Annotated in this window: 64 protein-coding genes (2 of these 64 cut by a window edge); 12 read left to right on the top strand and 52 right to left on the bottom strand. The window is 39.0% G+C overall.

What is annotated here, in order from left to right:
- From spoIIAB to M9R32_RS00845, 3 genes are all read right to left on the bottom strand, one after another.
- Positions 1 to 207 carry the 5' portion of an anti-sigma F factor gene (spoIIAB, locus tag M9R32_RS00855; RefSeq protein ID WP_269924852.1) on the bottom strand. 246 nt of this gene lie to the left of the window's left edge, so 207 of the gene's 453 nt are visible here — the first part of the coding sequence; it begins with the start codon at positions 205 to 207; its stop codon lies off the left edge, out of view.
- Positions 197 to 553 carry an STAS domain-containing protein gene (locus M9R32_RS00850; protein ID WP_016427460.1) on the bottom strand — a complete coding sequence of 119 codons (357 nt, stop codon included), beginning with the start codon at positions 551 to 553 and terminating at the stop codon, positions 197 to 199. Before M9R32_RS00850 ends, spoIIAB begins: the two co-directional genes overlap by 11 nt.
- 141 nt (positions 554 to 694) lie before the next feature.
- On the bottom strand, positions 695 to 859 hold the full coding sequence (locus M9R32_RS00845; RefSeq protein WP_269924851.1) for a hypothetical protein: 165 nt from the start codon (positions 857 to 859) through the stop codon (positions 695 to 697).
- 153 nt (positions 860 to 1,012) lie between these two features.
- Between M9R32_RS00845 and M9R32_RS00840 the strand changes: the two genes are divergently transcribed.
- Positions 1,013 to 1,198 (top strand): hypothetical protein, encoded by a 186-nt coding sequence (locus M9R32_RS00840; RefSeq protein WP_269924850.1) that lies wholly within the window; start codon positions 1,013 to 1,015, stop codon positions 1,196 to 1,198.
- Between the two features lie 127 nt (positions 1,199 to 1,325).
- Here the strand turns inward: M9R32_RS00840 and M9R32_RS00835 are convergent, their stop codons facing one another.
- The 6 genes from M9R32_RS00835 to M9R32_RS00810 all read right to left on the bottom strand — a co-directional run bounded on the left by M9R32_RS00835 (position 1,326) and on the right by M9R32_RS00810 (position 6,652).
- Positions 1,326 to 2,630 carry a pyrimidine-nucleoside phosphorylase gene (locus tag M9R32_RS00835; protein WP_269924849.1) on the bottom strand — a complete coding sequence of 435 codons (1,305 nt, stop codon included), beginning with the start codon at positions 2,628 to 2,630 and terminating at the stop codon, positions 1,326 to 1,328.
- Positions 2,631 to 2,647: 17 nt separating this feature from the next.
- On the bottom strand, positions 2,648 to 3,832 hold the full coding sequence (gene deoB, locus M9R32_RS00830; RefSeq protein WP_269924848.1) for a phosphopentomutase: 1,185 nt from the start codon (positions 3,830 to 3,832) through the stop codon (positions 2,648 to 2,650).
- Between the two features lie 83 nt (positions 3,833 to 3,915).
- Positions 3,916 to 4,818: a site-specific tyrosine recombinase XerD gene (xerD, locus tag M9R32_RS00825; protein WP_269924847.1), complete on the bottom strand. Its 903-nt coding sequence runs from the start codon at positions 4,816 to 4,818 to the stop codon at positions 3,916 to 3,918.
- Positions 4,819 to 4,968: 150 nt separating this feature from the next.
- Complete coding sequence (gene fur / locus M9R32_RS00820; RefSeq protein ID WP_269924846.1) at positions 4,969 to 5,433, bottom strand: ferric iron uptake transcriptional regulator; 465 nt, start codon at positions 5,431 to 5,433, stop codon at positions 4,969 to 4,971.
- A gap of 100 nt (positions 5,434 to 5,533) precedes the next feature.
- Complete coding sequence (locus M9R32_RS00815) at positions 5,534 to 6,052, bottom strand: hypothetical protein (RefSeq protein WP_269924845.1); 519 nt, start codon at positions 6,050 to 6,052, stop codon at positions 5,534 to 5,536.
- A 51-nt stretch (positions 6,053 to 6,103) separates the two neighbouring features.
- Positions 6,104 to 6,652, bottom strand: a complete 549-nt coding sequence (locus tag M9R32_RS00810; RefSeq protein ID WP_269924844.1) for an NUDIX domain-containing protein — start codon at positions 6,650 to 6,652, stop codon at positions 6,104 to 6,106.
- A 70-nt stretch (positions 6,653 to 6,722) separates the two neighbouring features.
- Here M9R32_RS00810 and M9R32_RS00805 point away from each other — a divergent pair, with 70 nt between their 5' ends.
- Positions 6,723 to 7,625 (top strand): aldo/keto reductase, encoded by a 903-nt coding sequence (locus M9R32_RS00805; protein ID WP_269924843.1) that lies wholly within the window; start codon positions 6,723 to 6,725, stop codon positions 7,623 to 7,625.
- Positions 7,626 to 7,808: 183 nt separating this feature from the next.
- Here M9R32_RS00805 and M9R32_RS00800 read toward each other — a convergent pair whose 3' ends face one another.
- Together M9R32_RS00800 and M9R32_RS00795 are read right to left on the bottom strand one after the other, a co-directional pair.
- Positions 7,809 to 8,897 carry a DUF4179 domain-containing protein gene (locus tag M9R32_RS00800; protein ID WP_269924842.1) on the bottom strand — a complete coding sequence of 363 codons (1,089 nt, stop codon included), beginning with the start codon at positions 8,895 to 8,897 and terminating at the stop codon, positions 7,809 to 7,811.
- Complete coding sequence (locus tag M9R32_RS00795) at positions 8,894 to 9,448, bottom strand: sigma-70 family RNA polymerase sigma factor (protein ID WP_269924841.1); 555 nt, start codon at positions 9,446 to 9,448, stop codon at positions 8,894 to 8,896. Before M9R32_RS00795 ends, M9R32_RS00800 begins: the two co-directional genes overlap by 4 nt.
- Positions 9,449 to 9,960: 512 nt before the next feature.
- Between M9R32_RS00795 and M9R32_RS00790 the strand changes: the two genes are divergently transcribed.
- Positions 9,961 to 10,107, top strand: coding sequence for a hypothetical protein (locus M9R32_RS00790; RefSeq protein ID WP_269924840.1), 147 nt, complete (start codon positions 9,961 to 9,963; stop codon positions 10,105 to 10,107).
- A gap of 59 nt (positions 10,108 to 10,166) precedes the next feature.
- Here M9R32_RS00790 and M9R32_RS00785 read toward each other — a convergent pair whose 3' ends face one another.
- Together M9R32_RS00785 and M9R32_RS00780 are read right to left on the bottom strand one after the other, a co-directional pair.
- A complete protein-coding gene (locus M9R32_RS00785; RefSeq protein ID WP_269924839.1) occupies positions 10,167 to 10,424 on the bottom strand; it encodes a YqkE family protein in 258 nt (85 codons plus the stop codon).
- Positions 10,425 to 10,441: 17 nt separating this feature from the next.
- On the bottom strand, positions 10,442 to 11,629 hold the full coding sequence (locus tag M9R32_RS00780; protein ID WP_269924838.1) for an acetyl-CoA C-acetyltransferase: 1,188 nt from the start codon (positions 11,627 to 11,629) through the stop codon (positions 10,442 to 10,444).
- An 82-nt stretch (positions 11,630 to 11,711) separates the two neighbouring features.
- On the opposite strand from M9R32_RS00780, the gene M9R32_RS00775 reads away from it, so the two are divergent.
- On the top strand, positions 11,712 to 12,614 hold the full coding sequence (locus M9R32_RS00775; RefSeq protein ID WP_269924837.1) for a hydroxymethylglutaryl-CoA lyase: 903 nt from the start codon (positions 11,712 to 11,714) through the stop codon (positions 12,612 to 12,614).
- Positions 12,615 to 12,625: 11 nt separating this feature from the next.
- Positions 12,626 to 13,555 carry an alpha/beta hydrolase gene (locus M9R32_RS00770; protein WP_269924836.1) on the top strand — a complete coding sequence of 310 codons (930 nt, stop codon included), beginning with the start codon at positions 12,626 to 12,628 and terminating at the stop codon, positions 13,553 to 13,555.
- A 71-nt stretch (positions 13,556 to 13,626) separates the two neighbouring features.
- Here M9R32_RS00770 and M9R32_RS00765 read toward each other — a convergent pair whose 3' ends face one another.
- The 6 genes from M9R32_RS00765 to yneA all read right to left on the bottom strand — a co-directional run bounded on the left by M9R32_RS00765 (position 13,627) and on the right by yneA (position 18,033).
- A complete protein-coding gene (locus M9R32_RS00765) occupies positions 13,627 to 13,845 on the bottom strand; it encodes a YneF family protein (protein ID WP_269924835.1) in 219 nt (72 codons plus the stop codon).
- 77 nt (positions 13,846 to 13,922) lie between these two features.
- Positions 13,923 to 14,378 (bottom strand): sporulation inhibitor of replication protein SirA, encoded by a 456-nt coding sequence (sirA, locus tag M9R32_RS00760; protein ID WP_269924834.1) that lies wholly within the window; start codon positions 14,376 to 14,378, stop codon positions 13,923 to 13,925.
- 282 nt (positions 14,379 to 14,660) lie between these two features.
- Positions 14,661 to 16,667 carry a transketolase gene (gene tkt / locus M9R32_RS00755; RefSeq protein ID WP_269924833.1) on the bottom strand — a complete coding sequence of 669 codons (2,007 nt, stop codon included), beginning with the start codon at positions 16,665 to 16,667 and terminating at the stop codon, positions 14,661 to 14,663.
- Between the two features lie 88 nt (positions 16,668 to 16,755).
- Complete coding sequence (locus tag M9R32_RS00750; RefSeq protein WP_269924832.1) at positions 16,756 to 16,989, bottom strand: DUF896 domain-containing protein; 234 nt, start codon at positions 16,987 to 16,989, stop codon at positions 16,756 to 16,758.
- Between the two features lie 67 nt (positions 16,990 to 17,056).
- Positions 17,057 to 17,716 (bottom strand): YneB family resolvase-like protein, encoded by a 660-nt coding sequence (locus M9R32_RS00745; protein ID WP_269924831.1) that lies wholly within the window; start codon positions 17,714 to 17,716, stop codon positions 17,057 to 17,059.
- Entirely contained in the window at positions 17,716 to 18,033 is a 318-nt protein-coding gene (yneA, locus tag M9R32_RS00740; protein ID WP_269924830.1) for a cell division suppressor protein YneA, read from the bottom strand. The genes M9R32_RS00745 and yneA overlap by 1 nt, the downstream gene beginning before the upstream one ends.
- 170 nt (positions 18,034 to 18,203) lie before the next feature.
- On the opposite strand from yneA, the gene lexA reads away from it, so the two are divergent.
- The gene (gene lexA / locus M9R32_RS00735) at positions 18,204 to 18,824 is read left to right on the top strand and encodes a transcriptional repressor LexA (protein ID WP_269924829.1); all 621 of its coding nucleotides are present in this window, start codon (positions 18,204 to 18,206) and stop codon (positions 18,822 to 18,824) included.
- Between the two features lie 223 nt (positions 18,825 to 19,047).
- Here lexA and M9R32_RS00730 read toward each other — a convergent pair whose 3' ends face one another.
- The 3 genes from M9R32_RS00730 to M9R32_RS00720 form a co-directional block, all read right to left on the bottom strand.
- Entirely contained in the window at positions 19,048 to 19,293 is a 246-nt protein-coding gene (locus M9R32_RS00730; protein ID WP_269924828.1) for a phage holin, read from the bottom strand.
- Positions 19,294 to 19,481: 188 nt separating this feature from the next.
- Positions 19,482 to 20,552 (bottom strand): dual-specificity RNA methyltransferase RlmN, encoded by a 1,071-nt coding sequence (gene rlmN, locus M9R32_RS00725; protein ID WP_269924827.1) that lies wholly within the window; start codon positions 20,550 to 20,552, stop codon positions 19,482 to 19,484.
- A gap of 347 nt (positions 20,553 to 20,899) precedes the next feature.
- Positions 20,900 to 21,085: a hypothetical protein gene (locus tag M9R32_RS00720; RefSeq protein WP_269924826.1), complete on the bottom strand. Its 186-nt coding sequence runs from the start codon at positions 21,083 to 21,085 to the stop codon at positions 20,900 to 20,902.
- 267 nt (positions 21,086 to 21,352) lie between these two features.
- Between M9R32_RS00720 and M9R32_RS00715 the strand changes: the two genes are divergently transcribed.
- Positions 21,353 to 21,526 carry a hypothetical protein gene (locus M9R32_RS00715; protein WP_269924825.1) on the top strand — a complete coding sequence of 58 codons (174 nt, stop codon included), beginning with the start codon at positions 21,353 to 21,355 and terminating at the stop codon, positions 21,524 to 21,526.
- Between the two features lie 131 nt (positions 21,527 to 21,657).
- Here the strand turns inward: M9R32_RS00715 and glnA are convergent, their stop codons facing one another.
- From glnA to M9R32_RS00700, 3 genes are all read right to left on the bottom strand, one after another.
- Complete coding sequence (gene glnA, locus M9R32_RS00710; RefSeq protein ID WP_269924824.1) at positions 21,658 to 22,992, bottom strand: type I glutamate--ammonia ligase; 1,335 nt, start codon at positions 22,990 to 22,992, stop codon at positions 21,658 to 21,660.
- A 39-nt stretch (positions 22,993 to 23,031) separates the two neighbouring features.
- Positions 23,032 to 23,412, bottom strand: coding sequence for a MerR family transcriptional regulator (locus M9R32_RS00705; protein WP_269924823.1), 381 nt, complete (start codon positions 23,410 to 23,412; stop codon positions 23,032 to 23,034).
- A 112-nt stretch (positions 23,413 to 23,524) separates the two neighbouring features.
- Positions 23,525 to 24,790 carry a methionine gamma-lyase family protein gene (locus M9R32_RS00700; RefSeq protein ID WP_269924822.1) on the bottom strand — a complete coding sequence of 422 codons (1,266 nt, stop codon included), beginning with the start codon at positions 24,788 to 24,790 and terminating at the stop codon, positions 23,525 to 23,527.
- 154 nt (positions 24,791 to 24,944) lie between these two features.
- Between M9R32_RS00700 and M9R32_RS00695 the strand changes: the two genes are divergently transcribed.
- Positions 24,945 to 25,562 carry a trimeric intracellular cation channel family protein gene (locus M9R32_RS00695; protein WP_269924821.1) on the top strand — a complete coding sequence of 206 codons (618 nt, stop codon included), beginning with the start codon at positions 24,945 to 24,947 and terminating at the stop codon, positions 25,560 to 25,562.
- A gap of 27 nt (positions 25,563 to 25,589) precedes the next feature.
- Here the strand turns inward: M9R32_RS00695 and M9R32_RS00690 are convergent, their stop codons facing one another.
- The 6 genes from M9R32_RS00690 to glpK all read right to left on the bottom strand — a co-directional run bounded on the left by M9R32_RS00690 (position 25,590) and on the right by glpK (position 31,241).
- Positions 25,590 to 25,886, bottom strand: coding sequence for a rhodanese-like domain-containing protein (locus M9R32_RS00690; RefSeq protein ID WP_269924820.1), 297 nt, complete (start codon positions 25,884 to 25,886; stop codon positions 25,590 to 25,592).
- 68 nt (positions 25,887 to 25,954) lie between these two features.
- Positions 25,955 to 26,182, bottom strand: a complete 228-nt coding sequence (hfq, locus tag M9R32_RS00685) for an RNA chaperone Hfq (RefSeq protein WP_269924819.1) — start codon at positions 26,180 to 26,182, stop codon at positions 25,955 to 25,957.
- A gap of 66 nt (positions 26,183 to 26,248) precedes the next feature.
- Positions 26,249 to 27,178: a tRNA (adenosine(37)-N6)-dimethylallyltransferase MiaA gene (gene miaA / locus M9R32_RS00680; protein ID WP_269924818.1), complete on the bottom strand. Its 930-nt coding sequence runs from the start codon at positions 27,176 to 27,178 to the stop codon at positions 26,249 to 26,251.
- A complete protein-coding gene (locus M9R32_RS00675; protein WP_269924817.1) occupies positions 27,175 to 28,095 on the bottom strand; it encodes an alpha/beta fold hydrolase in 921 nt (306 codons plus the stop codon). The genes miaA and M9R32_RS00675 overlap by 4 nt, the downstream gene beginning before the upstream one ends.
- Positions 28,095 to 29,741, bottom strand: a complete 1,647-nt coding sequence (locus tag M9R32_RS00670; protein WP_418936236.1) for a glycerol-3-phosphate dehydrogenase/oxidase — start codon at positions 29,739 to 29,741, stop codon at positions 28,095 to 28,097. Before M9R32_RS00670 ends, M9R32_RS00675 begins: the two co-directional genes overlap by 1 nt.
- A gap of 9 nt (positions 29,742 to 29,750) precedes the next feature.
- Positions 29,751 to 31,241 (bottom strand): glycerol kinase GlpK, encoded by a 1,491-nt coding sequence (glpK, locus tag M9R32_RS00665; RefSeq protein ID WP_269924815.1) that lies wholly within the window; start codon positions 31,239 to 31,241, stop codon positions 29,751 to 29,753.
- 324 nt (positions 31,242 to 31,565) lie between these two features.
- Here glpK and M9R32_RS00660 point away from each other — a divergent pair, with 324 nt between their 5' ends.
- From M9R32_RS00660 to M9R32_RS00645, 4 genes are all read left to right on the top strand, one after another.
- Positions 31,566 to 32,309: a metal ABC transporter ATP-binding protein gene (locus M9R32_RS00660; RefSeq protein WP_269924814.1), complete on the top strand. Its 744-nt coding sequence runs from the start codon at positions 31,566 to 31,568 to the stop codon at positions 32,307 to 32,309.
- The gene (locus M9R32_RS00655; RefSeq protein ID WP_269925103.1) at positions 32,309 to 33,172 is read left to right on the top strand and encodes a metal ABC transporter permease; all 864 of its coding nucleotides are present in this window, start codon (positions 32,309 to 32,311) and stop codon (positions 33,170 to 33,172) included. The genes M9R32_RS00660 and M9R32_RS00655 overlap by 1 nt, the downstream gene beginning before the upstream one ends.
- 24 nt (positions 33,173 to 33,196) lie before the next feature.
- Positions 33,197 to 34,132: a metal ABC transporter substrate-binding protein gene (locus M9R32_RS00650; protein WP_269924813.1), complete on the top strand. Its 936-nt coding sequence runs from the start codon at positions 33,197 to 33,199 to the stop codon at positions 34,130 to 34,132.
- A gap of 153 nt (positions 34,133 to 34,285) precedes the next feature.
- Positions 34,286 to 34,678 (top strand): SET domain-containing protein, encoded by a 393-nt coding sequence (locus tag M9R32_RS00645; protein WP_269924812.1) that lies wholly within the window; start codon positions 34,286 to 34,288, stop codon positions 34,676 to 34,678.
- A gap of 26 nt (positions 34,679 to 34,704) precedes the next feature.
- Here the strand turns inward: M9R32_RS00645 and M9R32_RS00640 are convergent, their stop codons facing one another.
- The 21 genes from M9R32_RS00640 to yfmF all read right to left on the bottom strand — a co-directional run.
- Positions 34,705 to 34,980, bottom strand: a complete 276-nt coding sequence (locus M9R32_RS00640; protein ID WP_269924811.1) for a hypothetical protein — start codon at positions 34,978 to 34,980, stop codon at positions 34,705 to 34,707.
- Between the two features lie 112 nt (positions 34,981 to 35,092).
- Positions 35,093 to 35,653: a cupin domain-containing protein gene (locus M9R32_RS00635; protein ID WP_269924810.1), complete on the bottom strand. Its 561-nt coding sequence runs from the start codon at positions 35,651 to 35,653 to the stop codon at positions 35,093 to 35,095.
- 161 nt (positions 35,654 to 35,814) lie between these two features.
- Entirely contained in the window at positions 35,815 to 37,608 is a 1,794-nt protein-coding gene (gene mutL / locus M9R32_RS00630; protein ID WP_269924809.1) for a DNA mismatch repair endonuclease MutL, read from the bottom strand.
- 24 nt (positions 37,609 to 37,632) lie between these two features.
- A complete protein-coding gene (gene mutS, locus M9R32_RS00625; protein ID WP_269924808.1) occupies positions 37,633 to 40,209 on the bottom strand; it encodes a DNA mismatch repair protein MutS in 2,577 nt (858 codons plus the stop codon).
- A 145-nt stretch (positions 40,210 to 40,354) separates the two neighbouring features.
- Positions 40,355 to 40,897 (bottom strand): outer spore coat protein CotE, encoded by a 543-nt coding sequence (cotE, locus tag M9R32_RS00620; RefSeq protein ID WP_269924807.1) that lies wholly within the window; start codon positions 40,895 to 40,897, stop codon positions 40,355 to 40,357.
- A gap of 160 nt (positions 40,898 to 41,057) precedes the next feature.
- On the bottom strand, positions 41,058 to 41,492 hold the full coding sequence (locus M9R32_RS00615) for a YlbF/YmcA family competence regulator (protein ID WP_269924806.1): 435 nt from the start codon (positions 41,490 to 41,492) through the stop codon (positions 41,058 to 41,060).
- On the bottom strand, positions 41,489 to 43,027 hold the full coding sequence (gene miaB / locus M9R32_RS00610) for a tRNA (N6-isopentenyl adenosine(37)-C2)-methylthiotransferase MiaB (protein ID WP_269924805.1): 1,539 nt from the start codon (positions 43,025 to 43,027) through the stop codon (positions 41,489 to 41,491). The genes M9R32_RS00615 and miaB overlap by 4 nt, the downstream gene beginning before the upstream one ends.
- 140 nt (positions 43,028 to 43,167) lie before the next feature.
- Positions 43,168 to 44,034 carry a 2-oxoacid:ferredoxin oxidoreductase subunit beta gene (locus M9R32_RS00605; protein ID WP_269924804.1) on the bottom strand — a complete coding sequence of 289 codons (867 nt, stop codon included), beginning with the start codon at positions 44,032 to 44,034 and terminating at the stop codon, positions 43,168 to 43,170.
- A complete protein-coding gene (locus M9R32_RS00600; protein WP_269924803.1) occupies positions 44,021 to 45,775 on the bottom strand; it encodes a 2-oxoacid:acceptor oxidoreductase subunit alpha in 1,755 nt (584 codons plus the stop codon). The genes M9R32_RS00605 and M9R32_RS00600 overlap by 14 nt, the downstream gene beginning before the upstream one ends.
- A 410-nt stretch (positions 45,776 to 46,185) precedes the next feature.
- A complete protein-coding gene (locus M9R32_RS00595; RefSeq protein ID WP_016427565.1) occupies positions 46,186 to 46,458 on the bottom strand; it encodes a stage V sporulation protein S in 273 nt (90 codons plus the stop codon).
- 87 nt (positions 46,459 to 46,545) lie between these two features.
- Entirely contained in the window at positions 46,546 to 47,343 is a 798-nt protein-coding gene (locus M9R32_RS00590) for a TIGR00282 family metallophosphoesterase (protein ID WP_269924802.1), read from the bottom strand.
- 172 nt (positions 47,344 to 47,515) lie between these two features.
- Entirely contained in the window at positions 47,516 to 49,075 is a 1,560-nt protein-coding gene (rny, locus tag M9R32_RS00585; protein ID WP_269924801.1) for a ribonuclease Y, read from the bottom strand.
- A gap of 198 nt (positions 49,076 to 49,273) precedes the next feature.
- Entirely contained in the window at positions 49,274 to 50,332 is a 1,059-nt protein-coding gene (recA, locus tag M9R32_RS00580) for a recombinase RecA (RefSeq protein ID WP_269924800.1), read from the bottom strand.
- 228 nt (positions 50,333 to 50,560) lie between these two features.
- Entirely contained in the window at positions 50,561 to 51,802 is a 1,242-nt protein-coding gene (locus M9R32_RS00575; RefSeq protein ID WP_269924799.1) for a competence/damage-inducible protein A, read from the bottom strand.
- 14 nt (positions 51,803 to 51,816) lie between these two features.
- Positions 51,817 to 52,395 (bottom strand): CDP-diacylglycerol--glycerol-3-phosphate 3-phosphatidyltransferase, encoded by a 579-nt coding sequence (gene pgsA / locus M9R32_RS00570; protein ID WP_269924798.1) that lies wholly within the window; start codon positions 52,393 to 52,395, stop codon positions 51,817 to 51,819.
- Positions 52,396 to 52,443: 48 nt separating this feature from the next.
- Complete coding sequence (locus M9R32_RS00565) at positions 52,444 to 53,331, bottom strand: helix-turn-helix domain-containing protein (RefSeq protein WP_269924797.1); 888 nt, start codon at positions 53,329 to 53,331, stop codon at positions 52,444 to 52,446.
- Positions 53,332 to 53,347: 16 nt separating this feature from the next.
- Positions 53,348 to 54,145 carry a DUF3388 domain-containing protein gene (locus tag M9R32_RS00560; RefSeq protein WP_269924796.1) on the bottom strand — a complete coding sequence of 266 codons (798 nt, stop codon included), beginning with the start codon at positions 54,143 to 54,145 and terminating at the stop codon, positions 53,348 to 53,350.
- 190 nt (positions 54,146 to 54,335) lie between these two features.
- Positions 54,336 to 54,593: a DUF3243 domain-containing protein gene (locus tag M9R32_RS00555; protein WP_269924795.1), complete on the bottom strand. Its 258-nt coding sequence runs from the start codon at positions 54,591 to 54,593 to the stop codon at positions 54,336 to 54,338.
- A gap of 43 nt (positions 54,594 to 54,636) precedes the next feature.
- Positions 54,637 to 55,365 (bottom strand): elongation factor P 5-aminopentanone reductase, encoded by a 729-nt coding sequence (ymfI, locus tag M9R32_RS00550; protein ID WP_269924794.1) that lies wholly within the window; start codon positions 55,363 to 55,365, stop codon positions 54,637 to 54,639.
- The gene (gene yfmH, locus M9R32_RS00545; protein WP_269924793.1) at positions 55,362 to 56,666 is read right to left on the bottom strand and encodes an EF-P 5-aminopentanol modification-associated protein YfmH; all 1,305 of its coding nucleotides are present in this window, start codon (positions 56,664 to 56,666) and stop codon (positions 55,362 to 55,364) included. Before yfmH ends, ymfI begins: the two co-directional genes overlap by 4 nt.
- Positions 56,647 to 57,226 carry the 3' portion of an EF-P 5-aminopentanol modification-associated protein YfmF gene (gene yfmF, locus M9R32_RS00540; RefSeq protein WP_269924792.1) on the bottom strand. The gene runs 713 nt beyond the window's last position, so 580 of the gene's 1,293 nt are visible here — the last part of the coding sequence; the start codon falls outside the window, past its right edge — the gene reads right to left on this strand; the stop codon is at positions 56,647 to 56,649. Before yfmF ends, yfmH begins: the two co-directional genes overlap by 20 nt.

Here is a 57,226-nt window from a genome sequence, read left to right as displayed (position 1 = left end):
TTTGGCACGTATGGTTACGATGCCCTCCCCATCCTCTTCATATCCATGAATGATGGCGTTTGTGACTGCTTCAGAAACAATTGTTTTAAACTCAGCTAATTCATCAATGGTTGGGTCAAGAGATGCAATAAAACTCGTCATCACCATACGTGCCAAACCTTCATTTTCACTAATGGCAATAAACGATAGCGTCATTTCATTGTCCATTTAAAATACCCCCTAACTGTGCGATTGTTTCTTCTTCTGTTGTTGGCCAAACATAGGAACCGAGACCAGAATATTGAAAGATTTTTTTCATCGTTTCAGAAGGATGTAAAATGACGGTTTGTCCATTGGTAGGAACAAAATCTCTCATTCTTCCTAAGATAAGTCCAATTCCTGCACTATCCATAAAATGTAAGTCTTGCAAGTTCCATATAATGGCACGAAGAGTTCCTCTGTAAAGAGATTGTGAAATTTCGTCACGGATTGTTTGTGTGGCATGATGGTCAAGTTCGCCTTTTAAGCGAATAATTGCTATACCGTCTTCGACAAATAATAGTTGATGTTTCATCTAGTAACTCCTCCTTTCCGTGACTATTCGAGGTGAGCTACTTCAATTCCTTGTCGTTGACAAATAAAGGCTAAACCTCTTATTTCTCGACAGAAATTGCACCATTCTATTCATTAACAGTATGGAAAATCTTTCATTCATTTAAACATCATCGGCGAAAAAAGGTTTTACTTTTTTGTAGGTTTTTATGTATTGAGCTAAAGGAAATTTCTGAGACATAAATTCAAAATAAAATAATGAAAAAGAGGTCCCTGCTTCAATTGCATCATTGTGGTCTAAAGAATAAAAAGGAAGGGGTTGTGACATTGTCACACCCCCTTCCTTTTTTGTTTGACTCATGAATGCGGTTTGAGGAATCGATTCATTATTAAGTGGTTTACACATTTTTCATAAAATTTCACTTTGGTTCATCTTCCCTTTCATTAATTCATATAATGTTTTGAGAGGAGGCGTGACAAAATGGATCGATTTATTCTCTTAATGTTGGCTAGTATTTTAGCTGGTTTCGCATTATTAAAGGTTCCCTTATCAGGTACTTTCTTAGCAGGTTTAGAGCCCATAACTAACGTAATCGGTGTTTTAGCTATAGTAATATTCTCTCTTTTCCTAATATTTAAAGGTGTAATGGCACTTCTGGGAAAATAAAATGGCGTTAAGAAAAAACTGCACCCTGCCGGTTAGACACAGTCTAACCGGCAGGGTGCAGTTTTTGTCAAAGTATTAACTTGCCACAAAAAAGCGATCTCAATTGAGACCGCTTTGATGATTTAGATTAATGTGTGATGATTTCTTCGATTAATTTTGGCGCTTTCGTTGGTTCTTTTGAGAACTCGATATATTTGTATAATATCTCCATTACTTGTTCTACATTTTGAGTGTTAGCGTGGATTGTTGCAAGGGACTCACCCTCTTTAACCGCGTCGCCCACTTTTTTGTGAAGAACGATACCGACTGCTAAGTCAATTTCAGATTCTTTTGTTGCACGTCCGGCTCCAAGAATCATAGCAGCTGTACCAATTTCGTCAGCCTCAATGAAAGAGATATATCCACTTTCTTTAGAAGGCACTTCAAACGTATATTGAGCTTGTGGCAATAATTCCGGTGAGTCAACCACTGCTGGATTTCCACCTTGACCTTCAATGAAGTTTTTCAGAATTTCAATCGCAGATCCATTTTCAATCACTTCAAGGAGCATACCGCGTGCTTCTTCCAAGTCTTTTGCTTTCCCGCCGACAACGACCATTTGACTACCTAACACCATGCATAGTTCTGTTAAATCTTCAGGACCTTTGCCGCGAAGTGTATCAATCGCTTCTTTCACTTCTAATGAGTTCCCAATTGCAAAACCTAATGGTTGGCTCATATCAGAAATGATAGCCATTGTTTGACGACCTACGTTGTTACCGATCTGTACCATCGCTGTTGCTAATGCACGAGCATCTTCTACAGTTTTCATGAACGCGCCTTCGCCCGTTTTCACATCAAGAACAATAGCATCTGCACCTGCTGCGATTTTTTTACTCATAATTGAACTTGCGATCAATGGAATGCTGTTTACAGTTCCCGTAACATCACGAAGCGCATATAATTTTTTGTCTGCAGGAGTCAAGTTACCACTTTGACCGATTACAGCAAGTTTCATTTCATTAACTTGTTTCGTAAATTGTTCAGTTGTCAATTCAACATGGAAGCCTTCAATTGCTTCCAATTTATCAATCGTACCGCCCGTATGACCAAGGCCACGACCGCTCATTTTAGCAACCGGTACACCACATGCTGCCACTAAAGGTCCAAGCACTAGTGTAGTTGTGTCACCCACGCCTCCAGTTGAATGCTTATCCACTTTAATACCTTCGATACCTGACAAGTCAATCTGATCACCTGACTCAACCATTGCAAGTGTCAAATCTGCACGTTCACGATCACTCATGTCTTGGAAGTAGATCGCCATCAATAATGCACTTACTTGGTAATCAGGAATGCTTCCGTTTGTATATTGCTCAATGAAAAAACGAATTTCTTCCGTAGTTAATTCTGCGCCATCACGTTTTTTTTCAATTAAATCAACCATTCTCATGAATGTTCACCTATCCTTCAGTTTAAGTGGGAAAGGAAACTGCGGCCAAATTTAGGCATAGAAACTTTAAAGTTTTCCGCAATTGTCGCCCCTATATCAGCAAATGTTTCACTTAGTGGAAGTTCTTTTCCTTCCGTAAAGCGAGGTGAATAAGCCAGCACTGGCACAAATTCACGAGTATGATCCGTACCTGGGAAGGTAGGGTCATTTCCATGGTCAGCTGTGATAATTAGTAAATCTTCATCAGTCAAAGCGTCCAATACTTCTGGCATACGTGCATCGAAAGCTTCCAATGCCTCTCCGTAACCGATTGGATCACGACGGTGACCATACAAGGCGTCGAAGTCTACAAGATTCAAGAAACTGATGCCATGGAAATCTCTTTTCACGACTTCAGCCAACTTGTCCATGCCGTCCATATTGTCTTTTGTACGCAATGACTCAGTTACACCTTCATTGTTGTAAATGTCTGAGATTTTACCAATGGCAATCACATCATAATTTGCATCTTTTAGTTCATTCATCACTGTACGTTCAAATGGTTTCAATGCATAGTCATGACGATTGGTTGTACGCTTGAATTCACCTGGTTGTCCGATAAATGGACGTGCAATGACGCGTCCTACTAGAAACTCGGGTTCAAGTGTTAATTCGCGTGCAATTTCGCAGATTTTATATAGTTCTTCTAAAGGAATAATTTCTTCGTGAGCAGCAATCTGCAATACTGGATCCGCAGACGTATAAACGATAATTGCGCCTGTTTCCATATGTTCTTGACCTAACTCGTCCAAAATTTCCGTACCACTTGCTGGTTTATTGCCAATGACTTTACGCCCTGTCTTTTCTTCCAATGCTTTAATTAATTCTTCTGGGAATCCATCTGGGTAAACTTTAAAAGGTTGATCAATGTTTAGACCCATGATTTCCCAGTGACCTGTCATTGTATCTTTACCTACTGAAGCTTCCTGCATTTTCCCATAATAAGATGAAGGAACCGTTACAGGCTGAATACCTTGGAATGGACGAATATTAGAAAGTCCCATTTTTTCAAGGTTTGGCATGTTCAATCCATTCATTTTTTCTGCAATATGTCCAAGTGTATCTGAACCTGTGTCCCCGAATGATTGGGCATCTGGTGCTTCGCCAATTCCAACGGAGTCCATAACAACTAAGTGAATGCGTTTAAATGATTTATGTGTCATACAAATCCTCCTTCAACTACTATTCATATCTTATCAAATGTATGGAAAAAATACACGTCAGACTTCTGACGAATTAAGTTTGATTATGCTCTCGGGTGAAACTGCTTGTACACATCTTTTAATCGCGTTTTGCTCACATGTGTGTAAATTTGAGTTGTTGATATATCCGCATGTCCAAGCATTTCCTGTACAGCACGTAAATCGGCTCCGTTTTCTATCAAATGAGTGGCAAAAGAGTGGCGCATTGTATGTGGAGTAAGTTCATTTTGAATGCCTGCTTTCACTGCATACTCTTTCATTAGTTTCCATACGCCCTGTCTCGTCAATCCTTTCCCACGTTGATTGACAAAAATAATATCCGTTCGATGGGAAGGTTTGATCAATTTCGGACGCCCTTCTTTCAAATATTGTTCACATGCTGCCAGAGCTGTTCGGCCTAAAGGAATAATTCTTTCTTTTCCTCCTTTACCGAAGCATCTGACAAAACCCATCGTTAAATGTAAATCTTCCATGTTCAAAGTAATACATTCACTGATTCGCATCCCTGTTCCGTAAAGAATCTCCAATAATGCCCGATCCCTCAAGCCCTGCGGTTTATCCAAATTTGGCGCAGCAATCAATTCCTCTACTTCTTCAATTGACAATATCTTTGGTAACGTACGATCCATTTGTGGCATTTCTAGATGCACAGACGGATCTGAATTTGCGATCTTTTCTCGAATTAAAAATTGATGAAACGATCTGATCGATGAAATATGGCGAGCTAAAGTACGAGATGATTTACCTCCTACTTTTAAGGACTGCAAGTGAGAAAGTATATGAATTCGCTCGACATCATTCAGTGTGGACAATTGTTGAACTTTTGCAAGATCCTTAATATAGACAAGTAGATCACGTTCGTATGAAGTTAAAGTATTGGTAGATAATTGTCGTTCTACACGTAGGAAATGAAGATAATCTGCGACTGCATCTTGCATTTCTTTCATAATAATCCCTCCCTGTAAACACACTTTTATGTACATATATGAAATGGTCTATTTTTTTTATTAATGAAAACGTAAAAAAGGATAGCAATTCTGCCATCCTTTTGTTTTACAGTATAACATGTCTGAGTCTTGGCTTTAGCCGCTTTTCTGTTACTCAGATTCTTCTTTTTCATCATGGTTATCGTGACACCGCCAACAAATACCATGGAACGTCAATCGATGATCTTTGATTTGGAAATTCCATCGTTTTTCCACAATGGCTTCTACATCTTCCAACAAGTCTTCCTGGATTTCATCTACGGCTCCACATTCAATACATACGAGATGGTGATGGAAGTGTGCTGCACCTTCCTGACGCAAATCGTACCTTGAAACACCGTCTCCAAAGTTAATTTTATCGACAACTTTTAATTCTGTAAGAAGTTCAAGTGTTCGATATACTGTTGCAAGTCCAATATCAGGTGCTTTATTTTTAACGAGAAGGTATACATCTTCCGCACTCAAATGATCTTCTTCATTTTCAAGAAGCACTCTAACTGTCGCTTCACGCTGTGGCGTCAGTTTATAGCTCGCACCATGAAGCTGCTTTTTTATCCGGTCAATACGGCTCTCCATGTGACGCCCCCCCAAACTTCCTTCATTATACCAAATTGGTCTTTCTCATTACAAGATAGAGAAAGTTAACCAAACGATAACAATTATAATCTAGTATGGATTATAAACCATGAATATATGGAAGGACAAACAATTCAAGTCCGATTAACACAATATAGATAAGACTAAGCACGCCTATTCCTTTAAAACTACGAGCTTGTTTGGACTGATTATATGATGGTGGAGGCACAAGCAAGAAGCCAATTAGTAACAATAAAGAGCAATAAATCAATTGGAATGGAAACCACCACAATGCATATGCCCAAAATTCAGTTTCCTGCGCAATCAAGAATCCTGAGCAAATTCCCCAGAAAACAGCTCTCATTGTCCCTATTAATAGAATGGCATATTTCAGGATCAAGTGAGTAGCGAACAAAAGAAATAATAGAATCGTTACGAGTTGCGGGAGAATTGAATCAAAACCACTCGGTATATTTTCATTTAATAACCTCGGGTCGATCCAATGAATGACTCTTTCAACTTGATCAAAAGGCATTTTTGAATACAGCCATAATCCTCCTAAATAACCGATGACTAACAATCCTAGTAAATAAAATAGTGGGAAAGAGCGAGTCAACATCCGCCACCTACCTTTCATAGAGTAGCTTATGCGTGTCCCACTATCAATCATTCATCGTTTCTGTAAATATTCCTTTGCCCAAAGAACGCTGTATGCCGTCTTGGCATCAAAGATTTGTCCAGACTTCATCATCTCTTCCGCTTCTTCTATGGTTGCCTCAATGATTTCAACGAACTCATCTTCATCCAGGGACGCTGCATTTTCTATTTTTGATAGTCCTTCTGCTACGTACACATGAATAATTTCATCAGCAAATCCAGGTGAAGTGGCGAACGATTGAATATGCGTTAATTTTTCACAGCCGTAGCCCGTTTCTTCTTCCAGTTCTCTTCTTGCAGTTACTTCAGGCTCTTCTCCCGGCTCTAGTTTACCGGCTGGAGTTTCAATTAGCGATCGTTCAAGTGCTTTTCGATATTGCTCGACAAAGACAATTTTGCCTTCATCCGTAATTGGCAAGATGGCAACTGCTCCTGGGTGTTTAACCAGCTCCCGCTTCGAAGTTTTGCCATTTGGCAATGTCACTTCATCCACTCGAAGAGAAATAACTTTCCCTTCATAAATCGGTGTTGACGATATCGATTTCTCTTCATATTTTTTCATATTTTTCGCCCTTTCTGTTTGTCTATTTTCAAAGACAATTGTACCATGTATGAAATGAGGAGGCTGACTGATGAATAAACGTGAACTTGGACACAGCGGATTGATGGTATCGGAAATCGGACTGGGTTGTATGTCGCTCCCGACAAATCAACATGAAGCGAAACTGATAGTGGATGCAGCCATTGAACAAGGCATTACATACTTTGATACGGCGGATTTATATGATAAAGGTGAAAATGAAGTTGTTGTTGGACACGCTTTGAAAGGAAAACGACAGGACATCATTTTGGCGTCCAAGGTGGGGAACAAGTGGAAGGAAGATGGTTCAGGTTGGACGTGGGATTCATCCAAGTCTTATATCACATCGCAAATTAAAGAAAGTCTTAGCAGGCTTCAAACAGATTATTTAGATTTGTATCAATTACATGGTGGAACGATGGAGGATGATTTGGAAGAAGCAGTCGATGTATTTGAATCCTTGAAAAAAGAAGGTCTTATCCGTGCATACGGCATATCATCCATTCGACCGAATGTTATTGATCGGTTCCTACGGGACGGTAATGCTAGCTCTGTCATGATGCAATACAGCATGCTAGACCGACGACCCGAAGAATGGTTTGAGATGATTGGTTCTCATGGTGCTTCGGTTGTTACTCGGGGTTCTCTCGCTAAAGGTCTTCTTACTCAAGATGCATTAAAACGTGCCGAAAAATCGGATGGATACGGGGAATACAGTAAAGAAGCATTAATCGATACACTTTCACAACTCACTCAAAGCACACAAAACCTGCATAGCTCAGCATTGGCTTTTGTGCTTCAACACGACAAAGTTTCAGCTATATTGGCAGGTGCAAGCTCAGCAAATCAATTAGAGGAGACAATGAAAGCATATCATCAACCTATATCTTCGGAGCAGCTAGCACACTTGAAGCAATACTTAAGAGCGGATATGTATACCGATCATCGTTTATAAGTAATGGTTGGAATACTCTTTCCTATCTGCGAAATTTTGCTCATGTTGTAACCTTTGAAATAAATTTGATTAAAATTTAGAGAGTATCCTCTATTTCAAAATATAAAAACAAACCTCGTATTTTCGGATTAAAATACGAGGTTTCGCTTGTATGTTTTTATTTTTATATAAAATATAAATACGTTACTTATTCAATGGTAACTGAATCGTTTCAATAGTGTATGGTTCTTTAACCAGTTCAAGTGACCCATTATTGTCTATCATTTTGTATACACCAACAACGGGTGTTATGGTTAGGGTTGTTGCTTCCTCATGAAAAACCGTAGTAGTTATACGCGAATAATTCACGTGATTCTTGAAATCTGTGCTATGACCTGTACCATTGTAATGAATAGTTTTGTACTCATTTCCTAAATTATCAGATACAAGATATTCAATAAGTACACCACGCCATTCTTCATCCTCTTTTGCTATTTTGCGAACATCTGCATATTCTGATAAATATAGTGTTGTGGATATAGGTGTTTCCGTCATTTTTGTAACTACAACCTTAATATCTTTCTCTTCACTTTTTATACTATCATCAAATTTTTGTGTTTCACTTTCAAGAGCATTTAATGAAAATTGAAATGACCAATCTCCATGAAAAGTATTATTTACATTATTTAAATTAAGAATATTGTTTCCATGCCATGTTATATGAACTTCATCCGGTTTGGGACCATCTATTAATTCGTAGATATATAATACTGCGTACTCATTGTCGTTTATTTTTTCTATAACATAACTGTTAAAGTAACCACTGTCCTTATACATATTCTTAAATTCATCAACAACCCATTCTCCCATTAAAACAGGTCTTTCTCCTAAATCCTGTTCACTTTTTATTGTATAAGCTACCGTAATATTTTCCCCATCATATACAGCATCTGTTACCGTTACACTAATCCCATTACTTTCTTTTGTAACCCCAATTTCTGTTGAATACGTATCATATTTTTCAAATACATATTTCTCATCATCAATAAATAATTCGAATATATTACCAATAACCGGAAGTTTCGCTGCAAAGGTAGGAAATGTGAAACTTAAAGTTATACTTGAAGCCACGAAAAAGGCAACTGCAACCGACATGTTTCTTGAAAAGTGATTCTTCTTTTTCCCTTTCATTACAGCCCTTTTAACCCTTTCCTTTTCGAGATCGCTTACTTCCATTGGTTGAATATCCATTTCAATATTCAGTTTAGTAAATTGTTTATATAGTTTTTTCAAGTCAATAACCCTCCCAAACGAATTTGTTGTAATCTTTTTTTCCCACGATATAATCGATTATCAACAGATGCCTTTGTTAAACCAAGGTGTTGGGAAATCTCTTCATTTTTCATATTTAAAAAGAATTTCATCGTAAAAATATCACGGTCTACTGGTTCTAATTTCGTCATCATTTTTAAAATATCTTCTGTTGATGACCATACAAAAAATTCCTCTTCGGCTGATTTCACAGCATTCTTGATTTCATTAATATCAGTAACTATTTCAGTTTTTGACAGTTTTCTTTGTTTATCAATCGCTTTAAACTTAGCTATGGTACAAATCCATCTTCTGAAGTCTTCCTGATTCCCTTCAAATTGTCTGGAATTATCATAGACGCCTAAAAACGTATCATTTATACATTCTTCTACCAACTGAGGATCATTATAGGATTGGAGGGAATTGTAGATAATTGCTTTTACAATTCCGATATATTCCTCAATTACATATTCAAGTGCTTCTTCTCTCTTTCTTTTAAGATGTTTTATAAAATTTTCACTTGTAATTCTCATACAACAACTCCTAATTAGATTGTAAAGGCCTTTATACTTAAAACATCGTTCTGATTTGGATATATTCTCATGTTTTTCAAAGAAATTTATAAAAAGATGAAAAAATTTGTTTTCAATATGAACAACATTTGAAACAAATGTTGTTATTTTCATTAGAATTTGGGGGTCTTTTTAATTGGCATTTCCAAAAAGAAATTCATTTTAGTGCTTCTTAAAATAAACTGCACCGTTATTTGAGTGTAACATCCCACACTGGATTGCCACTTGAGGTTTTGGACATAAAAATAGACCATCGAAATGATGGTCTTGTTTCCTAAACATGAATTAGGTGCAGGTACATTACATTTTAATTTAAGTATTCACTGATAAAGCATATCGATTCTCATTTGTAGCTCATATATGTGATAATTTTAAACAAACTCTTTTTAAAAGGATGAAACTATATATATATGTGAGATTTTTGTGTTAGTTTGAACATGTTACTTAAATATGTTTCATAGGAGGCAATGTGAGTGACAAAGTTTATTGATGATTTTGCTGGTGCAATATTTGATATCTTCAAGTTTGTGTTAAAAAGCTTGAGTTATTTTATAGCTGGTATGTTGATTGTTGGCGTGCCTCTATATTTGATTGTCTTAGTTATTAATTTCTTAAAGTGAATAGTTTCATCTAATAATGACAAAGCAAAAGGACTTCAAAATTTGAAGTCCTCTTTTTCTTAAAACTTATTGCCCTTCATGCCATACTCATCCAGAAGTTCCGCAAATGATTTGTTTTTTTCTTTTTGTTTACGATTAAATTCAGCTTGCGCCAGTCGTTCTTCCTCTTGTTGCCGCTCTGTATCCTGCAACTGCTTTTTAGCTGACTTCAGTTTTTCAAGCACATCTCCTTGAAGTTGATCAGCTAACGTATTTCCTGATTGTTCAGAACGCTCAGGTTGTCTGCGTTGTTGCTGTTGCTGTTTCTTTTTTACCATCTTTTTTCACCTTCTGCCTATGCTCTTTTCACAATTGTTGCGACCCCTTGTCCGCCACCAATACATAATGTAGCTAACCCAGTCTTCGCATCTTGCTTCGTCATTTCATGCAATAGAGATACGAAAATACGTGCGCCGCTCGCGCCGATTGGGTGCCCTAGAGCGATCGCGCCACCATTAACATTCAGCTTATCGTGATCAAATGCTAGTTCACGATCAACCGCAATTGATTGTGCAGCAAAAGCTTCATTTGCTTCTACCAAATCAATATCAGCCATAGATAGACCTGATTTTTCAAACACATTTTTAACTGCTTGAACCGGACCGATTCCCATCACTGATGGATCGACGCCAGCTGAAGCGTTAGCTACGATAGTTGCTAACGGAGTTAAACCTAACTCGTCTGCTTTTTCTTTAGACATCACGACAACAGCTGCCGCTCCGTCATTAATACCTGAGGCATTCCCTGCAGTGACACTGCCTTCTTTTTTGAATGCTGGACGCAATTTACCTAATTTTTCAGCAGAAGTTCCTCGTTTTGGATATTCGTCCGTATCAAATACGATCGGGTCTCCTTTACGTTGTGGAATTTCGACAGCTACAATTTCTTCTTTAAATTTCCCGGCATCTATTGCTTGTACGGCACGTTCCTGTGAACGAGCTGAGAACTCGTCTTGCTGTTCCCGGGTAATTTCGTAACGATTACAAAGATTTTCTGCTGTAATACCCATGTGATAATCATTGAAAGCACACCATAAGCCATCAGAAATCATACTATCTACTACTTTTTGATCCCCCATTCGGAAACCTTCGCGTGCATTTTTCAATAAATATGGAGCCTGGCTCATGTTTTCCATTCCACCTGCCACAACAATGTCCGCGTCCCCTGCGATAATTGCCTGTGTTGCCAAATGAACCGCTTTCAATCCAGATCCACATACCTTATTAATTGTCATCGATGGAACCGTCTCCGGCAGACCAGCTTGAATTGATGCCTGTCTCGCAGGATTTTGACCAAGACCAGCTTGTAAAACATTCCCCATGATTACTTCACTTACTTGATTGGGTTCTAGACCTGCTTTTGCTAGCGCTTCTTTTATGACAATCGCACCTAACTTTGTAGCCGGTACGTCTTTTAATGACCCTTGAAATGAACCAATTGCTGTACGGACAGCACTTACGACAACCACTTCTTTTGTTGACATTGTAAATCCTCCTAATCCCCTAAGAAAATATATTTGCTAGCACCCCTGTCCCATCATTACAATAGAATGGAGGAGGGATGATATGTTTAGTTTACCAAACAATGTGACAATTATCGAGGTCGGCCCAAGAGATGGTTTGCAAAATGAGAAAAAAGAGGTTTCTACAAAAAACAAGCTGGCATTCATACATGCACTGCAAGCAGCTGGTATTGAAGAAATGGAAATCACCTCTTTTGTATCCCCTAAATGGGTTCCCCAAATGGCTGATGCAAACGAGATTGTAAAAGAGGTTCACAAGCAAGGACGTCAAATCGTTTTGACACCGAATTCTAAAGGGGTAGAACGTGCACTTTCTGCAGGAGCAAATAGTGTAGCAGTTTTTGTAGGTGTAAGTAATTCCTTCAATTTAAAGAACATAAATAAAACCACAACACAAAGCATGCAAGATCTGAAACCTGTTATAGCGGAATTAAAACAACAAGGAATTTTTGTCCGAGCATGTATTTCAACAGCTTTTTATTGTCCTTATGAAGGTAAAATCGATAGTAAGGATACGTTGGCTTTATGTAAAGAGTTCGCAAACTGGGGTGTTGATGAACTTAGTGTGGCAGATACGATTGGGATGGCAAATCCACAGGAGAGTTATGAACTATTTTCTTTATTGAATCGTGAAATTCCACAAGTTTTAATGAACGCACATTTTCATGACACAAGAAAGATGGGACTTGCCAATATTTATGCTGCTCTTTTGGCAGGTGTTACACGATTCGATACTTCAGCAGGTGGATTGGGCGGTTGTCCTTTCGCTCCTGGCGCTACAGGTAATGTAGCAACTGAAGATGTAGTGAATATGTTACATAATATGAGAGTAAACACAGGAATCGACCTGAACAAACTATGTGAAGCGGTTTCGATTATCGCTCCTCACGTTTCAAGACCAATCGATACGGGCATGTTTAGACTATACGAGTTAAATCAAGCATAGGAGGAATTCCCATGAAGCGTCGCATTCTTTGGATCACCAGTATTCTCTCGAGTATTATGACCGCAGGAGCGGCGATTTTTGGTTTTGTTTTTACAAACAGACTTATGTATTTGAAGAAAAAAGACGATGAATTTATTTTAAATCGTGAAATAACGGCCAAGAGATTTGACGAGGCATGGTTTAAGGTAGTGAGGAAAACTGAAAAATGGATTGACAGTCCTAATGGCTACCCAGTCAAAGCAATTTTTTTGGAACCTTTAGACACGAATAACTTCGTAGTCATATGTCATGGTGTGACAGAGAACAAAATAAATTCAGTAAAATATGCCCGTCTCTTTGAACGGCTAGGTTTTAATTCCGTTGTTTATGATCATCGCCGTCATGGTGATTCCGGTGGGAAAACAACCAGTTTTGGTCATTATGAAAAAATGGATTTGCAGGCTGTAGTCAAAGCAGTTAAAAACTACGCCGGAGAAGATGCCATTATAGGGATACATGGGGAATCTATGGGTGCGGCTACTACCATTCTCTACGCAGGGACTTTGGAGGATCAAGCGCACTTTTATATAGCGGATTGTGCATTTTCTGATTTTACCGATCAACTTCTATATTTAATGAAAAAAGAAACGCCACTTCGAACGAGTCTTGCCATAAAACTGGCGGATGTCTTTTTAAGGGTTCGCGACGGTTATTCAATGAAACTCGTCTCACCTCGCGAAGCTGTATCACGTATTGAGAAACCGGTCTTATTCATTCATAGTTTGCCAGATGATTTTATTTTACCTGAAATGACCAAAGAACTTTATGAGTTGAAAAAGGGTCCTAAACAATTGAAACTATTTGAAGTAGGTCCTCATGCTCAATCATTTAATCAAAATGCTGAGGAGTATGAAAAAACAGTTGCAGAATTTCTTCATACGTATAAACTTTTACCAAACTAGTGAGAAGGTAATCCTCTATCGGAATTAGATAAATAAAACCATAAAAAATAGCACTCGCGGAGTGCTATTTTTTATTTTTGCATTTTATTCATTTGGTTCATCATTTGTTTTACTTGTTTTTCAGATGGTTTACGACCCATTTGAGCCATCATCATGCGAAGCATTTGTTCATTAATTGGTGGGTTTTCTTTTAAATACTTCATCATGTATTGACGGGCAGCATAGAATCCGATTGCAGCTCCAGCTAATAATGCCACGATGATTAAAGTAATTGCTAACCATAAAGTCATTGTTATTTTCCCCCTTCTCGGTGTTTACCTTACTTTCTATCTCCAAGAAGGATTATACAACAAAACCTTACTCCTTACTAGGCGAAGTCCAGAATTTCTGTAAATGAATGAATGGAACCGATTTTGATTGGCTTTAACCAACCAAAGGAAGCTTCTTCTTGCTGGAACGCCATAAAACAATCACTCGACTCAGAAAGTCCTGCAAATAAATCAAGATCGAGCATATGTGATCCTTTACACCGGACGTGAACACAATATGGTTCAAACTTCATGTCAATAGTGCCCTTTAAAGGATGCTCGAGCAATAGTTTGTGAAGATCCTGTTCATTATGCGAGAACAAACGACTAAGTTTTCTCTCCAAACTTTGTTTGATTAAATCTTCATCGATTTTCTCGCAAACATACGTCATTTCATTATGATCCTGATTACCTTGCAAATTATCTTTTCCCAGTATTTCCTGCAACTTTTTTTCCCGGCCTAAAACGAAAGGTTGGTATGCTTTTTTAATGTGAAAAATTTTATATGTTCGCATATATTAAACCCCCACTTTTATGGCTCTGTTCTAATTTTTGTTTGTTAATAATCGAGAATCTGCCCCCTTTCAGCCGATTAGCTAACTAGCTCGCTCGCTCGTGCCTATCTACGGGTTATGTACTCCCTACTACTATAAACAATATATTTTTTATCAGAGCCCTTTTTATAAAGTATAAATGGTGATCTTCGCTAAAGTTGTCGAACTGCGATTCTGCAACATCACTATTATTGACGAAAAAAAACAAGTAGTGGCGAATGCACACTACTTGTTTTTATATGTTTATTTATTTAATAAAGATTTTACTCGAGCAACTACGTTTTCTTTAGAGAAACCATATTCCTTCATGACAATTTCTCCGGGTGCACTTGCACCAAAACGATCGATACCTAGTACGCTGCCTTCGTCACCTGTGTAACGCTCCCAGCCAAATGAAACACCCATTTCAATAGCCAAACGTTTTTTAACCGTTTGTGGCAAGACGCTATTCTTATAATCTGAATCTTGTTGCTCAAATCGATCCCATGACGGCATCGAAATTACAGCTACATCGATTCCTTCTTCAGCTAACTGTTGTTGTGCATCCACAGCCAAGGAAACTTCAGAACCTGTCGCTAATAGTAAAGCGTCGGCTTGTTCTTTGTTTGCTGGTGATACAACGTATGCGCCTTTTGCTACACCTTCAGCTGCAAGAGAAGCAGAGTTTTCAAGCACCGGTAAGTTTTGTCTTGATAAAATTAATGCAGTCGGCACTGATTTCGACGAGACAGCTAATTTCCATGCCTCTGCAGATTCGTTGGCATCTGCCGGACGAATAACGGACAAGTTTGGCATAGCACGTAATGATGCCAATTGTTCAACTGGCTCATGAGTTGGACCATCTTCCCCAACTGCAATACTGTCATGTGTAAATACATACGTAACAGGAAGTCCCATTAACGCAGATAAACGTACAGCTGGACGGACGTAGTCGCTGAATACGAAGAATGTACCGCCAAATACGTGTAAACCACCATGCAATGCCATACCGTTTAAGGCAGCACCCATAGCAAATTCACGGACACCGAACCAGATGTTACGTCCTTCATATGAATCACTTGAGAAATCTCCCGCTCCCTTGATTGTTGTTTTATTAGAACCGGCTAAATCTGCACTTCCTCCGAAGAATGATGGAACAGTTTTAGCAATTGCATTCAACACTTCACCTGAAGATGAACGTGTTGCATGAGAAGTACCAACTTCATAAACCGGAATCTCTGAATCGTAATTTTCTGGCAGTTTCCCTTCAATTGCAAGCTCTAATTGTTTTGCTAACTCTGGATATTCTGCTTTATACGAAGCAAATTGCTCATTCCAAGCAGCTTCATTTACACCGCCAAGTTTCTCTGCTGATTCTTTAAAAGCAGCATAAACTTCTTCAGGTACATGGAAGTCTTGTTCGAATGTCCACTTGTAGCTTTCTTTTGTTAACAATGCTTCATCTTTTCCTAGTGGCGCACCGTGGACGTCTGATTTACCAGATTTATTCGGAGAGCCAAACCCAATAACAGTTTTCACTTCAATAAGTGTAGGTTGTCCTTTGTGGTTTTTAGCAGATTCAATGGCATTTGTAAGATCTTCAAGTGAATTTCCATCTGCTACATGTAAATAGTTCCAACCATATGACTCAAAACGTTTTTGAATTTTTTCAGAGAAAGATTTATTTAAATCTCCGTCCAAAGAGATGTCATTACTATCGTAAAGTACAATCAGTTTATCCAATTGCAAGTGTCCTGCAAGAGAAATTGCTTCTGCTGCAACACCTTCCATTAAATCTCCATCACCACATAAAGCATAAGTGAAATGGTCAACGACTTCATGGTTCGGCTTGTTGTAAACTGCAGCTAAATGACGCTCAGCCATTGCCATACCTACTGACATCGCGATACCTTGTCCAAGTGGACCAGTTGTTGCTTCAACTCCGGCAGTGTGGCCGAACTCAGGATGTCCTGGTGTTTTAGAATTCCATTGACGGAAGTTTTTAATTTCTTCCATTGGTAAATCGTAACCACCTAAGTGCAATAAGCTATAAAGCAACATGGAACCATGTCCTGCTGAAAGCACAAATCGGTCACGGTTGAACCAATTAGGATTTTTCGGATTATGACGTAAATGTTTTGTCCAAAGAGTATACGCCATAGGTGCTGCACCCATCGGTAAACCTGGATGACCTGAATTTGATTTTTCAATCGCATCGATTGATAACGTGCGGATGGTAGTGATGGCTAACTGATCTACGTGTTGAGACATTATTGACATCCTTTCTGATACAAAAGTTTTCTTCACACTTTAGTTTAGTCAAGTTTTGATAAACTGACAATGGTTAGCAAATGATGATTTAATTCAGAAATTTCTTTTCTTTTAATGCTTTTACTTTATCGGGTGTAACATCATTGCCTTCAGGGTCTACAACTTTAACATTTTCAATGGTACTTCTCATGGAAGAACGGAACGTTTCCAGGTATTCTTTCCGTAATGACGTTTGTTCTTTGGCTTCTTCTATTGTCAAACCAACAGACTTTGATTTTTTGGACAACTCATTGATTCGTGAAATTTTATCAGGAGATAACATTCAAATCACACCTTTCTTCTAATAACCTTATTAAAAGGTATGCAAAAAAGACTTGGAGCGCAAGTATTTAGCCTCCAAGTCTTTCTTTATACTCAATATATCGTCTATGAACTGTGGCTTTGCTCACAGGAAAACCAAAACCTCTAAGTGTTGATGCGATTTCTTCATATGTCAGACCATTTTTACGTAATTTTACAATTTCTTCAATTGGAATATCTTTTCTTTCTCTACCTTCTGGATTCCCTTGATCTTTGAGGTTTTTTTCAGGTTTGAAACCATGTTCAACTGCCCTTCTCATTCCTCTACGAATTTTAGCGTTATGTAATTTTCGTTGATATTCTTCTACCATCGCTAAAATTTCCAGCATCATAGTATCCATCTCATTTAAGCGGATAGAACCACCATCGTTTAAAGAAATAACTTGAACCTCTAATTTTTTTAACATATGTAAGATCGCCATACGGGAATTCCCCCGACCTAAGCGTGTCTCATCTTGAATAAAAACAGTGGAGATGGAATGCATTTTAACATAGTCCATTAAATCAAGTAATCCTTCTCGCTCTACGGAATATCCACTATGCTGATCAATAAATGCGGCTTTTACAAAATATTCTTGTTCATGAGCAAAATGACGTAACTCTTCTTCTTGACGGGATAGCGATGTCTCCTGTGCCTCTTTGTCCGTACTGACACGACAATATATAACAGCTGAATGAGTATTGTCCATCACTCTGTATCCCCTGCAAATTCGACACCATGATCTGGGGCATATTGCTGAAGAGAGTTTGGAATAATCAGAGAGTCACCGGAATGAATCATTTGCGTATTAAGATTGTTTACTGCCATCACTTCTGATATCCAGTCCTGTTTTGGCGTATTGCCTCGATACTTTTCAGACAATGTCCAGAGCGTATCGCCATCATTTATATAAATTTCATTGTATGATTCTTCATGGCTCACATTAAAATGCATGAAAAATAAAGTACAACAGAATGTAACACCTATTAATAATGAAATAAATTGATTGTCTTTAATCCAATTCATGTAATTTCCTCCTCGAACCGAATGTTTGTTCGGAATATATGCTCCTACTATAAACCGAACACTTGTTTCTTGTCAACAATAATTAGAACCTATGTTTGCATTTTTGGGGTTGGATTGTTATACTAATTTTAGATGAATGAGACAACCATTTAGGTGAAGAGGTGAACTAGTTGAAAAAAGTATCGAAACGACAAGAAGATATATTAGCTTTTATTAAAGATGAAGTTCGAAAAAAAGGATATCCACCTTCCGTACGTGAAATCGGAGAAGCAGTAGGCCTTGCTTCAAGTTCGACAGTTCATGGTCACTTAGCTAGATTGGAAAGCAAAGGTCTTATACGACGTGACCCTACAAAACCACGTGCTATAGAAATTTTAGAACTTGATAATGTAACAGAATTGCGACCAAACGTAGTAAATGTTCCTTTGGTTGGTAAGGTGACAGCAGGTTTACCGATCACTGCCATCGAAAATATCGAAGAGTTTTTCCCTCTTCCTGAAACTTTCGGTACTTCTGAAGACAATCTGTTCATGCTCGAAATTATGGGAGATAGTATGATAGAAGCTGGTATTTTAAATGGTGACTATGTTGTGGTAAAGCAACAACAGACTGCCAATAATGGAGATATCGTCGTTGCGATGACTGAAGATGATGAAGCAACGGTTAAACGGTTCTTTAAAGAACAATCTTATTTCCGTCTGCAGCCTGAAAACTCATCAATGGATCCAATCATTGTTGAACAAGTTTCGATACTTGGTAAAGTTGTGGGTGTTTATCGACAGATCCATTAAGGGCTCAATAAAAGGCTGATCCAAAATCTATTAAATAGACTCTGGATTAGCCTCTTTTTTTGAGTTTGTTATTATTATGTTGCTCTTTGATGAACTATACCTCTTAAAATAGTATTGTTGATAATTTCAAAGTATGCTATACTATTTTTGAGCCGATATCACGCCGACTGACATTTTCATCTTCAGTCGGCCTTTTTTGTGTTTATTTTTCCATCTTGACCTTTTACTTTAATCCTTTATCTTTCAAATATTGTGTATTACGTCTAGCTTTATACCGGACATCATTGTTTTTCCACCATGCCCACATAGATGCGGCGAAAGTAATGAGAACTGTAATCTCCTCACTATTAATCGGCAAAGGACTATTCCCATTTATTACTAAATACTGATTGAGCCAAGCTAATAAAAGAATTGCAGTCCGAATAATCATCATTTTATCAAACGGAGCTTGATTCTTTGTTTCGCTCACTGATAAACCTCCTTATTATTTTGGTGTTAGCTCATCATATGACAAAAAGTTGAGAGCTAGTATTAATTCTTAAATTCTTTATACACTTTTTCGAGTTTTTTTACGTTTAACTAAAATAAAATCATAAAAGACGAAAAACGCCCCCTACATATGGTGGCGTTTTTCGTCTTTTAAAACAGAATAGCTATTTATATTGACGCTTTATCTGCTTTTTTAATTTGTTTACTTCTTAACTGACCGCAAGCTGCATCTATGTCAGCACCTTGTTCATGTCTTACTCCACAGTTAATTCCTTTTTTCTTTAATGCATCATAGAACGCACTGATTGCTTCAGGCGTACTTTGTTGATATTGACCATGCTCATCAACCGGGTTATATGGAATTAAATTGACGTATGACAGGTGACGCTTGTTTTCAAGCAACTTGGCTAGTTTCACCGCTTCTTCGACGTGATCATTCACATCACGAAGAAGAATGTATTCAAATGTAATTCGTCGGTTCGTTTTTTCCAAGTAATAATCGATTGCATCCATCAACTTTTCAATTGGATACGCTTTGTTAATTTTCATGATGCGTGTACGTAATTCATTTGTTGGCGCATGAATGGAAATGGCCAGATTGACTTGCAAACCTTCGTCAGCATAGTCGTAAATTTTCGGAACAATACCACTTGTTGATACTGTGATGTGACGCGCTCCGATTGCAAGTCCTTTTTGAGAGTTTACAACACTTAGGAAACTCATTAAATTTGTATAGTTATCAAACGGTTCTCCGATTCCCATTACAACAATATGGCTAACTCGTTCTTCTTTTTTCACTTCATCCAGATGCTGTTGGACTTTCATGATTTGCTCGACGATTTCTCCAGAAGTTAAATCACGGCTCTTTTTAAGTAAACCACTTGCGCAAAAACTACAACCGATGTTACAGCCAACTTGTGTAGTTACACAAACGGACAAACCATATTTGAATCGCATTAAGACCGTTTCAATCAAGTTTCCATCTTTCATTTTGAACAAGAACTTGATGGTTCCGTCTGCAGATTCCTGTTTAACGCTCTGTTCCAAAGTGTAAAGAACAAAGTTGTCCTCTAATAGTTGAATACATTCTTTACTGACGTTCGCCATTTGTGAAAATTCAGTAATACGTTTTATATATAACCAATCCCAAATTTGTTCAGCTCGGTATTTTTTTTGTCCGTTATCTAAAAGCCATGCTGTCAGCTGTTCCAATGTCAATCCAAAAATAGATGTTTTCATTTGATACCCTCTTTTCATAAAACAAAATCAGTACTCATTCTACTAGAAACGACCGAACATAACAACTGATTGAATTTTCAATGATACTTTCTTTCATTATGAACTTAAATATTATCTTTATTCTAAGCTGCCCAGCCTGTAGACAAATTTATGAAAATTAATTAAGTATGTTTAAAGCTAAATTACTGTATACGACCATTTTCCTTGGATCACGCGTTGAACTTGCACGAGGAATTTTCGAATGGATTTCAAAGTCATTGCTCTCTCGCAGTCTCGGTCATTATAATTGATATTTTTCGTTCATGAACAAGACCCCACTTAAGAATAAGTAGGGTCTAGTCATTGATCTATTTACTTTGCTCTTTAATCCACCAGTCGATATGATTTAGATCGAAAATAAGGATAGTACTTATAGGACTGATGTGAGGTAACTCTTTTCGCGCCATTAGATCGATTAAATTTTCTTCAGTCATTGGATAGTTAACTGAATCGAAATAAGCCATCAAACTTTTGACACCTTGTACCTTTCGCATTTAATCACCTCCCACTAAACCTTCCTTTTTCAATAAAAGAAAGCTTAGTAACAGTTACTAAATGGAATGATTATATTATTTTATACCCATATTCAATATATTTAATCCTGCTTTCACTGTTTTCGCCCAAAAAAATTTATCATTTTTATCATTTCTTCACTTTTCAGTTTTGATAAATGATTAATTTTATACTAAATTCGTTTGGGTTCAGTTTTAAGAATAAAAACTTCTGTACGGAGCAAATTAGATTTTAGGAGGTGATAATCCATGAGCAAAAACAACAAAAAGACATTGAATGAAAGAACGCATAATCCCTTCGGAACATACAAAACCCCCAACAATCAGAAAGAAGAATTTGCTGTTACAGAATTTGATTCCAACCCTAAAAATGTTGTTAACAACAAAAACCAGAATCAACAAACCAACAAGAAAAATAAATAATATTGAGAGCACTATGGGTTCTCAACCTAATTTATGTTGTTTTACCAAATATCCAAAATTAATGAATGTCTATCATAAACTTTTTTCCATAAAAAAAACGTTGGAAGTCTTTAAGACTCCAACGTTTTTTCTTAGTACATTTTCAAATATTGTTCGCGTTCCCATGGGTGTACAGTCGTGCGGAACATATCCCATTCAATTTCTTTGGAATCCACGAAGTTAGCATAGATGTGCTCGCCTAAAGCTTCACGAATCGTCTTATTTTTTTCAAGTTCCTGTAATGCTAAATGAAGGTTAGCAGGAAGATCCTCTACTCCATTGGCAAGGCGTTCTTCTTTATTCATTACATAAATATTGCGATCAACTGCTTTTGGTGGAGTCAGTTTATTTTTAACTCCATCAAGTCCAGCTTTCAATATAACCGCCATTGCTAAGTAAGGGTTAGCAGCTGGATCAACTGAACGTACTTCAACGCGTGTACTTACTCCACGTGAAGATGGGATTCGGATTAGCGGGCTACGGTTTTGTGCAGACCATGCAACGTAACATGGAGCTTCGTATCCAGGTACTAAACGTTTGTATGAATTAACAGTCGGATTAGTAATCGCTGTAAATCCTTGAACGTGTTTTAAAATACCTGCCATGAATTGATAAGCTGTTTCACTTAACTTCAAGTCACCAGTCTCGTCAAAGAATGCATTCTCTTTTCCTTTGAATAGAGAAACGTTCATATGCATCCCTGAACCATTCACACCAAACAATGGTTTAGGCATGAATGTCGCGTGCAATCCGTGTTTACGGGCAATTGTTTTAACAACTAATTTAAACGTTTGGATGTTATCGCATGCAGTTATAGCATCTGCGTATTTAAAGTCAATTTCATGTTGTCCTGGAGCTACTTCGTGATGGGATGCTTCGATTTCAAAGCCCATTTCTTCTAATTCAAGAACAATATCACGTCGGCAGTTCTCCCCTAAATCCATTGGTGCCAAGTCAAAATAGCCACCAGCGTCATTTAGTTCAAGTGTAGGCTCACCGCGTTCATCCAATTTGAATAAGAAAAATTCTGGTTCTGGTCCTAAATTAAAATCAGTAAATCCTAATTCTTCCATTTCTTTTAATACACGCTTTAAGTTACTGCGTGGATCTCCTGGGAATGGTGATCCATCAGCTTTATTTACGTCACAAATCAATCTTGCAACTTTGCCTTTACCAGTAATCCACGGGAAGACTACCCATGTGTTCAAATCAGGTACTAAATACATATCAGACTCTTCAATTCGTACGAATCCTTCAATTGAAGACCCATCAAACATCATTTTATTGTCGAGAGCTTTTTCAAGCTGGCTTACAGGTATCTCAACATTTTTAATCGTCCCAAGAATATCAGTAAATTGTAAACGGATAAAATTAACCTCTTGCTCTTTAACAAACTTATGAATGTCGTCTTTTGTGTACTTGCTCACTTCTTGTCACTCTCCTAAAAATTTTATATTCTTACTCGCTTAATGATAAAAACGAGATAAATCCCCTTGTCGTAATGAAGCTTTCTGAAATCTACCTGCCTGTTGCATTTCAATACGCAAGATGCTTCGAAGTTCTGCATCTGTCAATTGCGCTTTCGGTTCCTGAACAATTGGCTGGTTTTTCATTTCAAACAATTTCTTAATTCCTGCCATATTGATTCCTTGCTCAAGAAAATCCTTAATCTCAAGTAAAGTGTCGACATCAATCAATGAAAACATTCGTCGATTTCCTTCAGTACGTGCAGGATGTATTAAATCATGATCTTCATAATAGCGAATTTGTCGTGCAGTTAATTCTGTGAGCTGCATGACTATGCTAATAGGTAATAATGGCATTGACCTTCTCAATTGCTGACTCACAAAAGTCACCTCCGCTTTCACAAGTCTTATCATAATATATGTTAGGTTTCATGTCAAGTGTATGTCATATTATCTAACATGAAAAATTCCTCCGGAAAAAGGAGGAATGATTTTAGTTGTTATTTTGTCCTGACTGTAATTGTTGTACTGCTGAAAGAATGGCGAATTTCACGTGCTCATACGTTAACCCACCCTGGATAAACGCCGTATAAGGAGGTCTGATGGGACCGTCTGCCGTTAATTCAATACTGGATCCTTGAATAAATGTACCTGCTGCCATAATGACATCATCCTCGTATCCCGGCATATACGCAGGTTCAGGCGCAAAATGAGCATTAATTGGAGAATTAGCTTGAATAGCTCTGCAAAAACGAACCATTTGTTCAGCTGTTTTAAAAGATACGGACTGGATGAGGTCCGTGCGTTTTTCCAAATAATGAGGAGACGTATCCATTCCGATATTTTCAAGCATCGCTGAAGTGAAGATTGCACCTTTAACCGCTTGTGCGACAACATGTGATGCCGAGAAAAACCCTTGATACATATCTGCCAATGTATTTAAAGAAGCCCCAGCCTCTCCTCCTATACCCGGAGAAGTCATACGGTAAGCACACATATCCACATATTTTTTCTTCCCTGCTATATATCCGCCGATTTTAGCAAGTCCACCACCAGGATTTTTAATAAGAGATCCCGCCATTAGATCGACTCCAACATTGGTAGGTTCAAGTTCCTCTACAAATTCTCCGTAACAGTTATCGACAAAAATAATGGAATCGGGTTTCAAGGTCCGAATTTTTTTTGTCATCGTTTCAATTTGTTCAATTGTAAATGACGGTCGGTTTGCGTACCCCTTAGAACGTTGAATGGCTATGACTTTTGTTTTTTCAGAGATGGCTTGCTCTACTTTTAACCAATTGATTTGTCCATCATCTTGTAAATCGACATGTTGATAGGAAATATTGAAGTCTTTTAAAGAACCCGTATCTTGCTCGCCACCGTCTACAATGGATTGCAAAGTATCATACGGCTTACCAGTAATATAAAGAAGTTCATCACCTGGGCGAAGAACACCAAATAGACTTATGGTAATTGCGTGTGTACCGGAGATAATTTGCGCTCTCACAAGTGCTGCCTCACTTCCGAACACTTCAGCATACACTCTTTCTAAATTATCTCTTCCCTCATCGTCATAACCGTACCCTGTTGAAGGATGTAAATGAAAATCGCTCACTTGATTGTTGCGGAATGCAGTGATAACTTTTTCCTGATTTAAAAAAGCGATTTGATCCGCGGTTGCATGTTGTGGGGAAATAATTTGTTCAATTTGCTTGGCTTTATCTAATAAATTTGATGTCAATGTTGTCTTAAATGTCATGGTAAACGCCTCAATTCTTCGATTTTTCCTTTTTCATCTTATCAGCCCCACTAGTATCGTCAACTATTTATATAGGGAACAATGAAAGCTATTGTAATTGACTGAAAATCTGCTACAATTTAATCCGTTCTATTGATTTATGGAGGAATGTAAAGTGGCATGGGATGTATTAAGTATAATAGGAACAATTGCGTTTGCGGTTTCTGGTGCAATTGTTGCCATGGAAGAAGAATATGATTTATTCGGGGTGTATTTACTTGGAATTGTTACCGCATTTGGTGGTGGAGCAATTCGAAATTTACTTATAGGTGTTCCAGTATCTGCACTTTGGGAACAGGAAATGATGTTCCAAATTGCACTTATTGCGATTACAGCAGTCTTTTTATTTCCACAAAATTTATTGAAACATTGGAATCGTTGGGGAAATTTCTTCGATGCAATCGGCTTGTCCGCTTTCGCCATTCAAGGTGCTTTGTTTGCTGTACAACTCAACTTACCCATTAGCGCAACTGTAGTGGCAGCTGTTCTGACTGGTTCAGGTGGAGGTATCGTACGTGATGTCTTGGCCAAACGAAAACCTTTAGTCTTACGAAATGAAATCTATGCAGTATGGGCTGCGGTCACCGGTTTAGTGATCGGCGTTGGATTAGTAGCAAGCGACGTATCACTATATATATTGTTTTTGATTACGACAGCTTTGCGTGTTGTTTCCTATATGAAGAAATGGCGACTGCCATTCCGCACTTTGCAACAAACTGAAAAAACAGCTTAACTCAATATTGAGTTAAGCTGTTTTTCATTATTGCACTTGGCCTTTCCAATCTAACATACCGCCAGAAAGGTTCGTTACGTCGAATCCTTGAGATTCCAAGAACTGGCAAGCTTGTCCACTGCGACCACCAGAGCGGCAGATCATGACATATTCTTTACTTTTATCTAATTCTTGATGTTTAAACTCAACTAATCCTAAAGGTAAATGCTGTGCACCAGGAATCATCCCGTTTGCAACTTCATCCGATTCACGTACATCAATCATATGAACTGTTTCACCAGCGTCAAGTTTTGCTTGCAATTCTTCAGGTTGAATCGTTTTCATGTTAATTCCTCCATTCAAATAATCAATCATTATAGTATATCCTTATAGGTATCCAATAAAACAATTGATTATGCTTCCTCAGTTGAAATTGAAATTGCTTTCGCCGGTACAAAGGTAGAAATCGCGTGTTTATAAATTAATTGCTGTTTTCCGTCCGACTCCAATAACACAGTGAAATTATCATAAGATTTTATAAGACCTTTTAATTGGAAACCGTTTAATAAAAAGACAGTCACAAACATATTGTTTTTTCGACATTGATTTAAAAAAGTATCTTGCATATTGATCGATTTCATCATTTGGTTCCTCCAATATTAACTCAAGTGTGGGTATTTAATTATCTCACTGATAAGTATTCGCTTTTAAAGAGTGGATTCCTGCTTAATATTATTAATTATTGGAAGAATTTCCGACATGGAAGTCTCCGGTCCAATCCACTCCACCGGTAACTTATTGCGGAAATAAGTTAGTTGCCGCTTCGCATACCTCCGTGAATTCTTTTTGATTTGTTCGATCGCTTCTTCCAATGATATTTCATCTCTAAAATAAGAGAATATTTCTCTATAACCGATGGCTTGTACTGCCTGTGTATCTCTTATGTTTCCATCCCACAAAAGCTTTGCTTCCTGAACCAAACCTTGGGCAATCATGCTGTCAACTCGCAGATTAATGCGTTCATAAAGGACTTCTCTTTCGACATCAAGCCCTAAAATCAAATGGCGATACATTGGTTCATGCCCCTTATTTTGCGGTTCGGCAGATTTCGTTGTATCCGTATGCTCTGCAATTTCTAACGCCCTCACTACTCTACGGGTGTTATTAGGATGAATGCTTGCAGCACTTTGAGGATCAATTTGCTTAAGCTTCTCATGCATGGCAACGGGTCCTAGCGCCGCTAGTTGCTCATAATATTGGTTCCGGACCGTCTCATCAACCCGCTCCTCACTAAAATTAAAGTCATATAAAACTGATTGGACATAAAGGCCGGTCCCGCCTACAAGAATGGGCAATTTACCTTTTGCTCTAATTTCTCCGATTTTAGAACGCACTAATTTCTGATATTCAGCAACCGAGAACGTTTCATCAGGTTGTTTTATATCCAGTAGATGATGGGGGATGCCTTCCATTTCGGCAGAAGTAATTTTGGCCGTTCCAATATCTAATCCTTTGTAAACTTGCATGGAATCACCATTAATGACTTCACCATTCAACATCTTTGCAAGCTTTATTGATAAAGCTGTCTTACCGGACGCAGTAGGTCCAACTATGGCTAACACTTCTAATTCTTTCATTTCTTCTCCATCCAATTAATAATGAGTTCAAATGTTTCTTCTCTATTAATTTCTTTTAGTAATTCATGTCTTTTGCCTTCTACTAGTACAACCGTAATATCTTTGAGTCCTGCTTTCTTAAAGCTTTCAGCAACTTTCCATAAGTGTTTTCCGTTTTGACTTACGGGATCCAAAGTTCCCGATATCATTAAAATCGGGAGGTTTTTTGGAATTTTAGCTATTTCTTTCGTGTCATGTATCCTATCTAATCCTGTGATTAAATCAACAAAAAATTGATTACTAGCTATAAATCCACAATAAGGATCCTCGATATACTTTTGAACTTCAGCAGGATCTGAAGACAACCAATCAAATTCCGTTTTTACATCTGAAAATGCTTTATTGAATTTGCCGAATGTCATCTTATTTAATAAAGGGTTCTCAGTTTGAGTTCCTTTTACTCGTGCAAATCCAGAAGCAATTAATTTTCCTACTTTTCCTGAAAATCCAGCCGATCCTCCAGTACCTGACAGTACAATTTTAGAAACGGAATGGCCATATTTTTGAATATAGCGTCTGCCAATGAATGAGCCCATGCTATGACCAAAAAGAATCGGACGATCACAACTTAAATCCGATCTCACATCTTGTAAAACTTCTCGAACATCTTCTGTCACACGTTCAAAACCGTCAGATTCAGCAAAGAACCCCTTTTGATTGTTCTTCTCTCCTGTGAAACCATGCCCACGATGGTCATGACCTGACACAACATATCCCTTGTTAACCAAAAATCGTGCAAATTGTTCATACCGGCCGATATGCTCTGCCATGCCATGTAATATGTGAATATGGCCAATCGGATTACTTTGTGGTTGGTAGACAACGGTATACACTTCATGACCATCAGACATCTTTACATAATGGATACTTTTCGTCATTATGCATTCTCCTCTCGGAATGATGTGGCTGCATTCAATTGTTTTTCCAGATCAAAACGATAATAATCCAATTGATCATCTGTATAGCCGAGTTGTACTTTCATCATTTGACACACTTGTTCTTTATAAGAATAAACTCCGTCAATGTTAAAATACACACTTCCTGTTCGACGAACAAAGAAATCGGCAGGTGTGCAAGTCATTTCGAAATGAATACCATACGCAAGTCTTGCCGCTAAAGGCAGTGGCAAGCCATAGGTGTTTTCCTGAAGAACACTCGCATAGGCAAATAATTGATCGACATTCGTTCCATAAAAAGCTGCGAGTTGACGTGCTTCGTCATATGTCAATCCATACCGTTGACCCTCCAGAGCTTTCATTTCAACAAAGGCTGAAAATCGAGCTGACCCTCCTACATCTCCCCCTGAGAGTGGCAGATTTTTTGTATGAGAGGTGCCATAAGGTAATTTGGATTTTGCAATCACATGGTCGACAACCATCTCGGCCATTTTGCGATAGCCTGTTAGTTTGCCGCCTGCAATCGTTATCAAACCACTTGTCGATTCCCAAATCTCATCTTTGCGTGAAATTTCCGATGGATCTTTTCCTTCTTCAAAAATGAGCGGTCTAATCCCAGCCCATGTTGACTCTACTTGTTGAGGTGACAGCTGTATGCTAGGAAACATTGACGTTATGGCCTCAAGAATATAATTGACATCTTCACTTGTCGCAACTGGATTTTTTGGATCATCGTCATAAAACGTATCAGTGGTACCGACATAGGTTTTACCATTGCGCGGAATAGCAAAAACCATGCGTCCGTCGTGTGTATCGAAATAAACTGCCTGTTTTAACGGGAAATCCTCTTGATCTATAACAACATGTATCCCTTTTGTCATACGAAGCTGTTTGCCATTTTCAATTGAATCCTTAGCACGTACTTGGTCTACCCATGGTCCAGTTGCATTAACCACCTTAGTCGCATGAATTGTTGCCAATTCCCCTGAAAGTTGATCAACTACATCAACGCCTACAATCTGACCTTGTTCATATATAAATGATTCGGCTTTTACATAGTTTACGCAAACGGCTCCTTTTTCAGCCGCTTTTTTAATGACTTCAATTGTCAGACGTGCATCGTCAGTACGGTATTCCACATAGTAACCAGCTCCACTGAGTCCTGTTGTTTTCAACAGTGGTTCTTTTTTCAACGTTTCTTCAGAAGATAGCATTTTTCGGCGTTCATCTCTTTTTACTCCGGCTAAAAAATCATACACGCGAAGTCCAGCTGAAGTTGAAATCGGCCCAAATGTTCCTCCTTTATGAAAAGGCAATAACATCCACTCGGGTTCAGTTACATGCACAGCATTTTCATAAACAATTTCACGTTCTTTTCCCACTTCTGCCACCATTTGCACTTCCAACTGCTTCAAATAACGAAGTCCACCGTGAACAAGTTTGGTTGACCGACTGGACGTACCTGCAGCAAAATCTTGCATTTCAACTAAAGCGACTGATAAACCGCGTGTAACAGCGTCTAATGCAATCCCTGCACCCGTAATGCCTCCTCCGATAACGAGTAAATCGAATTGAAACGAATTTAATGTTTTCATTAATTTTGGACGTCCAATTGCTGATAGCATAATTATCTCTCCTTATTTGAACAGACGAGTTGCTGCCACTGCTTTTTGCCAACCATTATATAGTTCTACTCGTTTTGCTTCTTCCATTTCTGGTGTATAAGTTTTTTTACTACTTCGCATTTTTTCGATTTTATTTACATCAGACCAAAAGCCAGTAGCTAAACCAGCCAAGTAAGCCGCTCCAAGAGCCGTTGATTCGTTTAATTTTGCCAATTCAACTTCAAGCTGAAGCAAGTCACTTTGAAACTGCATCAAAAATTCATTATTAACGGCTCCTCCGTCTACTCGCAAGGTTTCCACTTTCATGTCTGCATCCTGTTCCATAGCATCCAGAACGTCTTTTGTCTGATAGGCTAGAGATTCAAGTGTAGCGCGAATAAAATGCTCTTTTGATGTTCCGCGCGTTAGACCAAAGATCGCTCCTCGAGCATCTGAATCCCAATAAGGTGTCCCAAGCCCGACAAAGGCTGGTACAACATATACCCCGTCTGTCGAGTCCACTTTTTTAGCGTATGATTCACTATCGGCAGCATTTTTCACCATTCGAAGACCATCTCGAAGCCATTGAATTGCAGACCCTGCAACAAACACACTGCCTTCCAAAGCATACGTTACGCGACCATCCAATCCCCATGCGATGGTTGTTAACAAACCATTTTCAGATGTAACAGCGGTATCACCTGTATTCAGTAACATAAAACATCCTGTGCCGTAGGTGTTTTTCGCCATGCCTTTATCGAAGCAACATTGTCCGAAAAGTGCTGCCTGTTGATCTCCAGCTGCTCCGGCAATTGGCACTGCAGCTCCATAGAAAACTGAAGGATCGGTTTTTGTATACACTTCAGATGAGGATGATACTTTAGGAAGCATCGTTAATGGAATGTTTAACTTTTCACAAATTTCTTCATCCCATTTCAAATCATGGATATTAAATAATAAGGTCCTTGATGCATTTGAGTAATCAGTGACATGCATTTTCTCACCCGACAACTTCCAAATCAACCAGGAATCTATTGTTCCAAACAATAAATCACCTTGCTTGGCTAAATCTTCAGCACCTTCTACATTTTCCAATATCCATTTAACTTTTGTACCTGAAAAATAAGGATCTAAGCGAAGTCCAGTTTTTTGCTGAAACCACTTTTCCAAGTCTTCTTCTTTAAGTTTATCTACGATTTTTTGAGTTTGTCTGGATTGCCAAACGATAGCATTGTAAATCGGACGACCGGTCTTTTTATTCCACACCACAGTCGTTTCACGTTGATTGGTTATTCCGATCCCATCTATCTCAGTCGGTTGAATACCACTTTCAGTCAGTACGGCGGCAATTACTGATAGTACTGAACCCCAAATTTCATTCGCGTTATGTTCGACCCAGCCTGGCTTAGGAAAATATTGTTGAAATTCTTTTTGTGCCGTATGTACAATTTCACCTTTTTTATTAAATAAAATCGCTCTAGAACTAGTTGTTCCTTGGTCAATCGCCATTATATATTCGCCCATACTCAAGTCCCCCCGAAAAATTACTCCTATCTTTACATCGTGTCGATACTCAAGAAATTATTACCTCTAATTATACTGTTTTTCCTAAATCAATGTATATGAAACGCCACTAGAGCATTTCAATCATATGAAAATTTATTTAGACAAATCGCTTCATTTATCTTATTCAATCAAGCTCTGAAAATAAAATTCTTACTATTCTGTAGTTGCTAAAACGAATGTTCTCGCATATAGTTGTTCTAAGGAAACTTTTTTTCGAACGGGAAATAATTATTTTCAAATAAAAATTTTATGTAGATAGATATTTATTAGGAGGGGTTAGGAATGACAACAGCTATTGCCGTAAACGATTTATTTGTTTCGTATAACGGAAACGAAGCGCTAAGAAATGTCACTTTTGCAGTGGAGGAAGGAAATTTAGTAGGAATTATCGGACCCAACGGAGCAGGGAAATCTACTTTGCTGAAGGTCTTATTGAATCTCATCAAAAAAGATACGGGCAAAGTTGAGATACTCGGGAAATCGATTAAAGAAATGAAGACCAAAGTTGCTTATGTTCCTCAACGTAGCAATATTGATTGGGATTTTCCGATTACCGTAATGGATACGGTCCTAATCGGCACCTATCCAAACTTGGGGATTTTTAAGCGTCCTAAGAAAGAACATAAAGACTGGGCTCTGGAATGTTTAAAGAAAGTTGGCATGGCCGACTTTGGAAATCGCCAAATTGGTGAACTTTCTGGCGGACAACAACAAAGAGTATTTTTGGCTCGTGCATTAGCTCAAAAACCTGAAATGTACTTCCTGGATGAACCATTTGTCGGTGTGGATGTGACAAGTGAAGAAAAAATTATTTCCATTTTAAAAGAACTTCGTGATAGTGGTAAGACAGTTGTTGTTGTCCATCATGACTTGAGCAAAGCCAGCGATTATTTCAATGAATTGATTTTGCTTAATAAAGAATTGATTGAGCACGGAATTGTAGAAAAAGTATTCCAACCAGCCGTTTTGAACAAAGCGTATACAAATCAATTCTCTCCGATTCTGGGTACGGAGGTGACATCATGATGAATTTTATTGATGCTTTAATACAATATGAATTTTTACAAAAAGCGTTGCTCACTTCGATGATGGTCGGTGTCATTTGTGGGGTCATCGGTTGCTTTATTATTTTACGGGGCATGGCATTAATGGGAGATGCGATTTCTCATGCTGTACTTCCAGGTGTCGCACTGTCCTATATGCTTGGCATTAACTTCTTTATCGGTGCCGTCTTCACTGGAATATTGACCGCGATCGGCATCGGATATATCAGCCAGAACAGCCGGATTAAAAATGATGTATCGATTGGGATAATGTTCACCGCGGCATTTGCCTCTGGAATTATTCTCATTACATTTATGAAGAGCAGTACCGATCTGTATCACATTTTATTCGGGAATGTATTGGCAGTTAGACCGACAGAAATGTGGTCAACACTGGCGATTGGGATTTTTGTTCTTATCAGTATCTTTATCTTTTATAAAGAACTTCTTGTCAGTTCATTTGATCCGACAATGGCAGCAGCATATGGACTTCCGACAAAAGCCATCCATTACTTTTTAATGGCGCTTCTGACATTGGTAACAGTTGCCTCTTTGCAAACCGTAGGAATTATTTTGGTGGTGGCAATGCTCATTACACCGGCATCGACAGCGTATTTGTTGACTGATCGACTCTGGGTCATGATTTATCTATCAGCTGGCATTGGCATATTATCATCCATTTTGGGCTTGTATTTCAGTTACACCTATAATTTAGCGTCAGGTGCAACAATTGTTCTGGCCGCAACCGTTTTATTCATCCTTGCTTTTTTATTTTCACCGAAGCAAGGCTTAGTATGGAGATCACTAAAGAGTGCAAGAAAAAGAGAAATGCATTCCCAATCATAAGATTTAATGGAGGATTATTAAAACATGAAAAAAGTAACCTATTTTTTAAGTGCCATGAGTATGGTTTTGCTCTTACTCATTACAGGCTGTGGGAAAGAAAACAATGCAACGAAAGATACTGACAAGATTCAAGTCATAGCTACGTATTCAATCATTTACGATATCGTTAAAAATGTTGGTGGCGAACAAATCGAAATTCATACATTGGCACCAGTTGGATCTAATCCACACGAGTATGACCCCCTTCCTAAAGATGTTCAATTAACAACGGATGCCGATGCGGTCTTTTATAACGGCCTTAATCTTGAAGGCGGAAACTCGTGGTTTGAGAAGCTTCTTCTTACTGCTGGTAAAGTCGAAAAAGATGCGCCTGTTTTCCGTTTAAGTGAAGGTGTGGAACCTAAACATCTTACGACTAAAGGAAAAGAATCTGAAGAAGACCCACATGCATGGCTAGACATTCGTAATGGCATAAAATATGCTGAAAACGCTAAAAATGCATTAATAAAAGTTGATCCGGATCATGCGGATGTATACGAAAAAAATGCGGAAGCGTATATTGCTGAATTGACGAAGTTACATGAAGAAGCAGTAGCCCGTTACAATGAAATTCCTAAAGAAAAAAGACTGTTGATTACAAGTGAAGGTGCTTTTAAATATTTCTCTGATGCCTATGGCTTTGAAGCGGCTTATATTTGGGAAATTAATTCAGAAAATCAAGGCTCACCAGATCAAGTAAGTAAAGTCGTTGATTTTATCAGATCTAAAGAAGATCCAGTACTATTCGTAGAAACAAGTATCGACCCGCGCAGTATGGAAACCGTGTCTGCAGAGACAGGTGTACCGATTTACGGGAAAGTTTTCACAGACTCCATCGGTAAGCCTGGTGAAGATGGCGACACTTATATCAAGATGATGGAATGGAATATTGACACAATCTTCAATGGTTTAACTGAATAATAATGGTTTCACTTCTGCGTTGTTTAAACATTTACCTTAGCGATTGATAATTGACGTGTTATACTTGTAGCTTGCGTGTAGAGATAAGATACTATAATATTTTCCCAAACACGCATGTCTGTTACAGACAATCGAATCGAGAAGGTGAATTCAATGATTGAGATAAAAACATCGACATTAAGTGATGGAGAATTAAATCGTGGTGTCTTTGCTACGCGAGATATTAAAAAAGGTGAACTAATCCATGAAGCACCTGTACTTCCCTATCCAAATGAGGAACACGAGCATGTGGAAAAGACGTTGCTTGCGGACTACGCATTTGAATATGGCATCAACCACACTGCACTAGTGCTTGGCTATGGTATGCTATTCAATCATTCGTATCAACCAAATGCTGTGTATGATATCAATTTTGATAATCATACGTTTGATTTTTTCGCTTATAAAGATATTAAAGCTGGAGAAGAAGTGTTGATCAACTATAATGGTGAAGTCGATAATGAAGACCCTTTGTGGTTTAACGAAGAAAACCCAACAACTGACTAGTTTCTCTAGTCAAGTGTTGGGTTTTTTTATGAGGTTCGATATGACTTCAATGTTGTTTTTAAGGATGCAAGCGTCCCGATTGCAGCAGCACTATAGAAAAAACCCATAAATATTCCGGCAGACAGGTTTTCACGGTGACTGATGAAAATCGAAATAAATAAGCCAATCAATGTCGCACACCCCGGAACATATTTTGCAGGTACGTGTACAAAGTACTTAAGAACGATGACCAATATCATAATTACCGGAATCGCCCAAAGTGCATCCCAAATATTCGTATGTATAATGGGAAACTCAGTCATTAAATAGTCTCCTTCAGTGAACTGCTTTTTATAAAGCATTTCCATGACGGAGACTTTTTAAACATAATTTATTAAGCTCATCTTTCATAGTTCAAGATTAGGTATCGGTATTTTAATGGTTCGGGCTTTCCCCCTCTTCAGCAGCTACTGCATCTGCTTTCGTTGGATGAACCGTCCCAAATGGATGGTTAGGAGGAGCATATATCGAATATAGCTTGAGTGGTGTATTGCCTGTATTCGTTAGATTATGCCATGTTCCAGCAGGTAACAAGATTGCAGAATCATCGTAGACATATCTAGTAAAGTTTAACTGATCTTTACTTTTGCCCATTTGAACAATCCCTTGGCCTTGTTCAATTCGTATGAATTGATCAACGTCAGAATGCATTTCCAAACGGATATCTTCTCCAACATCAAGACTCATTAAAGTAACTTGTAAATGTGTCCCTGTCCATAAGGCAGTACGATAACTATTGTTTTGATTTGTGGCTTCATTGATATTAATGACAAATGGTTTTGGCCCAAAATCTTTAAACACTACTCTACCATCATTATCATTACTATTTGCAAGTTCTATCTCATTAGGATAAGTCCAGTAAACAGATTGTTTTCCATAGTAATTCATAGCACAATACGGACAATGATGTTGATATCCATAAGGAACGTAATACATTTTTCTCAAATCCTTTACAGTTTATGAGTTATCCTATGCAACTTGTTAAAGGAATGTACTATGACTCAAGTTTTGCTCGATGAATAAACTACTTCGTTTAAAATTAAAAAGCGACCGAATATAAAAATCCGGTCGCTGTCTGATTCTTATAGAGTTTATTATTACATAACACGTTTGAACATTTTTTCAATTTCATATGTGGAGAAATGGACAATAACTGGCCGACCATGGGGGCATGTGAATGGATGTTCTGCTTGTTTCAGATCATCCATCAGTTTGATCATGTCTTCTCTCGTCAAATAATGATTGGCTTTAATGGACCGTTTACAACTCATCATAATGGCTGCATCTTCACGTAATTTTTTAATATCCGTTTTTCGGCTGGTCAGCACTTGTTCGACCAGTTCTTTCACAATCTCTTCTTCAAAACCTTTCGGAAACCAGACCGGGTACTCTCGAACAATAAACGTTGTCGGACCAAACTCTTCTAGAAAAATGCCTACTTCTTCAAGTTCATTTGCATATTCCTTTAATCGCATCGCTTCGTCTGCAGAGTAATGCATGGACAATGGGATGAGCAATGATTGCCTCTCATTGGCCTGTACTTCCCCCACTTTGTCCCGGAAAAATTCATATTTTATCCGTTCCTGTGCAGCATGCTGATCGATTAAATAAAAACCATCCGAGCTCTGGGCAACTATATATGTTCCATGGATTTGTCCGACGATATCAAGCTCAGGAAAAGGTTCCTTGGACGATACTGGCACTAGCTGTTCGATGAATGTATCTGGTGATGACTGTACGGCTTCCATTGGTTCTTTGACCATTAGAGACTCTGGTCTTTTATTAAATGTTTGCATCGGCTGGAATGGAGCAGACGTGGGCTGGGAAGGTCTTGATTTCCACAAATCCATTTGTTCGCTTGGCGCAACAACCTTTTTCGGTTTTTCTGCAATTTCAGGTGCACGCATAACGGAACGAATACTCTTACGAATCGTCTCTTCAACCAGTTGCTGCAACTCTTTTTCTTTGCTCAATCGAATTTGTTGCTTGGAAGGATGAACGTTAACATCCGTCAAATAGGGATCCCCTTCAATATGCAAGATGACCAGTGGAAAACGTTCAATTGGTAAAAATGTGTGATACGCATTGACGATCGATTGTTGAACGCTATAATGTTTCACCCAACGCCCATTCACAAACAGCGTTAAATAATTTTTCGATGCACGCGTGATTTCCGGTAAAGAAGCATAGCCATGGATTCTGTAATCCGCCGACTCCCCTTCAAAAGGAATCATTTTTTTGGCGATGGCCATGCCGTAAATAGCGGCTACGACTTGTTGGAGATCTCCCCTCCCGTTTGTATGCAGTAGCACTTGTTCCCCGTGAGTTAGTTTAAAAGCAATCGAGGGGTAACAAAGTGCAAGCCGGTTAAGTAAATCAATGATATGCCCCAGTTCTGTCTGTATCGTTTTCATGTACTTCAATCGTGCAGGTGTATTAAAAAACAATTGGGATACTTTAATATCCGTACCTTTTCTAAGTGCGCCAGCCTGCTGTTTTTTTAGATGCCCACCTTCTATTTCAACGGTTGTCCCAGTGGATACACCGTCAGAAGTCCATAACGAAACCTTGGACACTGATGAAATACTTGCTAGTGCTTCACCACGGAACCCAAGCGTCCGAATCCGAAACAAATCATGTTCATTAGAAATTTTACTGGTCGCATGTCTCGAGAAGGAAAGGAGAGCGTCTTCTTCGTCCATTCCGCTTCCATTATCCGTTATTTGAATGGTTTGCAAGCCCGCTTCTTCCAAATACACATCAATGGAAGTACTACCGGCATCAATGGCATTTTCAACAAGCTCTTTTACAACGGAAGCAGGTCGTTCCACCACTTCTCCCGCTGCTATCTTATTCGATAAGGGTTCATCCATTAACCGTATTTGTCCCATGGAATCGGCTCCTTTCTGACTCAATTATTTGCCGATTTTTTGTTGCAATTCATATAAGAACTGAAGTGCCTTCATCGGTGTTGTACCGGAAATGTCCAATTCACGAATCGTTGTTAGGACATCCTCTTGCTGAGGTTCTCTTACTGTTTTCTCCACCTGTTGCTTCGTTTCCTGAAAGAACGTCAATTGTTCATTTAAAGAGGATTGTGGTTCTTTATCCTCCAGACCTTTTCCTGTTTCAAGCTCCTGAAGAATGTCTCTTGCACGAGCGAGAATCGGTTCAGGTAATTGAGCTAGCTCTGCTACATGAATCCCATAACTCTTATCCGCTGGTCCATTTTTTACTTTGTGCAAAAAGACCACTTTTCCACTTTGTTCTACAGCTGACACATGGACATTGCGCAATTTATCTAATTGCGTTTCCAGATGGGTCAACTCATGATAATGCGTTGAAAACAATGTGTTTGCTCGAATTTCATTGTGAATATATTCCATCATTGCTTGAGCTAGTGCCATCCCATCGTATGTAGATGTACCGCGACCAATTTCATCGAACAACAACAGACTGCGTTCAGTAGCATGTGTGATGGCATATGTGGATTCCAGCATTTCGACCATGAACGTACTTTGGCCGGCTGCCAAATCATCCGCTGCACCGATACGCGTGAAAATTTGATCTGTTACGGGCAACTGAGCCTGTTCTGCCGGTACGTAGCAACCCATTTGCCCCATAATGACCGTGATTGCCACTTGGCGCATATATGTACTTTTACCGGACATATTTGGTCCAGTGATCAGTAACATATTCTCTTTAGAAGTCAGAGCACAATCGTTAGGCACATAATGTTGCTTGTTCATCATTTTTTCAACTACAGGATGGCGTCCGTTAACGATTTTTAGTTCCAAGCCATCATGAAACGTTGGCTTAGTTAACCTGTATTGATCTGAAACTTCCGCAAAACTTGAGTAGACATCCAGCTCACTTACTTTTGCTGCCAACTTTTGCACTTGCGGAATGTATTGTTTCACTTGTTCTCGAATATCGACGAATAGCGAATACTCTAATGCTAAACTTTCTTCTTCAGCTGTTAAAATCAATGATTCTTTTTCTTTCAGTTCATCCGTAATATAGCGTTCCGCATTTGCTAACGTTTGTTTTCTTTCATACCTTGTCAAATCCGCCAAATGAATATTGGATTTCGTAATTTCAATAAAGTATCCAAAGATCCGGTTGTAGCCTATTTTCAGTCCTTTGATGCCTGTCCGTTCCCGTTCTTTTAACTCCAGAGCGGCAATCCAATCTTTTCCGTTCTTCTTTGCATAGCGGAGCTCATCTAATCGCTCGTGAAAACCGTCACGGATGATATCCCCTTCTTTTACTGAAAGTGGAGGATGGTCAGCTATTGCTGTTTTTAACAAACTCAATAGCTCTCCACACTCGTCCAATTGATTGGCAGTTTTTATCAGTGCTGGTTTGCCACTTTCAATTAAATGATTTTTAATCAGTGGAATTTGAAGGAGAGATTGTCTCAACTGACTTAAGTCACGACCACTTGCTGTGCCGAAAGAAATCCGTCCGATTAAACGCTCCAGATCATATACTTCTTTTAAGCTTTCTCTTAAATCAGCACGAGTGAAGTATGCTTCCAGCATTTCTGTCACTATTAGAAGGCGTTCTTCGATTTTCATGCGATTCGCCAAAGGTTGGTGCAGCCACTGTTTTAATTTCCGTCCACCCATAGCGGTCATTGTTTCATCAAGCAACCAATACAACGAACCTTTCTGATCGCCACCTCGAATGGATTGAACCAATTCCAAATTGCGTTTTGAATGAAAATCAATCGTCAAAAGTTCCTCTCGTTCCTGGAACTTAAATGCTTGAATATGTTCAAGCGAACGTTTTTGTGTTCGATGCAGATAGTTTACTAGACGTCTGCAAACTCCACTGACTTCAGCTGGAATTTGTTCTGCAAATGATTCATCCACTAATGATTCCAGTTGCGTTTCCTCGATGGACAATAAAATCGAATGAACTTCGGCAAGGTCTGAGAGTAGCACAAATAATTGCTCGGGTACAACGAGTTCCCTTATAGATAACGTTTGCAATTCTTGTATTAAATTCTTTTCGGTGCCTGTCAAAATAGCGCTTGTGCCTTCGCCTGTCGATAAATCCAGATACGCATATGCGTATCGATTTTCATCCAATTCCTCTGCAGAAGCAATAAAATGATTGCTTTTGCCATCCATATTTTTACCTTCAATAATTGTTCCCGGTGTAATTAAACGAACCACTTCACGTTTAACAACACCTTTTGATTGTTTCGGATCTTCGGTCTGCTCGCAGATAGCGACTCGATGTCCTTTTTGAATAAGAGTTTCTATGTAATTTTGGGCAGCGTGATGTGGCACACCACACATGGGAATTCGTTCTTTACTCCCCCCATCACGGCTCGTTAATGTGATCTCAAGAATTTGGGATGCATTGATGGCGTCATCAAAAAACAATTCATAAAAATCGCCTAGTCGAAAAAACAAAAAGGCATCTGTATATTCAGATTTAACCTGTAAATATTGCTGGATCATAGGAGTATAGGTATTCATGTCAAAACCTCTTTCAAGTACTATCGATTCTATCATTATAACTTAACTTTCACAGGGGTTAAACAACCATGATCTTACAATGACATGAGCATATACATAAGTATCGTACGGATAAAACAAAAAAAAGCCGGTTTACCTGCCCGGCTTAAGAGAATGATGAGGACTCTCTTGCATCACCATATGAAGAAGTAGATGATGAAGATGAACTTTCGTCTTTAATTGACCATTCTTCCTCGTAATCGACTGGTTGCACTTGTATGCAGACTGTTGTTTCGCCGACAACTTCTGCATGCAATTCTCTTTCTACTGTTACTTGGAATTGTTCACCATCCGGTGTAATAATGGCTTCTGTGCAATTTGGTTGTTGAATGACACGTACATGGATATCTTCAACACCATGTGATTCATCATCCCGATAATGAAGCTTGATCCGTTCTTTGTATGGAACGGTCTCCGAAAATACAGAAGTTTTTGAGTGATCGTGATGTGCGTACCATACATTAACGTCATACTTCCCAGTCACTTCAACGAATTTCCCTTGTTTCTTCGCTTGATGAGTGTGATTGATAACCCAGCACCCTAAAATACTGGAAGGGTTATTTGGTGGACGTAATGTTTCACTTGCTTCTGCTCTCTTTTTACCTTTCGCCACGACTGCTTTGGTTACGATTTGACGGACATGTTTCAAAGCCATCCTCCTTCGTTCGATTCCTTTTCATCATATGCAGGATGTGCCCATTAGGTGATAGGAAAAGTGAAAAGCGGAAAGTTACCTGAACAACGAGGCCGGAAAGATTAAAAAAGAAAAACTGTTCCTTCTTATTAAGAAGAAACAGTTTATATACATATTATTGGCAGCTGCCTGGTTTGCTGTTTTGTACTCTTGAACCAGTTTCTCCGCGAAGTAAATCGCCTTCTGTGGATTCAATGATTTGATTCGTCACATTGTTGGCAATTGTATTTGCTACTAATTGAAGTAAATCGTTCACGTCACCTTGAGATTGCTTGAATTCCTGAACAATCGGAATGTCATCGATTTCTTCTTCAATTTTCTCAATTTTGCCTTCAATCAAAGTTAAAGCTTTTTCTTTTCCGTAGTGTTGGAAATTAACTGCTTGTTTTTGAAGGCTCTTTAAACTCGCAATTTTTTCGCGAATTTTTTGATTTTCATTAATTTGCGCTTCTGCACGCTTAAAGAAATCCACTTCTTCCGTTTGTGCAATCATATCAGCGATTTCTCTAGCTTTTGCAATGATTTCTTCTTTTGTATATTTCGTAGTCATAAGACACCCACTTCTTGGCCAGATAGAACTTCGATTAATTCGCCTTCTAGCGACCATGTTTTTGTATTTGTTATTTTCACGAGAACCAATTTACCAATGATATCAGGCGTACCGACGAAATTCACTAGCTTGCTTGTTCTTGTATATCCAGCTAAAACTGCTGAGTTTTTCTTGCTTTCACCTTCAACTAACACTTCAACAATTTCCCCATCATAGGCATGCATAGCTTTGGCTGATAACTCGTTTACAAGATTGTTCAGTCGTTGTAATCGATGCTTCTTCACTGCCATTGGAACATTGTCTTCCATTTTTGCAGCTGGTGTACCTTCCCGTGGAGAATAAATATACGTATAGGCATGTTCGAATCCAACTTCTTTGTATAAAGACATGGTTTCTTCAAACTGCTCGTCCGTTTCGTTCGGAAAACCGACAATGATATCTGTCGTCAATGCCACTTCTGGAATGGCAGCTTTAATTTTTCGAACCAACTCCATATATTGTTCACGGTTATATTTACGGGCCATCAGTTTTAACATACTGGAAGACCCTGATTGTACAGGTAAATGAATATGTTCCACCAAATTTCCACGTTTCGAGAGAACTTCAATTAAGTGATCGTCAAAATCTCGTGGATGACTTGTGGTAAACCGAATACGAGGCATATCGATTTGGCGAAGATCATTCATAAGATCACCCAGGCGATACGTAAGATCGTCAAAATCTTTCCCATACGCATTCACATTTTGCCCAAGTAAAGTGACTTCCTTATACCCTTGCGCGGCTAATTGCCTGATTTCCTGAATGATGTCTTCAGGTCTACGGCTACGTTCTTTTCCACGTGTATATGGAACAATACAATACGTGCAGAACTTGTCGCATCCGTACATGATATTGACCCATGCTTTAATTTCGCCACGTCGGACTTTCGGCAAACTTTCGATGACGTCACCTTCTTTTGACCACACTTCAATGACCATTTCTTTTGACAGATAAGCTTCATTCAAAATGTGAGGCAAACGATGGATATTGTGCGTACCAAAAATCATGTCGACTTGATTATAAGTTTTTAAGATTTTATTGACAACTGATTCCTCTTGAGACATGCATCCACAGACACCGATTAATACATCCGGATTGTCACGTTTAATCTTTTTGTAATGTCCGAGTTCCCCGAACACTTTATTCTCTGCATTTTCACGAATGGCGCAAGTGTTCAGCAAAATAACGTTTGCTTCTTGTACATTCTGAGTTGGCGTGTAACCCAGTTGCAGAAAAATACCTGCCATTACTTCTGTATCGTGTTCATTCATTTGACACCCAAAAGTTCGAATGAAAAACTTACGCCCTTGTCCCATTCCTAAAAATTCAGGGTGAATTGTAAAGTCTTTATGGTAAGCAATTTCTTCTTTACCACGTTGCTTTGCATCTTTCAATGAGGGTGCTACATAGACAGATTGGAAATATTGACTGTAATCTTTCTCTGTTTTCTTTACTTCGTTTACTTGCGAATTATGTAAGCGTTGCTCTTCGTTCATCGTATAACTCCTTTCATCCTCTCCAGACGAAAACTTCATTCCTCTATTATACTGATACGCTTAGCGTTCCTACAAGATGCTGGCAACAATTGTCGGTGTTTAGACAAAAAAACTGCCGATTTTCACCGGCAGTTCATTTCTTACATAAATTCTTTTACAAGATTATCGAAATCTCTTTCGCTCATCATTAAATCTTCAGTCGATAAAGGTGTCTCCGCATAGCCACTCACCATTTCCTGATAAGAAGGCTGTTCGTTATTTTGATAGATGATGCCTGTTACAAGGCTTTCATGCTCCATTAACGTTGCCATCGCTTGTGGTCGATTGGAAGGATCGTATCCTTCCACTGTCGAAAGTTTAGTGATTCGTTCCTTAAACCAATCATACGTGTTGATTTTATTGTAAGTAACACACGGGCTGAAGACATTGATGAATGAAAACCCTTTATGGTTAATACCCGCTTCGATAATACTGGTTAACTCTTTTAAATCCGAAGAAAAACCTTGTGCTACAAATGTTGCCCCTGATGTCAAAGCCATTTCCAGTGGTGCAAGAGAAGGCTCAATCGCACCTCCAGGCGTAGATTTTGTTTTGAAACCAGCTGCTGAACGCGGAGATGTTTGACCTTTTGTCAGGCCATAAATTTGATTGTCCATCACGATATATGTGATATCGATATTTCGGCGGATTGCATGAATGGTATGACCCATTCCAATCGCAAAACCGTCACCGTCTCCACCAGAAGCAATGATGTTCAAATCGCGATTGGCCATTTTCAGACCTTGCGCAATCGGAAGAGCACGACCATGAATTCCATGGAATCCGTATGAATGAATATAACCAGAAATACGCCCCGAACAACCGATTCCAGAAATGACAGCTAAGTCTGTAGGTTCTATACCTACATTGGCAGCAGCACGTTGAATGGCAGCCTGTACGGAAAAGTCGCCACATCCTGGGCACCAGTTAGGTTTTACATTATTTCGAAAATCTTTAAATGTTACCATTCGTGAGCAACTCCTTTACTCGATTCGTTAATTCTCTTGGCAGGAAAGGTGTTCCATCGTATTTTAATACATTGACAATCTTGTCATGAGCACCGATATTCATTTTAAGAATGTTTGCCAATTGTCCGGTTGCATTATTTTCAACAACCAATACTTTTTTCGCCGACGCAATCAATGGTGAAACATGTGCAGTAGGGAATGGCTGAATTAAACGGATATGTGCATGGTTGGCACGAATCCCATGTGCATTCAAATTAGCCTGAACTTCTTCCAGTACGCCGCGAGTCGAATTGAAGCCCACTAATAGGACGTCTGCTTCTTCATGAGGCGCATACACATGAACAGGGTTTGGGAAATTAACATGCTGCATTTTTCGCATACGCTTGTCCATCTGAAGCTGACGATTTGAAGCTGATTCTGAAGGCTTACCAGTTTCATCATGTTCAACACCTGTAACATGGTGAATGCCATTTTTCATTCCAGGAATGACACGTGGAGACACACCATCTTCCGTCACTTCGTAGCGCTTGAAATACGATTTGTCCTCAACTTCTGTTAATTCTTCTTCCACTTGCAGTCGACCTCGTCGAAGTGCAACTTTGCTGTAATCGAATGGTTCAACTGTCTGTTTACCTAAAGATAACTGCAGATCGGATAAAATGATTACAGGCAGTTGCAATTCTTCAGCAATGTTGAATGCTTCAATTGTATCGAAGAATGCTTCTTTCCCTGTACTTGGAGCGATTACGACTTTTGGAATCTCTCCGTGTGTACCGTAAATCATTTGCATCAAATCCGATTGTTCTTGTTTCGTCGGTAATCCAGTAGATGGACCGCCACGCTGTGTATCTACAATTACCAATGGTTGTTCAGTCATACCCGATAAACCGATGGCTTCCATCATTAACGATAATCCAGGTCCAGCAGAAGCCGTAAATGACCGGACGCCGCCATAATTCGCTCCAATTGCCATGGTAGCAGCAGCAATTTCATCTTCCGTTTGAATGACCGTACCACCGAATTTAGGCAGTTTCTTAATTAAGTATTCCATTATTTCAGAAGCTGGCGTGATTGGATAGGCAGCCATAAATCTTACACCTGCTGCAAGTGCTCCTAAAGCAATCGCATCGTTTCCGATCATGAACAAACGGCGTTTCCCGTCTGCAGGTTCAAGTTCCCATTCACCGATACGATCACCGAGATGCTGCGCCATTACTTCATAACCTTGTTGGATAGCTTGCATATTTTTTTCGACTATCGCCTCACCTTTACGGCCGAAAATTTCATCGACTACGCTTTGGAAAACGGTCTTATCTAAATTCAGCAAAGCGGATGTCGCTCCGATTGCCACCATGTTTTTCATTAATGACGTACCCAGTTCAGATGCAATTTCTGTAAACGGTACACTGTACATCGTTGCAACACAATCTTCTGGGTGCACTGGATTAAATTTTGTATCAGCTAAAATGACACTTGAAGCAGTCAATTCTTTATAGTTTACATCGATTGTTTCCTGATCAAATGCAACTAAAATATCTAAATCATCCGGTATCGTGCGAACTTCTGTTGTACGTACACAGATTTTATTATTTGTATGCCCACCTTTTATACGTGAAGAAAAGTGTCGATAGCCGTACAAGAAATACCCTAAGCGATTCATCGCCATTGAGAAAATTTCCCCTGTACTCTCGATACCTTCCCCTTGTTGCCCACCGACTTTCCATGAAAGCTGATGTAACATTGCAAACAACTCCTTAACATATCAGGTAATATCCTCTATTTTCCTCCATAAGTTTATCATTTAATTGCTCCATTCACTATAAATTAACGGTAGTTTTTTTGAATTTCAGACCTTTGACTGAAAAGCTGCAAGATAATAACCTGTATAGCTGATAAACGAACATGAAAAAACCCAAACTCAGAAGAGTTTGGGTTTGATTTCTATTAGAATGACGAGCGCTTTCCACTATTCTTTATGTCCAGCTCCAAGCGCCAGCCCGCACCTTAGCTTGGTCGCACAGGATGTGGGTCATGAAGGCGTTGCGACACGATGTCGCGTTCTTAGCCTTCCTACCTCATTCAGTCGAAAGCAGGCTTTCGCTTCGTTCCTTCCAGCGCCGGTGTCGTGCTAAACGACGCTTTCTGCTTTTCTTATTGTGCTCTTGTTCGTTTTTCTACTAAAAGCTTAATAGCTGTCCGGTCTTCCCCAGAGATTACAATATCTGTAAATGCCGGAGAACAGATTAAATCGGTACCACTCGGCGCGACAAAGCCACGTGCAATTGCAACTGCTTTTACCGCTTGATTAAGTGCTCCAGCTCCAACTGCCTGCATTTCTGCATACCCTTTTTCACGGATAACTGCAACTAATGCACCTGCTACTGAGTTTGGATTAGATCTTGAAGATACTTTTAATGATTCCACTACGATTCCTCCTTGTCCTTGCTGACCGTTGGACGATTAAAATGTCCTTAAATCACTGTATGCAGGATAAGAGAAAGATAGAAGAAGTTATCCTTTAAAAGGATAATCTTCATTAATATAAATACGTGCAAAACCAATGGCTTTTCCAGTTTGGTTGTCCAACTCTACGAAGAAGGCACTGAGAACTGATCGACCTGACTTGGGTACTTCAAAACGAGCGGGCATATTTGTCTGGAAACGATACAATACGTCTTCTTTTTTCATTCCAAGTACTCCATCGTACGGCCCGGTCATCCCCACGTCGGTGATGTAGGCTGTACCGTTCGGATAAATGCGTGCATCTGCGGTCTGGACATGAGTATGTGTGCCGACAACGGTGGAAACTTCTCCATCCAAGTGCCAGCCCATGGCAATTTTTTCACTCGTTGCTTCTGCGTGAAAATCCACAAAAATCAATGGAGATATTTGTTTTGCTTCAGCAACAAGTTCCGTTGCTTTTTTGAATGGATCGTCGTGCGGAGGTAAGAATGTACGACCATGTAGATTGATAATCGATAATGTATGGCCATTTTTCGTAATGGTCGTCATCCCTTTACCTGGAGCTTCGTCCGAAAAATTTGCTGGACGAATTAAGTAATCGGTGTCGTCGATGAAATCAAAAATCTCTTTTTGATCCCATGTATGGTTCCCCATTGTCACAACGTCGACGCCCATAAAAAGTAAATCTTTAAAAATCTTTTGTGTGATGCCACGACCTGCAGCAGCATTTTCACCATTTGCGATGATTACGTCTGGTTGATATTTTCTTTTAAGTCTTGGTAAATAATCTTCTACGGCATCTCGTCCGATTGATCCGACGATGTCACCAATAAATAATACTTTCATTTTCATTCCTTCTTTCTTCCGTAAAGACAGACGTTAAATTTCTCTAACCAGAGTTTTGGTTCGAGTTAACGCTTATGACTAGATATAGCCTATCTTTAAAGCATGAGTATCCTAAAAAAACTTATACGCTCTTAAAAAGTAAAAAAAGGCTTCAAATTGAAGCCCTTTTTACTTATTTCGCGTATTCAACGGCACGAGTTTCTCGGATGACCGTTACTTTAATATGTCCTGGATAATCCAGTTCTTCTTCAATTCGTTTACGTATGTCACGTGCCAAACGATGAGCTGTTATATCATCAATTTGTTCTGGACGAACCATAATACGAATTTCACGACCTGCCTGAATGGCAAATGATTTCTCTACACCATCATATGATTCTGAAATCTCTTCCAGTTTCTCAAGACGACGAATGTAATTTTCTAACGTCTCACTACGTGCACCAGGACGTGCAGCTGACAGTGCATCGGCTGCCGCTACTAATACCGCAATGACAGATGTTGCTTCTGTATCCCCATGATGGGAAGCGATACTATTGATGACGACTGGATGTTCTTTATATTTCGTTGCAAGTTCCACACCAATTTCAACGTGACTACCTTCCACTTCGTGGTCGATAGCTTTCCCGATATCATGTAGTAGACCTGCACGGCGTGCAAGAGTTACATCTTCGCCAAGTTCAGCTGCCAACAATCCAGCTAAAAACGCCACTTCTTTCGAGTGCTTCAAGACGTTCTGACCATAACTCGTGCGGTAACGCATACGACCCATGATTTTAATTAAATCAGGATGTAAATTATGAATACCAACATCAAATGTCGTTTGTTCACCAATTTCACGAATTTGTTCATCGACTTCACGTCTCGATTTTTCAACCATTTCTTCAATGCGTGCCGGGTGAATACGTCCATCCTGCACTAATTTTTCAAGTGCGAGGCGAGCTGTTTCACGACGGATCGGATCAAAACCAGAAAGTATGACAGCTTCAGGTGTATCATCAATGATTAAATCGATTCCTGTCAATGTTTCGAGAGTTCGAATATTTCGTCCTTCTCGTCCAATGATGCGGCCTTTCATTTCATCGTTTGGTAAGTTCACGACTGATACAGTTGTTTCTGCTACATGGTCTGCTGCAAAACGTTGAAGAGCTAATGACAAGATTTCACGAGCTTTCTTATCCGACTCTTCTTTTGCACGCGTTTCAGACTCTTTCGTCATTACTGCGATGTCAGTCGCTAATTCATTTTCTACTTGCTGTAGAATGATGCCTTTCGCTTCTTCACGTGTTAGTGCAGAAATGCGTTCAAGTTCTGTTTGTTGTTTGGCAACTAGTTCTGCCACTCTGCTTTCCATCTGTTCGATATGCTGTTGTCTCTCAGTCAGAGCGTCATCTTTACGCTCTAGACCCGCTTCTCTTTTGTTAAGAGCATCATCCTTACGGTCAAGGTTTTCTTCTCTTTGCAAGTACCGATTTTCCTGTTTTTGCAGTTCAGCTCGGCGTTCACGGATGTCAGATTCTGCTTCAGATCTCAATTTGTGAGTTTCATCTTTTGCTTCTAGTAATGCTTCTTTTTTAAGAGCTTCCGCTTCTCGCTTCGCTTCGTCTACGATAAGGACCGCAGACTGCTTCGCACCAGTCACTTTTGAATCGTTCACATTTTTAATTAAAAAATAGCTAACAACGGCACCGACGAAAAGACCAAGCAAAGCGGAGATGAGTACTGTTTCAATCATTTGAACACCTCCTCTTGCTATTTCGTTTTCATGTTCAGTCGGCTCATATATGGAAAAATCCACAATACTGCCAAATGGTTTCATTTAAGAGATTATACAAGTTTAATTGTATAGATGTAAAAATACTCTGTCAAGGATTCACGAGCGTCCTTAAAGGAAATAGCCTGCCGAAATTTACGGCAGGCTACTACTTAAATCTTATTTTTCGTCTAGTAATAACTCAAACTCTTCATCTTCTTCTTCATCGTGAGCCGCAATCGTATAGGCTGTCGCCATCATGCCGTATGCTGCACGGATTTTCTGAGCAATCTCATTACGTGTAGATGGGTTGTCTTTAAGGAATTGTTTTGCATTTTCACGACCTTGACCTAAGCGATCATCATTGTAGGCATACCAAGAACCACTTTTGTTCACAATATCCATTTCAACGCCTAAATCAACGATTTCACCTTCACGGGAAATTCCTTGTCCATACATGACATCAACTTCAGCTGTACGGAATGGAGGTGCTACTTTGTTTTTAACAACTTTAATTTTTGTTTTGTTCCCCATGAAATCGTTACCTGATTTAATAGCTTCTGCACGACGTACTTCCAAACGCACGGAACTATAGAACTTAAGTGCACGACCACCAGGTGTAACTTCAGGGTTACCGAACATAACGCCGACTTTTTCACGAATTTGGTTAATGAAGATTGCAGTCGTTTTAGACTTGCTGATTGCGCCAGACAATTTACGCAAAGCCTGAGACATCAATCGTGCTTGAAGACCAACGTGAGAATCACCCATATCGCCTTCAATCTCGGCCTTAGGTACAAGTGCAGCAACTGAGTCAATAACAACAATATCAACTGCACCGCTTCGTACAAGTGCTTCACAAATTTCTAAAGCTTGTTCACCTGTATCTGGTTGTGATAATAATAATTCATCTATATTTACACCTAAATTTTGAGCATAAATGGGATCAAGCGCATGTTCTGCATCAATAAATGCTGCTTGTCCACCAGCTGCTTGTGCTTCTGCAATAGCATGAAGAGCAACCGTTGTTTTACCTGAACTTTCAGGGCCATATATTTCAATGATACGACCTCGTGGATAGCCACCTACACCAAGTGCCACGTCAAGTGCAAGAGAACCACTGGAAGTAGTCAAGACTTCACGATCCGTTTTTTCGCCAAGTTTCATAATAGAACCTTTGCCGAATTGTTTCTCAATTTGTTTTAACGCCATGTCTAACGCTGCTTTACGATCGCTCAAGAATGGTTCCTCCTTTAATTTAAACGCTAATTTAACCTCTGTCTCTACTATACTTGGTTTATGAGAAATATACAAGAAAAAAGCGAACGTTTATTCGGTTTATTTTTCAAACTCTTGTTTATGACACAATCACCCGTTATCATATGTGGTTTCAATTCCATCAATAATACTATAAAAAAGAAGCATCTTTATAATAAAGAATGCTCCTTTGAAAATCTATTATGATGCTTAATTGTTTGATAGCAATTGAATCAGATAATGGAATGTACGTTTCACTGCTCTCAAGCGGTTGGTATTTCGCATATCACTCAAATGTAATTCATGCGTCACCACATCATCGTTCGGCATTATGATTGCAATCCAGACAGTACCCGCCGGCTGGTTATCATGCGGTTCTGGTCCTGCTGCACCAGTCAAAGCCACTCCGATATCGGTCTTGAACATCGCTTTCACTCTGCTAGCCATTGCAGTGGCACATTCCGCACTCACAACTCCGTATTGATCAATAATATCCTTGGAGACACCAAGTTGATTAATTTTAGACTCTGCTGTGTAAGTAACAACCCCACCAACTAATGTCTGACTAACCCCAGGGATGGCTGCAAGCTCGGATTGAAATAGTCCAGCCGTCAAACTCTCAGCTGCCGCAATCGTCAATCCTTTGTCTATTAATAGACTACTTGTACTGGAAGCAAGTGAATCATCATTGTAGCCATATAAATAGTTTCCTACACGAGAAAGTAATTCCTTTTCAGTTTGTTGGATGAGACCCCAAGCTTCTTCTTCAGAAGAAGTTTTGGCAGTAATCCGTAAAGTGACTTCACCATCGGATGCCAAGGGAGCAATCGTCGGATTTGACTGAGCTTCTAATAAGTCCATAATTTGTGTCTCAAGTTCTGCTTCACCAATTCCATAAAAGCGAAGGACATGAGAGATAATTACTTCACCTTGATTTAACCATCTTGCCAATACGGGTTTAGCTTCCAGTTGAAACATAGGTTCCATCTCTTTTGGAGGTCCCGGAAGAAGAATATACACATGCTTACCATTAGAATAAAACATCCCGGGAGCCATGCCATGATGGTTGGCCAGGACTTGGCAACCATCCAATACAAGAGCCTGCTTCTTGTTATTTTCAGTCATCGGACGGTTAATACGTTGAAAAAATGCTTCTATAGAAGTCAATGCAGTCTCGTCCATAACAAGTTCCGTTCCAATATGTCTGGCAATCGTTTCTTTCGTCAAGTCATCTTTGGTCGGACCAAGGCCCCCGGAAAAGACAATCAAATCCGCCCGAGATTCCGCAAGTTCAATTGCTTGTCGTAAGCGTTCAGAATTATCACCAACTACCGTATGATAATAAACATTGACACCAAGTTCCGCTAATTGGCTTGAAATGTAACGCGCATTTGTATTTGTAATCTGTCCGAGCAATAATTCTGATCCAACTGCAATAATTTCAGCATTCATGTTCATTCACGCCCCTATTTTGAATCAAGCAACACACGACGGTTTGCATAGAAATAATCCCAACCTGACCAAACCGTAAAGAACAATGATACGTACAACATAATGGAAGCGAATGGAATGGAGAACATTTCAAAAATAATATTATGAAGGAGTAATGCCGAAATTGCGACAATTTGTGTCCACATCTTGATTTTCCCCAATTGCTTCGCAGCCACAACTTCTCCTTCGTCAGCTAGTATTAAACGTAGTCCAGTTACAGCAAATTCACGACTGATGATTAAAATAACAATCCAAGCCGGTGCAAATTCAAGGTCTACTAGGATAATCAATGCTGCAGAGACTAACAATTTATCAGCAAGTGGATCCAGGAACTTGCCCATATTTGTTACTAAGTTGTGTTTACGTGCATAATATCCATCAATAAAGTCAGTTACAGATGCAAAAATAAAAATAATTGCTCCGATTAAATGTTCTATTGGTAATGTTGCACCTAAGAAAGTAACATCTCCCCAGCCAAAATCAACTAACATGAAAACAACAAATATAGGGATCATGATGATTCTTGAAACTGTAATTTGATTAGGTATATTCATTTCTGTCTCCTCTCGATTCAAAGAAAATAGCCATCTTGTTAGAGATGACTATTGCTGTTTTGAAAATTGAATCATCATATTTTGAGTAACTTTATCTGCTGGCGCAATTCCATACTCCACTTTTTCATCATTAACAAATACATCAATTTGCGAAGCAGCACCTACTCGTATACGTGCTGATGCAAGATCACTTAAATCTAGGTTAACCGTTTCACCCACAGATAATTCACGACCAAGCATTTCTACTCCGGATGGATTTTTAACCCCAACCCAAGCTCTGCCACGTGCCACAATTTTAACTAAAAATGTATCTGTTCCCGAAAGCGTATAATTCGTTGTTTCTCCATTAATTGCACCCATCTCAATCTTTTGAGTTGGTTCAGGCTCGACCACTGTTTCTTCAGGCTCTTCTTCTACCTGTGTTTCTTCTTCTTCTTCTGCAGGATCTTCTTCGCTCACATCTGTTGCAACGTTATCATTAGGTTCTTCGTATGATACCTCGTCCTCAACAGCCGATTCTGCAGGGTCATTGTTATTCGCTAAATTTTGATAGAAAAACCAAAAAATCACGATTCCGATGATGATGAACAGTGCTACTAGAATCATCGGGAAAATTTCACTTATATTGTTTGTCGATCTACCAATCGGTCTGCGTCGTGTAGGTACAGACGTCATTGTTTGACGCACTTCCTCGTTCATCGAAGAAGGTACTTCTTGCTTATATGACTCTAGTAATTCATCTGAATTCAATCCGACTGCATCAGCATATTGCTTAATAAATGCGCGAACATAAAACGGACCGGGCATCATGCTGTAGTTGCCTTCTTCGATACCGGCCAGATAACGTTTTTGAATTTTCGTCATTTCCTGCAAGTCGTCTAAACTATATCCTTTTGCCGTTCTCGCCTCTTTAAGACGAGTTCCTAATTCAGTCAACTAAAACACCTGCCTGTTAAAAATTAAACCCTCCGAAGCCTTCCAAGTTTCCTCGTTCAGACATCATCTGGTTTTTTTCCATCATTTCATATGTTATTTCTTCATCTGGTTCGTGTCGCAATTCAATAATGTAATCAAAGTCTTCAATCGTATAATCCGATTGCTGAATGAACATATCAGGATGTTCTACTACTTTAATCGACGGAAGTCGCATCATCTCACGCACCAATTGTAAATGTCGTTCATCTGTAGACTGTCTCGTCACAATTCCATCGAGGATAAAAATATTGTTATCACTGAATTCGTCTCCTGCCAATTGGCTGCGAACGGTCTGCTTAATCATGGTCGAAGATAAAAACACCCACTTTTTGTTCGCACTGACGCTAGCAGCAACAACTGATTCGGTTTTTCCTACTCGAGGCATTCCACGAATCCCAATTAATTTATGTCCTTCTTGCTTAAACAATTCTGCCATGAAATCGACGAGAAGACCTAATTCATCCCGCACGAATCGGAATGTTTTGCGATCATCCGCATCTCTTTGTATGTAACGCCCGTGTCTGACTGCTAAAATGTCTCGCAATTTTGGTTCGCGGAACTTTGTAACCTGAATCGTTTCCATCGTTGAGACAATTAATTCAAAACGTTCAAGCTGCTCATCATTTTCTGCACGAAGTAACATTCCTCGTCTACCCTGATCCACACCGTTAATAGTGACAATGTTAACACGCAACATACCGAGTAAAGAAGCAATGTCCCCAAGCAATCCTGGACGGTTTATTTGTATTTCATATTCAAAATACCATTCGCGCATAATGTAACGACCTTTCCGCCTATCTTATTGAAGGAGCAAGTCTTTTTTTACAAAAAAACTCTAAATGCGACACCTTAACCAATCATTCTCATTAGATGACGCTTTCAAACTACTCTAGGTTCTATCATAGCTGATTTATGTACGTAAGAAAAGGAAAAAAGAAAAGAAGGAACAATGTCCTTCTTTTCTTTTACTGCACAGTTTTTTGTTGAACTAATTTGACGACCATGTTTGCCAAAGCATGTTGTTCATCTTCTGAAGCAACTGACCATAAATCCGACAAAACACGTTCTTGTTCATTCTTCGGATCCACATTTTTGGCTAAGTAATCGCCGATTTCATAAGCTGTTGATTGAATGGCTTTTTTAGACATTCCAGTAGCTTCGGCATTCATTACATTTGCACCAAGAAAGTGTGTCCATTTCTGCCAATTTTCAAGTAAGGCCATGTCCATTCCTCCTTTTCACAAACAGTATGTGCAAATAGAGAAATTATATGTACCAACCGCCATTCACACTGAGAACTTGTCCTGTAATATAGTCGGCATTTCCACTCGATAAAAATGACACCAGGTTTGCAACGTCTTGAGGTTTCCCAATCGTCTGAAGTGGAATTTCCTCTTCTAAAGCCTTTCTTTCATTAAAATCGAAAGAATCATTCATTTTGGTGTCTATGATACCAGGAGCGATTGCATTAACTCTAATCCCAGATGGTCCTGACTCCTTGGCATATGCTTTTACGAAAGCATGTTGAGCACCTTTGACAGCCGAATAAACTGTTTCTCCAGCTGCGCCTGTTTCACCCCATATGGACCCTATAAAAATGATATAGGAACGCTCGTGACGTCTTAACTTAGAAGCAAGCTGACCGATGATTGACATCGGTGCTTGCACATGTGTTCGCCAAACCATTTCCATTTCATTGGGTGAGGTATCTTCCAGTAATTTATACAAAGATTGACCAGATGCAAAAATAATCGTTTGAACTTCAAATAGCTGCGCAGCTATTTGATGAAAATCATTGTTGTCAGCAAGATTAGCTTGAACGACATGAAATTCTTGGTTTGGATAAAGTTTTTGCAAATGGGCAGTTAAACGATTAACAGTCTGTTTGTTTTCATTGTAATGCAAATACAAACTCCAGCCCTGTTTCGACATATCGTGTGCTATAGCTTCCCCTATTTCACCTGATGCCCCAAAAATGCAGGCAAATTTACTCATGATACTGTTTGTTCTTTCTTAGGAAGAACAGAAAATACCGTTTGCTGTTCCTCACCTTCGATGGATTTGAAAGCTTTTTGCAAATCTTCGACGGTCATTTTCTCAAGGACAGGAACTGCATCGAATAAATCCATTTCATTAAAGGCATAACGAGTAAATTGGTTTGCTATAAATTCCACCGAATTTAAGGCGCGAAGGAAATAGCCAATTTTTTTCTTGCGAACTCGATCTAAATCACTTTGACCAAAAGGCCATTTTTCCTCGACCTTTTTCAGTTCTTTTTTAATGGAATCAATTAACTCTTTTGGCATTGAAGTATCGGATCCAATTAAAGCAAATCCATAACCTTTTTCTAACGTGAAATCAAAAGCATACGATTCATCAATCCAGCCTTTTTCATAAGCTTCCACATAGAAGTCCGAGGATCGGCCAAAGATTAATTCCAATGCTAATTGAATTGCCAGTTCATGTTTCATCATCTCTTCACCTTGAAGTGATGTTTCTTTTGCTTTCAATCCTACATAAACTTTTGGTTTTTGAACGTCCATAAACAATTTGTTTTCATGTTTTGCCACTTCCAACGGTTCTTCCGGGAATTCACGTTGAATAGGTTGTGGTTCGGCAAATTCTTTTTTAGATTGATTCTCTCGGATATACTTCATCATATCTTCTGGGTTCACTGCGCCAACAACAAACAATAACATGTTTGAAGGATGGTAGAATGTCTCATAACAAGTATACAAATGCTCAGCCGTGATTTTATCAATCGATTCAATTGTTCCTGCAATATCGATTTTTACGGGATGGTCTTTATACATATTTTCGATAGCTCCGAAATACAAACGCCAATCCGGTTGATCATCATACATGGTGATTTCCTGTCCGATAATCCCTTTTTCTTTTTCTACCGTTGCCTGTGTGAAGTATGGCTCCTGAACGAAATTCAAAAGTGTTTCTGTGTTCTCATACAGGTGATCGGTTGAGGAGAATAAATAGGCAGTACGAGTAAAAGAAGTGAATGCATTCGCAGACGCACCATATCCACTAAACTTTTGGAAAACGTCGCCATCTTCTTTCTCAAACATTTTATGTTCTAGGAAATGTGCAATTCCGTCTGGTACTGTGACCGATTCAGAATCACCCAATGGCACAAACGTACGATCAATTGCCCCATATTTAGTCGTAAAAGTAACAAATGTTTTGGAAAAGCCTTTTTTAGGCAAGATGTACACTTCTAATCCATTATCCATCTTTTCATGGAACATCTTTTCATCCAATTGTTTAAAGTGAAGCTCCTTCATGAGAAAGCTCCTCCTTTCCGGACAAGAAATAAACAAGTTCTTTATTTATTGATTTCGCCATTTCCTGAATGTCATCTTTTGTGACTGATGTCCACTTCTCGACCCATGAGTCAACTGAGAATTTCTCATCAAGGTCTTTGTATTGGTCGTAAATTTCAATTTGTCCTCTAGCAGAATCAAGTGCTTCTTTTAATTGATTCTTCAGCATGGCAACGGTTTGGTCGATTTCATTTTTTGAAATCTCCCCATTTTTCATTGCTTCCAACTGTTCGTCAATCAATCGTACTGCTTTTTCTTGTTTACTCGCATCAATTCCTGCCAAAACAAATAATAAGCCATAGGCTGAAGAGAACGAACTTGATACATAATAAGCCATGCTTTCTTTTTCACGTACATTCAGGAACAATTTCGCATGTGGATAGCCACCAAAAATGCCGTTCGTAATTTGCATTTTAGGGAAGTCAGGATGTGTAAAGGTAATCGGCGTATTATAACCAATATGCAATTTCCCTTGTTTCATTTCTTGTTGCTCGCTGACGTTATTTTTCTGTGAGGTCGGA

Origin of the sequence: Paenisporosarcina quisquiliarum (assembly GCF_027563315.1) — a bacterium.
Lineage (GTDB): Bacteria > Bacillota > Bacilli > Bacillales_A > Planococcaceae > Paenisporosarcina > Paenisporosarcina quisquiliarum.
This window is presented reverse-complemented; position numbering and strand designations above follow the sequence as displayed.

Bases quoted from the DNA above. Each gene is read 5' to 3' on its own strand.
- mutS (WP_269924808.1), bottom strand. From the start codon at position 40,209: ATGAATACCTATACTCCTATGATCCAGCAATATTTACAGGTTAAATCT.
- M9R32_RS00765 (WP_269924835.1), bottom strand. From the start codon at position 13,845: ATGACTTTATGGTTAGCAATTACTTTAATCATCGTGGCATTATTAGCT.
- M9R32_RS00775 (WP_269924837.1), top strand. From the start codon at position 11,712: ATGTTTAGTTTACCAAACAATGTGACAATTATCGAGGTCGGCCCAAGA.
- rlmN (WP_269924827.1), bottom strand. From the start codon at position 20,552: ATGAAAACATCTATTTTTGGATTGACATTGGAACAGCTGACAGCATGG.
- ymfI (WP_269924794.1), bottom strand. From the start codon at position 55,365: ATGAGTAAATTTGCCTGCATTTTTGGGGCATCAGGTGAAATAGGGGAA.
- fur (WP_269924846.1), bottom strand. From the start codon at position 5,433: ATGGAGAGCCGTATTGACCGGATAAAAAAGCAGCTTCATGGTGCGAGC.
- M9R32_RS00645 (WP_269924812.1), top strand. From the start codon at position 34,286: ATGATTGAGATAAAAACATCGACATTAAGTGATGGAGAATTAAATCGT.
- M9R32_RS00835 (WP_269924849.1), bottom strand. From the start codon at position 2,630: ATGAGAATGGTTGATTTAATTGAAAAAAAACGTGATGGCGCAGAATTA.
- M9R32_RS00560 (WP_269924796.1), bottom strand. From the start codon at position 54,145: ATGCGCGAATGGTATTTTGAATATGAAATACAAATAAACCGTCCAGGA.
- miaA (WP_269924818.1), bottom strand. From the start codon at position 27,178: ATGAAAGAATTAGAAGTGTTAGCCATAGTTGGACCTACTGCGTCCGGT.
- M9R32_RS00555 (WP_269924795.1), bottom strand. From the start codon at position 54,593: ATGGCCTTACTTGAAAATTGGCAGAAATGGACACACTTTCTTGGTGCA.
- M9R32_RS00785 (WP_269924839.1), bottom strand. From the start codon at position 10,424: ATGGTAAAAAAGAAACAGCAACAGCAACAACGCAGACAACCTGAGCGT.
- M9R32_RS00690 (WP_269924820.1), bottom strand. From the start codon at position 25,886: ATGAAAACGATTCAACCTGAAGAATTGCAAGCAAAACTTGACGCTGGT.
- M9R32_RS00850 (WP_016427460.1), bottom strand. From the start codon at position 553: ATGAAACATCAACTATTATTTGTCGAAGACGGTATAGCAATTATTCGC.
- M9R32_RS00770 (WP_269924836.1), top strand. From the start codon at position 12,626: ATGAAGCGTCGCATTCTTTGGATCACCAGTATTCTCTCGAGTATTATG.
- M9R32_RS00745 (WP_269924831.1), bottom strand. From the start codon at position 17,716: ATGGACAATACTCATTCAGCTGTTATATATTGTCGTGTCAGTACGGAC.
- M9R32_RS00715 (WP_269924825.1), top strand. From the start codon at position 21,353: ATGAGCAAAAACAACAAAAAGACATTGAATGAAAGAACGCATAATCCC.
- rny (WP_269924801.1), bottom strand. From the start codon at position 49,075: ATGATTGAAACAGTACTCATCTCCGCTTTGCTTGGTCTTTTCGTCGGT.
- M9R32_RS00840 (WP_269924850.1), top strand. From the start codon at position 1,013: ATGGATCGATTTATTCTCTTAATGTTGGCTAGTATTTTAGCTGGTTTC.
- M9R32_RS00660 (WP_269924814.1), top strand. From the start codon at position 31,566: ATGACAACAGCTATTGCCGTAAACGATTTATTTGTTTCGTATAACGGA.
- M9R32_RS00615 (WP_269924806.1), bottom strand. From the start codon at position 41,492: ATGACTACGAAATATACAAAAGAAGAAATCATTGCAAAAGCTAGAGAA.
- yneA (WP_269924830.1), bottom strand. From the start codon at position 18,033: ATGAATTGGATTAAAGACAATCAATTTATTTCATTATTAATAGGTGTT.
- M9R32_RS00605 (WP_269924804.1), bottom strand. From the start codon at position 44,034: ATGGTAACATTTAAAGATTTTCGAAATAATGTAAAACCTAACTGGTGC.
- M9R32_RS00810 (WP_269924844.1), bottom strand. From the start codon at position 6,652: ATGAAAAAATATGAAGAGAAATCGATATCGTCAACACCGATTTATGAA.
- xerD (WP_269924847.1), bottom strand. From the start codon at position 4,818: ATGAAAGAAATGCAAGATGCAGTCGCAGATTATCTTCATTTCCTACGT.
- M9R32_RS00845 (WP_269924851.1), bottom strand. From the start codon at position 859: ATGTCACAACCCCTTCCTTTTTATTCTTTAGACCACAATGATGCAATT.
- M9R32_RS00600 (WP_269924803.1), bottom strand. From the start codon at position 45,775: ATGTTACATCAGCTTTCATGGAAAGTCGGTGGGCAACAAGGGGAAGGT.
- M9R32_RS00635 (WP_269924810.1), bottom strand. From the start codon at position 35,653: ATGTATTACGTTCCTTATGGATATCAACATCATTGTCCGTATTGTGCT.
- M9R32_RS00640 (WP_269924811.1), bottom strand. From the start codon at position 34,980: ATGACTGAGTTTCCCATTATACATACGAATATTTGGGATGCACTTTGG.
- miaB (WP_269924805.1), bottom strand. From the start codon at position 43,027: ATGAACGAAGAGCAACGCTTACATAATTCGCAAGTAAACGAAGTAAAG.
- M9R32_RS00700 (WP_269924822.1), bottom strand. From the start codon at position 24,790: ATGACATTTAAGACAACATTGACATCAAATTTATTAGATAAAGCCAAG.
- deoB (WP_269924848.1), bottom strand. From the start codon at position 3,832: ATGACACATAAATCATTTAAACGCATTCACTTAGTTGTTATGGACTCC.
- mutL (WP_269924809.1), bottom strand. From the start codon at position 37,608: ATGGGACAAATACGGTTAATGGATGAACCCTTATCGAATAAGATAGCA.
- M9R32_RS00590 (WP_269924802.1), bottom strand. From the start codon at position 47,343: ATGAAAGTATTATTTATTGGTGACATCGTCGGATCAATCGGACGAGAT.
- M9R32_RS00805 (WP_269924843.1), top strand. From the start codon at position 6,723: ATGAATAAACGTGAACTTGGACACAGCGGATTGATGGTATCGGAAATC.
- M9R32_RS00650 (WP_269924813.1), top strand. From the start codon at position 33,197: ATGAAAAAAGTAACCTATTTTTTAAGTGCCATGAGTATGGTTTTGCTC.
- hfq (WP_269924819.1), bottom strand. From the start codon at position 26,182: ATGAAATCGATCAATATGCAAGATACTTTTTTAAATCAATGTCGAAAA.
- M9R32_RS00675 (WP_269924817.1), bottom strand. From the start codon at position 28,095: ATGACGAAAAGTATCCATTATGTAAAGATGTCTGATGGTCATGAAGTG.
- sirA (WP_269924834.1), bottom strand. From the start codon at position 14,378: ATGCGAACATATAAAATTTTTCACATTAAAAAAGCATACCAACCTTTC.
- tkt (WP_269924833.1), bottom strand. From the start codon at position 16,667: ATGTCTCAACACGTAGATCAGTTAGCCATCACTACCATCCGCACGTTA.
- M9R32_RS00720 (WP_269924826.1), bottom strand. From the start codon at position 21,085: ATGCGAAAGGTACAAGGTGTCAAAAGTTTGATGGCTTATTTCGATTCA.
- M9R32_RS00815 (WP_269924845.1), bottom strand. From the start codon at position 6,052: ATGTTGACTCGCTCTTTCCCACTATTTTATTTACTAGGATTGTTAGTC.
- pgsA (WP_269924798.1), bottom strand. From the start codon at position 52,395: ATGAATATACCTAATCAAATTACAGTTTCAAGAATCATCATGATCCCT.
- M9R32_RS00750 (WP_269924832.1), bottom strand. From the start codon at position 16,989: ATGTTATCTCCTGATAAAATTTCACGAATCAATGAGTTGTCCAAAAAA.
- glpK (WP_269924815.1), bottom strand. From the start codon at position 31,241: ATGGGCGAATATATAATGGCGATTGACCAAGGAACAACTAGTTCTAGA.
- yfmH (WP_269924793.1), bottom strand. From the start codon at position 56,666: ATGAAGGAGCTTCACTTTAAACAATTGGATGAAAAGATGTTCCATGAA.
- M9R32_RS00575 (WP_269924799.1), bottom strand. From the start codon at position 51,802: ATGAATGCTGAAATTATTGCAGTTGGATCAGAATTATTGCTCGGACAG.
- M9R32_RS00780 (WP_269924838.1), bottom strand. From the start codon at position 11,629: ATGTCAACAAAAGAAGTGGTTGTCGTAAGTGCTGTCCGTACAGCAATT.
- M9R32_RS00795 (WP_269924841.1), bottom strand. From the start codon at position 9,448: ATGAGAATTACAAGTGAAAATTTTATAAAACATCTTAAAAGAAAGAGA.
- M9R32_RS00655 (WP_269925103.1), top strand. From the start codon at position 32,309: ATGAATTTTATTGATGCTTTAATACAATATGAATTTTTACAAAAAGCG.